Raw genomic sequence first — 56,903 nt, forward strand, 5'->3', positions numbered from 1 at the left:
GCAACCGCCATGCCCGGCGCGGCCATGGCCCAGTCGCGCGGCGAGGTCCGCGACAGCGCGCGGGAACTGCGGCAGGAACAGCGTGAATTGCGCGACGCCCGCCGCTATGGCGACCGCCGCGATGTGCGCGAAGAGCGCCGCGATGTGCGAGAAGCGCGGCGTGAGGTGCGGGAAGATTGGCGCGACTACCGCCGTTCAAACCGCAATGTCTATCGTGCAGGAAACTGGCGTGCGCCTTTCCGCTACCAGCGCTGGAACGAAGGCGCGCGAATCCGGCCCGCTTATTATAGCTCACGCTATTATATCAGCGATCCCTATCGCTATCGCCTGCCCCGCCCCGGCAACAACCTGCGTTGGGTAAGGCACTATAATGACGTGCTGCTGGTCAACGTCCGCAGCGGTCGGGTCATGCAGGTGCATCGCGGCTTTTTCTGGTAATCGCGATAGGCTTTAAAAAAAGCGTCGGCCCCGGGTCTATGATCCGGGGCCGTTCTGATTCCGGGCGTATTGGAGGAAGTTAAAACCCTTGGCCGCGCCGCTCGTCTCCGAGCGGGCGCGGCCGATGACACGCGCGAGGCGCGCCATCAGTCCGAAAGGGGGGTGGACCACAGGATGTAACGTTCGGGGGTGCGTAATGTTCCGCACCCGCCGCCTTATTCTCCTAACGCCTCGGCGATCAGTCGGCGGCTGTTGGCAATGCCGTACAGGGCGATGAAACTACCCATGCGCGGCCCCTGATCGGCACCCAGGAGCGTTTGATACAGCGCCTTGAACCAGTCCCTCAACTCGGCAAATCCGAACTCTTCATCCTTGCCAATCGCATAGACGATGTTCTGCACATCTTCCGCGCTCGCGTCGGCGGGCAGAGCCGCCAGCTCCGCGTCCAGCCTGCGAAGCGCGGCGGCTTCGTTCGGCTCTGGCGCGCGGCGCTGAAGCGTCGGCGCGACGAAATCCCGGTGATAGGCGAGCGCATGACCGATCAGCGCATCCAATTCAGGATAGGCTTCCGCGCTGGCACCCGGCACATAATTTTGCAGATATCCCCACACCTGATCGCGCCGGGCATCGCTCATCACGCCGACAAGGTTCAGCAGCAAGCCGAAGGTTACCGGCAATTCGCCTTCAGGCAGGGTGCCGTTGTGAACATGATGGACCGGGTTGCCCAACTGCTGTTCGACCGCCTGCTTGGGATAATTGCCGCGGAACTGCCAATATTCGTCCACCGCGCGCGGGATGACGCCCATGTGCAGTTGCTTGGCCTTTTTCGGCTCGCGATAGGCGTAGAAGGCCAGGCTCTCCTGCGGGCCATAGGTCAGCCATTGTTCAAGGCTGAGGCCATTGCCCTTGGACTTGGAGATTTTCTCTCCCTTTTCATCCAGGAACATTTCGTAGTTGAAGCCCTCAGGCGGGCGAGCGCCCAGCGCGCGGCAAATCCGCGAACTTTGCGTGACCGAATCGATCAGGTCCTTGCCCGCCATTTCATAGTCGACGCCCAGCGCGACCCAGCGCATGGCCCAGTCGACCTTCCATTGCAGCTTGGCCCCGCCCGACAGGATCGACTGTTCGATGATTTCGCCTTCATCCTCGAAACGGACCAGGCCGGCATCCGCGTCAATCACCTCGACCGGGACCTGCAGCACGATGCCGCTTTTGGGACTGACCGGCAGGACCGGGGAATAGGTCGCCTGCCGTTCCTTGCGCAGCGTCGGCAGCATGATGTCCAGAATGTCCTGATAGTGGCGCAGGACATTCTTCAGCGCATCGTCGAACGCGCCGGACCTGTAGCGATCTGTCGCCGAAACGAATTCATAGTCGAAACCAAAGCGGTCGAGAAAATCCCGTAGCATCGCATTATTGTGGTGCGCGAAGCTCTCAAACTTCCCGAACGGATCGGGCACCTGCGTCAGCGGCTTGCCCAGATGTTCCGTCAGCATCGCCTGGTTGGGGACATTGTCCGGCACCTTGCGCAGCCCGTCCATGTCGTCGCTGAACGCGATGAGGCGGGTCGGAATGTCCGACAGCGCATGATAGGCATTGCGCACCATGGTCGTGCGCAGCACTTCGTTGAACGTGCCGATATGCGGCAGGCCCGATGGGCCATAACCGGTTTCGAACAGGATATAGCCTTTGTCAGGCGCGCCCTGCGGATAACGCTTCAGAAGCTTGCGGGCTTCCTCATAGGGCCAGGCCTTGGACGCTTGCGCGGCGGTGCGGATGATTTCGGACACAGTCATGATGCAATGCCCCTAGCCCCGGTCTGGATGAAAGGGAACGGGTAAAGAAAACCGGCCTCGGTTCGCCGTCTTTGGCCCAATTTCAGGTTTCCCTTTTGTTCCGTGTCGCCTAATCGAACAGACGTGATCGACCCTGCCGCCCTGCCCGCCCTTCACGCCAGCCATGGTGGCATCTGGCTGCGCGACGGGTCGAGCACGCAGGCGGTAGCCAAGGGCAACGCGATCGGGCGCGCGGCGGAAACGCCGGTCCTGCTGCTCAATGCGCCGCTGACGGGGCAGAGGCTGGGCTATCCCGACCTGAACGGGCTGGACCTGCTGGAACTGTGGGCCTTTGTGCACCCTGCCCGCTTTCTTGTGCCCACGGCCAAGGGACTGGCAGAGGCACTGGGGCTGGAACGGCCCACAGCCGAAGCGGATATTCCCGCATTGTTGCAATCGGCAACAGCCGCCTTGCTCAGCATATTGGAAGGTTCCGATTGGGCCGAACGCGAAGGCGGCTGGACCAGCGCCCAGTCGCTTCATCGCCTCCGCTGGCCCTGGAGCCCCCTGGTCGCACCGCGTATCCGCCGCCCCGCCGAAGCAGAACGCTGGCTGTTTACCCGACTGCCCGAATGGGACGAAGCGCCACCCCGACCCGCCGCCCGATCCATCGCTTTGCAGGAGGAAGCGGTGCTGTCGCGCCTTTCCGACCTTACCGGCGCACAGGCCGAAGCTCGGCCGGGCCAGCGCGCCTATGCGGCGGCGGCGGTGGAGGCTTTCCTGCCCCGCGCGCACCGTGATCAGCCCAACATGTTGCTGGCCGAAGCGGGGACAGGCATCGGCAAGACGCTGGGCTATCTGGCCCCGGCGTCCCTATGGGCGACACAGGCGCAGGGTACGGTGTGGATTTCCACCTATACCAAGGCGCTGCAACGACAGCTTGATCGCGAAAGCCTGCGCCTGTTCCCTGACCCCGCGACCGCCGCGCGGCGTGTCGTGGTGCGCAAGGGCCGGGAAAATTATCTTTGCCTGCTCAATCTGGAGGATGCGCTGCAAGGCGGCTTTGCCGGACGCGCCGCCATATTGGCGCAGTTGGTGGCGCGCTGGGCGGCCTACAGCAAGGATGGCGACATGGTCGGCGGCGACCTGCCCGGCTGGTTGCCTACCCTGTTCCGGCGCAATGGATCGACCGCGCTGACCGACCGGCGGGGCGAGTGCATCTATGCGGGATGTCCGCATTACCGCAAATGCTTCATCGAACGGTCTGCGCGCGCGTCCGCCGAAGCGGATATCGTCATCGCCAACCATGCGCTGGTAATGATCAACGCCGCGCGCGGCCGGGAAACCGGGCAGCGCCCCCAACGCATCGTTTTCGACGAAGGCCACCATCTGTTCGACGCGGCTGACGCAACCTTTTCCGTGGCGCTATCCGGGCATGAAGCGATCGAGCTGCGCCGTTGGATCATGGGACCGGAAGGCTCTTCGCGCGGGCGGCGGCGCGGGCTGGCGGCGCGCCTGTCCGACCTTGCCAGCTATGATGAGGAAGGCGGCGATGCCATCCGCGCGGCGGCGGACGCGGCGCGGGCCTTGCCCGCCGACGAATGGCTGAAGCGCATCGTCGCGGGCGAACCATTCGGCCCGGTCGAACAGCTGCTCGCCGCCGTGCGCGGGACCGTATATGCGCGCGCCGCCGATACGGGCGAGGCGGATGCTGGCTATGGGCTGGAAACGGAGCTGGCCGAACCTGACGGGGCGCTGGTGGAGGCTGCGCAGGATGCCGCGCTGGCGCTGGATGCGCTGCTGCGTCCGCTCGCCCGGCTCGCCAAGCGGTTGGAAGCGGTAGTGGAGGACGCGCCGGACTGGCTGGACGGTGCGGCGCGGGCCCGGATCGAAGGCGCGATCGCGTCGCTCGGCTGGCGGCGTGACCTGATCACGGCATGGCTGGCTTTGCTCGCACGGATCGGTGGACCTGCCGACCCGGACTATGTCGACTGGCTGACGGTCGACCGGGTAGAGGGGCGCGAATATGACATAGGCGTCCACCGCCACTGGCTCGACCCCACCCGGCCCCTTGCCGAAACAGTGTTGAAGCCCGCCCATGGCGTGCTCGTCACTTCGGCGACGCTCAAGGGTGGCGGCGACTGGAGCAATGCCGAAAGCCGCAGCGGCGCTGCCCACCTGGCACGCGGAGCGCAGCGGTTCGAAGCGGCCAGCCCCTTCGACTATCCCAGCCGCGCCGAAGTGCTGATCGTCACCGATATCAAGCGCGGCGACATCGCTGCCCTGTCGGGTGCCTATGCCCGGCTGATCGAAGCGGCGGGCGGCGGCACGCTGGGCCTGTTCACCGCCATCCGGCGGTTGCGGGCGGTCCACGCACGGATCGCCGACCGGCTCGCACGGGGCGGGCTGCCGCTTTACGCACAGCATGTCGATCCAATGGACACCGGCACGTTGATCGACATTTTCCGCGACGATCCGCGCGCGTCGCTGTTGGGTACGGACGCCCTGCGCGATGGCGTGGACGTGCCGGGCCAGTCGCTGCGGCTGGTGGTGATGGAGGGGGTTCCTTGGTCCAAACCCACCGTGCTTCATGCCGCGCGGCGACTTGCTGGCGGCGGCGCGGCCTATGACGACCGGCTGATCCGCGCCAGATTGGCCCAGGCCTTCGGTCGGCTGATCCGCCGTGCGGAAGATAGCGGCAGCTTCGTCATTCTGTCGGCCGCCATGCCCAGCCGCCTGCTCAGCGCCTTTCCGCCTGGCACGCCTATCCGGCGGGTGACATTGGATGAAGCGATCATAGCGGTCAGCGCCCATTCCCGCGCTGGCATTGGCGGCGGTGCGGCGCTACGGCATCAGGACGACGAATCCGGCACGCACGACCTGGAGCAAAGATGAAGCGGCTGACCCTTTTCCGCCATGCCAAATCCGACTGGGACGATCCGGTAGCACGCGATTTCGATAGGCCACTTAATCGACGGGGAGAAAAGGCGGCATTGATCGTTGGCCAGTTCGCCCGGTCGCACAATATGCAGTTCGACATGCTGGTCGCGTCGCCCGCCGTGCGCGTCACGCAGACATTGGACACTTTCCTGGCTGGCTATGGCGACCCGCTTGAGCCGCACTGGGACCGGCGCATTTATCTGGCGTCGGCGGCCACCTTGTTTGACGTGATCCGCGACCTGCCCGAAACCGCGGACAGCGTGTTGATGGCGGGACATAATCCGGGGCTGGAGGAACTGATATTGGAACTTGTGCCCGATAATGGGGCAAGCCCGCTGCGGGAGGATGTCGAGGTCAAGTTTCCGACTGCCAGCCTGGCGGCGATGGATCTGGCGATCGACCATTGGACCGAAGCGCGCAAGAATGTCGCAACGCTGGCGAGCTTCATTCGCCCCCGTGATATCGATCCTGCGCTCGGTCCCGGATCACGCTGAACCCAAGCGGCTGAAGGCATTGTCGGCGCGGGTGCAACGCCTTTCCCGCGTCAGGGGATATCCACCGCGCGCGCCAATGTAGCGCGAATGGATTGAAGCCGTTCAAGAATATCCTGCGACTGCTGGGCATGGGCCGACGCCTCTGGCGCAGGATTGCTGCGGACCGGCACCGGTTTGGCACCCCCATCGGCAAGCGCCTTTTGCGCACCACGGACAGTGAAACCTTCGACATTCAGCAACTGGTTGATGCGCTGAACAAGGGCCACATCAGCCGGGCGGTAGTAACGCCGGTTGCCCGACCGTTGCAGCGGTCGCAATTGAGGAAAGCGCGTTTCCCAATAACGCAAAATATGCTGGGGAAGGCCCAGTTCCGCCGACAGTTCACTGATCGTCAGAAATGCGCCGTCTGCCTTGTCCATATCCATGATGTTGCACCCATAGTCGCCCAAAGGCAACATGGCAGCGCTTCAAAGATCAGTCCCTAATCGCCCCATCAGGACGCGGCGACGCGGTCCCGCATGGTCTGGCTGGCGCGGAAGGTGAGTACCCGGCGCGGTTCGATCGGCACTTCAACGCCCGTCTTGGGATTGCGGCCCATGCGCTCGGTCTTGTCGCGCAGCACGAAGGTGCCGAAACTGGATATCTTCACATTCTCGCCACGTTCCAGCGCCGCGGACATATGTTCCAATATGGATTCGATAATGGCGGCAGACTCTGCGCGCGAAAGGCCGATATGACGGTTCACGCTTTCGGCGAGATCCGCACGCGTCAATGTGCCGGAAGCAGTCATGATTCGTCCCCACCTACACCCGCTTGATATTTCGCGGATTTCAACGATTGATTTTGCGACAAGCTGAGCGATTCTGCAAGGCAAGTTGCAGGGAAAAGTCCATGAAATTGCCGCAAATAGAGACGATCAGACCCGCAGCACGCATGCGCCCCAGGTGAAGCCGCCGCCCATGGCTTCCAGCACGAGCAAATCGCCCGGCTGTATCCGCCCGTCGCGCGTGGCAAGATCAAGCGCCAAAGGCACCGAAGCGGCCGATGTATTGGCGTGGCGGTCTACGGTCATCACCACCTTGTCAGGCGACAGTTTGAGCTTGCGAGCGGTCGCGTCCAGGATGCGCGCATTGGCCTGATGCGGGATCAGCCAGTCGATTTCAGTGGGGGCAAGGCCCGCCAGTTCCATGACTTCCGTCAGCACCGAAGCCAGGTTGACGACGGCGTGGCGGAACACTTCCTGCCCCTTCATGCGCAACTTGCCCACCGTCTGGGTGGTCGATGGGCCGCCATCCACATAAAGCAGCTGGTTGTGACGCCCATCGGCGTGAAGTTTGGATGATAATATGCCGCGCTTGCCATCGGTGCTTTCTTCCGCGCCAAGCACGATCGCGCCAGCGCCGTCACCGAACAGGACGCAGGTGGTGCGATCTTCCCAATCCAGGATGCGGCTGAAGGTTTCCGAACCGATGACCAGCGCGCGCTGGGCCGCGCCGGACCGGATCATGCTGTCGGCGACGGTCACGGCATAGAGGAAGCCGGAACATACCGCAGCCACGTCGAAGGCGACGCAATCGTCGATGCCCAGCGCCGCCTGCACCAGCGTCGCGCTGGCAGGAAAGGTCTGATCGGGTGTCGCGGTCGCCAGGATGATGAGGTCGATATCCTGCGGCGAAAGGCCCGCCATATCCAGGGCAGCGCGGGCGGCCCCGGTCGCAAGGCTGGCCGTCGTTTCACCTTCGCCCGCAATGTGGCGGTTGCGGATGCCGGTGCGTTCGACAATCCATTCGTCGCTCGTCTCGACGGTCTGCGCCAGTTCGGCATTGCTGACCGCACGGACCGGCAGCGCGGAACCGGTGCCCAGAAGAACGGATCTGCGGATCACTTTGCGGTCAGCTCCTGTTTCGACGCAACCGCAGACAGCGACGCTATGCCTGCCATATCGGCGGCGATGCGCCGGGTGATGTCTTCTTCCAGCAACCGCGCAGCGACATGAACCGCATTGGCGACTCCCTTGTCATTGGCGCTGCCATGGCTTTTCACCACCACGCCGTTGAGGCCCAGGAATACTGCACCATTATGGTTGTTGGGGTCCAGATGATGTTTCAGCAAATGCATCGCAGGCTTCGAAATCAGGAAGCCAATCTTGGACCGAATGGAGCTGGTGAAGGCGGTGCGCAGCAGGTCGGTGACGAACCGGGCCGTGCCCTCCGCTGTCTTGAGCGCGACATTGCCGGAAAAGCCATCGCTGACGATCACGTCCGCATCGCCCCGACCGATCTTGTCGCCTTCGGTAAAGCCCTCGAACGACAGCGGCAGGGTGGCGGCGGCCCGCAGCATGGCGGCGGCGTCGCGGATTTCCTCCGTGCCCTTCATTTCCTCGGTGCCGATATTCATGAGCCGGACGCGGGGACGGTCCAGGTCGAACGCGATGCGGGCATAGGCCGCCCCCATCACCGCGAACTGCACCAGGTTGCGGGCATCGCATTCGGTGTTGGCACCCAGGTCCAGCATGACCACATCATTGTCGCCAAGCGTGGGCAGCAGCGCCGCCAACGCCGGGCGATCGATCCCCGGCATGGTACGCAGAGCCACTTTCGCCATCGCCATCAGCGCGCCGGTATTGCCCGCAGACACGGCGGCCCCGGCTTCGCCAGCCTTCACCGCAGCGATGGCCATACTCATGGAGCTGGCCTTCTTGCGAATGGCGACGCTGGGCTTGTCCCCGGCATCCACCACGTCCTTGGCATGAACGACTTCAGAGGCGGCGCGCAGATTCGGATGATTGTCGAGCGCGGACTTGATCCGCGACTCGTCCCCGAACAGCGTGAAGCGCAGCCCTTCGTGACGATGGCGGGCAAGCGCCACGCCAGCGATCATCACGCGCACGCCTTCATCCCCGCCCATCGCGTCGATTGCGATTCGCGGCTGGCTGGACACTTCAGGACACCTTTACAGGAGAGAGAGTGTCGTTACGCCCCGACAGCAACGACTTCACGGCCATTATAGTGGCCGCAGGCCTCGCACAGATTGTGCGGGCGCTTGAGTTCACCGCAATTCGAGCATTCCTGGAACGCTTCGACGCGCAGCGCATCATGGCTGCGGCGCATGCCACGGCGGGACGGGGTAGTTTTCCTCTTTGGGACAGCCATGTCGGCACCTTATTCCGTAATTATCTGGTTGTGCAACCGGCCAGTATCCGACGGGAAACGACGCCACAGGCGCCGCAGACCCATGCGGCCCGGGTGATCGCGAAGCCATGCGCCTATAGCCTTTTTTGATCGGGGCGCAAGTCCTTCCTTGCCCTTGGCACCGCTGCCTTTACCCTGCCGACCGTTGAAAAGCCGAGGGAGGAAGACAACATGCTGCTGCCGATCACGCTGACGCTGGCCGCCGCCTGCGCATTTCTGAACCTGTGGCTGGCGACGCGCTGCGTGAGGATTCGGTTGGCCAGCAAGACATTGCATGGCGATGGCGGCGATCCGTTGCTGGCGCGGCGGATGCGCGCGCAAGCGAACTTCGTTGAATACACGCCGCTGGTCCTTATCCTTTTTGCTCTGGTGGAACTGGCGATCGGTTCCCCGGCGTGGCTGTGGATCATGGCATGCGCTTATGCCGTCGCGCGGATCGCCCACCCGCTGGGCATGGACGCCGATCATCCCACGCCCTGGCGGGCCGTAGGCGCCATGCTGACCTGGGCCGTAATGGTCGCTCTGGCCATTGCGGCGCTCTATGTCGCCTATAGCGCGACGCGGGAGGTTCCCGCCCCGCCCGCGCTTGCGGCCCAGGTTTAGGCCGTTCAGGCCAGCACGGCGTCACCCACAAAGGGGTTGGTGCGGCGTTCATGGGCGAAATTGCTCATGGGGCCGTGTCCCGGCACAAACGCCGTATCGCCGCCCAAGGGCCAAAGCTTCCCGGTGATTGCGTCTATCAGATGCTGGTGGTTCCCCATCGGGAAGTCCGTCCGCCCGATCGACCCCTGGAACAGCACGTCACCCACAATGGCAAGCTTGCTGGGCGCATGATGGAAGACGACATGGCCTGGCGTGTGGCCGGGGCAGTGATAGACGTCCAGCGTCAGATCGCCGACGGTGACCTGGTCGCCATCGGCGAGCCAGCGATCCGGTTCGAACATCTGGCCGTTCACCCCATAGTTGCGGCCATCCTCCTCCAGCCGGTTGATCCAGAAGCGGTCGGCTTCATGGGGGCCTTCGATGGGCACGCCCAGTTCCTTGGCGAGTATGCCCGCTTCCCCGCAATGGTCGATATGGCCATGGGTCACCAATATCTTTTCGATGGTGACGCCCTGTTGCTCCGCCGCTGCTTTCAGGCGCGGCAGATCGCCGCCCGGATCGACGAACGCGCCGCGATTGGTGGCGGTGCACCAGAACAGGGTGCAATTCTGCTGCAGGGGCGTGACGGGGATCAGCGCGGCTTTGAGCGGAGGAGTGGTCATGGCGGAGATGTGGCGAAGCTGCGCGCGCGGCGCAAGGGCTACTCTACCTCTTCCGCCAGTCCGAGCGGTTCGGCCAGGCTGATGCCGTCCAGCACCTTTGCCGTTTCGTCCCGCACGCGCAACATGACGCGGTGCAAGCGGCATTCCGATTCGGGCAGGCAGTTGGTGCAGCTTTCATGCGCAAAACGGCTGGCACAGGGCGTCAGCGCCAGCGAGCCGCGCGTCAGCCGAACGATGTCGCCATAGCTGATGTCGATGGGGGCCAGCGCCAGCCAATAGCCGCCGTCCCGCCCCCGCTGCGTCGCCACCAGGCCTTCGCGGGACATTTCCGACAGGATGACCGTCAGGAACTTTGCCGGGATATTCTGCCGCGTGGCAATTTCATTGAGGGGCACGGGCCCCTGGCGGTAGCGGTCGGCGAGATGCTGGAGCGCGCGGATGGCGTAACGGGTCTTCTGCGAAAGCATGGCCCCGTTATTCGCCCCTCGACCTCATTTGACAAGCCGCCGCGCCGCCGGTCAGGCCTTCACGCCTGCCAGCGCGTTTTCATAGGTCGTCGCCTTGAAGCCCACGACGATTGCCCCGCCGACTTCCAGAATGGGCCGCTTGATCATCGACGGGTTGGTCGTCATCAGCAGGATCGCCTTGTCCGCGTCGATATGCGCCTTGTCGCCCGCGTCCAGCGCCTTGAAGGTGGTGCCGGAACGGTTGAGGATGGTTTCCCATCCATGTTCCATCACCCATTCCTCCAGCTTTGCCTTGTCGACGCCGGACACCTTATAGTCGTGGAAGCTGTAGGCCACGCGCTCATTATCCAGGAAATTGCGCGCCTTCTTGATCGTGTCGCAATTTTTGATGCCGTACATGGTAATCATGGGGTCAGCCTTTGAACGCGGTGACTTCGACTTCGACCTTCATCTCCGGCTTGATAAGGCCGGTGACGATGCAGCTGGCTGCGGGGCGGATGTCGCCGAATATGGGGGCGGTCGCCTGGCCCAGATCGTCCCAATAAGCGGGGTCGGTGATATAATAGGTCACGCGCACCACATCGGCGAAGGAAAAACCCGCTTCGTCCAGCGCCCGGCCGATGACTTTCAGCGCATTGGCGGTCTGCTCAACGACGCTGTCGGGCATCACCTTGGTTTCCGGGTCGGTGCCGGTGGTCCCGGCGACGAAGCACCAGTCGCCCTGGACGACGGCGCGGGAATAGCCGACCTGCGCTTCGAACGGCGAGCCCGAGGAAATGAGTTTGCGCGACATGGGAGGGTTCCTTCGAGCGGAAACGGGGAAAGGATTGGGGCGGCTCTTGCCCCTTGCCGCCGCCGCTGTCCAGAGGCTTTCGACTGGTGAGGAACGGCGGCGCGGCTGATCCGTTGATGGGCCAAGGAGACATGCCATGGACCAAGCCGACAAAGACCGCATCCCCGACCCGATCGAGGAAAATGACGAGCAGAGGGACAGCGGATCGCAGGCGCAGGATGTCGCCGACGATGCGCGGGTCCGCAGCACCGACCTGTCCGAAGACAGCGAGCGCGGCGGCAAGGCCAATCCCGCCCAGATCATCCCCGACGACACCCCCGACCTGGTCGAGCGGATGGAGGGAATGAACCGTTCCGGTCGGATCGACATGGACGCCTTCGCCGGGGAGCCGCAGATGGATGATGAGGAGGATTCGCTGGGTCCTACAGAGCGGCAACGCTGACTTGACGGCTGGGCGAACATAACCTGCCATAAGCGCCACATGCTCCTGCGAAGGCAGGAGCCCAGTCCAACTATGGAATTGGGGCGCCAACGATTCAGCGGACCATTACCCCACCCCGCGCCATAACGGAGGTTGATCGGATCAGCTTGAGCGAGCGGCGCAGGGACCGCCGCCTATGCTGGCGGCATGCCCCTTCCCCGCTCCCTTCCGCTTGCAGCCTCCATCGCCATTGTGCTGACCCTATTGGCGCAGCAGTCTCCGGCAATCGCTCAAGCCTATTTCGCTTCTCGCTTCACCTTTTGCCATAGCGGCGGCGGGGTGAATTGCGTCGTGGATGGCGACACTTTCTGGATGGGTGGTGAGAAGGTGCGGATCGCGGATATCGACACGCCCGAAACGCACAGCCCGCGCTGCGAAGCGGAACGGGCGCTGGGTGCGCGGGCGACGCGGCGGTTGCAGGCATTGCTGAATGCCGGAGCTTTCTCCATGCGGCGGATCGACCGGGACCGGGACCGCTATGGTCGGCTACTGCGGATCGTGACGCGCGATGGCCGTTCGATAGGGTCCATGCTGGTCACAGAAGGGCTGGCGCGGCCCTGGACGGGGTCACGCCAGCCCTGGTGCTCCACTAACAGCAGGCGTTAACGGCAGCTCAGACTGCCACGATCAATCTCACGGCCCAGCAAAGCGCCCGCACCCGCGCCGATCAATATGCCAGCCGTGTTGGAATAGCCGCGATCCAGCTGTCCACCGAGCAACCCGCCCAGCGCCGCGCCGACGATCAGGCCAGTGGTGCCGTCCGACCGGCGGCAATAATAGCGGTCGTCATAGCCGCGATAGATGCGGGTCGAACGGTTGACCCGGATCGGCTCATAGCCGCTGCGATAATAGCGGTCGGCGCGATAGCGGCTGCCATAGCGACGGTCGGGCCGGTTCCAGTCATAGCTATAGACGACCTTGCCGGGACGCCGCCAACCATTGTGGCGGCCATTGTCGTGGCGGCGATCATCGCGCCAATCGCGACGGGCTTCGCGGACGTCCTTGCGATAGTCACGGCGGGCTTCGCGATTGTCCTTGCGGTAATCGCGCCGCGCCTCGCGCACATCCTTGCGATATTCACGCGCATTTTCGCGATGTTCACGCGACTGGGCGAGCGCAGGCACGCTGGTCAACGTCATCGCGCCCAGCGAAAGCGCGGAGAGCGCGGCTTTCAAGCTGATCTTCATGGGTCTGCTCCTTGCCAAAATTTATCAGGCTGTAGGGTTAAACACATGATTGCGGATGGACGTTGCATGAACGGAACAAAACCGCGCGTTCACTCCGGCGCAATATGCGCGGCAGGGTGACAAGCGTTACGCGAGAGAAGCGCGGAAAGGTGCCGTTGCTCCGATCTCGCTTCCTATTTCCAACGATGTAAAAGGGTCACTGCAGCGCGTAGGACAGAACCGCTCATTTAGTGCGTAGTTAAGCCTCCCTGCACTACCGCCAGCTGGGCGACCTTAGCTGGATGCCTCGATTAACCTTCGACCATAAGGGGAAAGTCCACAAATGAATTTAGTAAAACCCACCTTCCTCGAATCAGAATCTATGATTATTTCATCAGGCAACGAAAACTTTTGCTTCGCATAATTTATGGTGTCATCGTAAATGTGCGGAGTTACCAAATGCCTTTCTCGATCAATATCCAACACTCCCAATCCAACCAGATTTGACAGATAGAGAGAAAGGTTTTTTTCTTGTTTTATTTGAATAGATAGCTTCATCACACAATCATGCAGAACGATGCTTCCCTTATCGGCATCTTTGCTGATTAAATTAACAGATATGATAGGATGTAATTGTCGCCCATACAGGCCTCTCAATAGGATTGCTTCATCCGGCACTATGGAACTGATCACTTGAGAAAAACTTGGGTGTACTTGATCAACGGCCTGTGAATCAGAGGCGCGGGCAAGTAACTCAATAAACATTTCTCGGAGCGTAGTATCCTGCGTTTGAGATAGCCTATCCAGAAGCGGGATGCCAATCTCAGGTGGCGGGGACACTATGCGGTCATCAGGTATTTTCTTAAATCGATCAGCGATTTGAGAAAATACCTCCTGCTCGAATGCACGGCCTACTTCATTTAGCAAACGGAGAGGAAGAAGGATAGTATTGCCTAGACCCAGAAGAGAGCCGATTGCCTCTCCAACCTGTTTAACTCCCGGCTTAGCCAAGTCACCGTATATCTCTTTCAAAAGCTCTGGCGACTTCATGGCGAGGGCGGTGCCTACACCTGTTGTTCCTATCGCTGGAAGTGCTTCCAAGAGAGTATTCATATCTTACTCCGCCGCAATTCCCGCAGCTTTGAACATGTCGGGATCGCTCGGCTCGTCGACATTGGCGGCGTCGCCGGTCTTGAGCGTCTTTCTGCGGTCGAAGGCGTCCCACACCTCATTCCACTGACCGCGCGTCGCGCCCTTTGAATATTCGGTCGCGCGGGTTTCGAAGAAATTGGCGTGCTCCACGCCGTTCAGCAGCGGGGTGAGCCACGGCAGCGGATGTTCGTCGATCATGTAGATGGGTTTCAGGCCCAACTGTCCCAGCCGCCAGTCGGCGATGTAGCGGACATATTTCTTGATATCCTTGGGCGTCATGCCGGGGACCGGACCCATTTCGAAGACGAGGTCGATGAACGCATCTTCGATCCGCACCGTCTTCTGGCACATGTCCATGATGTCGTCCTTGACCGACGGGGTCAGGCAGTTGCGTTCCTTGGTGAAGGCGTGGAACAGCTTGATGATGCCCTCGCAGTGCAGCGTTTCGTCGCGCACCGACCAGGTGACGATCTGCCCCATGCCCTTCATCTTGTTGAAGCGCGGGAAGTTCATCAGCATGGCAAAGGAGGCGAAGAGCTGTAGCCCTTCGGTAAAGCCGCCGAACATGGCCAGCGTCTTGGCAATATCCTCGTCCGTATCGACGCCGAACTGGCTCAGATAATCATGCTTATCCTTCATCTCCTTATACTGCATGAAGGCAGAATATTCGGTTTCGGGCATGCCGATCGTGTCGAGCAGATGGCTGTAGGCGGCGATGTGGACCGTTTCCATGTTGCTGAACGCGGTCAGCATCATCTTGACCTCGGTCGGCTTGAACACGCGGCCATATTTTTCGTGGTAGCAATCCTGCACTTCCACGTCCGCCTGGGTGAAGAAGCGGAAAATCTGGGTCAGCAAATTGCGTTCATGATCGGACAACTTTTGCGCCCAATCGCGGCAATCCTCGCCCAGCGGCACTTCCTCGGGCAGCCAGTGCAGCTGCTGCTGGCGCTTCCAGAATTCATAGGCCCAGGGATATTCGAAAGGCTTATATACCTTGCTGGCTTGAAGAAGGGGCATTGGGTCGGCTCCGCGAATTAATGGAAAAGCGCAACCTGCGCGGGGGTGGGACGTTCAGGTCCCGTCATCCCCGGCACAGGAGATATATGATGATTGATCTTACCAGCATCAAGGAACATGCTGAGGTTATCGGCGCTGATGGCGTCCATGTCGGCACTGTCGATCATGTCGCCAAGGGCCCAGATGGGGGCAATCGAATCAAGCTGATCAAGGCGGATAGCGGCCAAGGCAGCCACGCCGGGCATCATCATTATATCAGCCAGGGTCTGATCGCCGGGGTTGATGAGGATGGCACTGTCAGGCTGTCTGCGACCGGTGCCAACGCCGTCCTCTTTGAAGAGGAACAGGACGAGGGGTGAAGGTTCCGGGGGCGATTGTGTGGGCGCGGTCAGTGTTGCCACCGCCGCGCCCATCCCCCCCATTAGCTCATTGGCACGCAAGACATTCGTCATAGTCTGTGCTTTCCCCGCCAAGCTCGAACTTCGGTGCGTCGATGGTGTTGTCCGCTTCCACCCCGCCAGCGAAACCGGCGCGCTGCACCGACTTTGACCGCAGATAGTAAAGCGACTTGATGCCCAGTTCCCACGCGCGGAAGTGGAGCATCATCAGATCCCACTTTTCCACGTCCGCAGGGATGAAGAGGTTCAGCGACTGCGCCTGATCGATGAAGGGCGTCCGGTCGGCCGCGAGTTCGAGCAGCCAGCGCTGGTCGATTTCGAAGCTGGTCTTGAACGTGTCCTTTTCTTCCTGGCTCAGGAAATCGAGATGCTGGACCGACCCACCGCGTTCGAGGATCGTGTTCCAGACATTGGTCGAATCCTTCGACTTGTCGCGCAGGATTTTTTCCAGATAGGGGTTCTTCACCACGAAGCTGCCCGACAACGTCTTGTGCGTGTAGATGTTCGCCGGGATCGGCTCGATACAAGCCGACGTGCCGCCGCAGATGATGCTGATCGACGCGGTCGGCGCAATCGCCATCTTGCAGCTGAACCGTTCCATCACGCCCATGTCGGCGGCGTCGGGGCACGGCCCACGCTCCACCGCCAGCTGCATCGACGCGTCGTTCACCTTCTCATTGATATGTTTGAAGATGCGCAGGTTCCACGACTTCGCCATCGCCCCTTCAAAGGGGAGGCCACGGGCCTGGAGGAAGGAGTGGAACCCCATAACCCCCAGGCCCACTGACCGTTCGCGCTCCGCACTATATTTGGCCCGCGCCATTTCGTCCGGCGCTCGGTCGATATAGTCCTGCAGCACATTGTCGAGGAAGCGCATGACATCCTCAACAAAGACGGGGTCCTTGTTCCATTCGTCCCAGGTTTCCAGATTCAGGGACGAAAGGCAGCAGACCGCCGTCCGGTCATTGCCGAGATGGTCGCGACCCGTCGGCAAAGTAATTTCTGAACAAAGATTGGAAGTCGAAACTTTCAGGCCAAGATCGCGATGATGCTTGGGCATCATGTTGTTCACGGTGTCGGAGAAGACGATATAGGGCTCACCCGTCGCCAGGCGGGTTTCCACCAGCTTCTGGAACAGGCTGCGCGCGTCGACCGTGCCGCGAACGGAACCGTCCTTGGGCGATTTGAGCGAGAACTCAGCGCCGGTGCGGACCGCCTCCATGAACTCGTCGGTCAGCAAAACGCCGTGGTGAAGGTTCAATGCCTTGCGGTTGAAGTCACCGCTGGGTTTGCGGATTTCGAGGAACTCCTCGATCTCCGGGTGGGACACATCGAGATAGCAGGCGGCAGAACCACGGCGCAGGCTGCCCTGGCTGATTGCGAGGGTGAGCGAGTCCATCACGCGGACGAAGGGAATGATGCCGCTGGTCTTGCCATTCAGGCCAACGGGTTCCCCAATGCCGCGCACGCTGCCCCAATAGGTGCCGATGCCACCACCGCGCGAGGCGAGCCACACATTCTCGTTCCATGTGTTGACGATGCCTTCCAGGCTGTCGTCCACGCTGTTCAGATAGCAGCTGATCGGCAGGCCGCGCCCGGTGCCGCCGTTGGAGAGCACGGGCGTCGCAGGCATGAACCACAGGCGCGAGATATAATCATAGACGCGCTGGGCATGGTCCTGATCGTCGGCATAGGCCGCCGCGACGCGAGCGAACAAGTCCTGATAATTTTCGCCGGGCAACAGATAGCGGTCCTTCAGCGTATCCTTGCCGAACTCCGTCAACAGCGCATCGCGGCTTTCGTCGGTGACGACGTCGAACCGGCGCGCCTGGATCGAGGAGGACGAACGCGCAGCCGCCTTGGCCGGCGCAGCCTTCTTCTTGTCCGCCACTATTTCCACCACTTCATCAATCACGGTCGCCACGTCGTCTGCACCTGCTTGTTCGCTATCACGAAAATCCATACGAGCTCCCGATGTTCCTGTTCCGTTCGATTCGGTCAAGCGGTTCCGGGTATCCCGACCCTCTTTTCCGACCAAAGCGCTCACGGGACGCCAAAGGAGGTCCAATCGCTTGCGCCGCAGGGGACAACCGTCCCTTCGCCCGGATCATTCCGTTCGTCGCAATCACAATCTGTTGGGTAACCCCCGTTAACCCGATACAAGGGATAGTGCCACAGCCGCATTTCCTTTCAAGGGGGTAAATGACGGTAAGGGGACTCCAGGCGGCAGATCGGATGACGCTTTCATGACATGCCGCGATCCCGCATTGCAGCGACGCGCCGACTTCCCACGGTCCTGCAAAAGGCAAGGGAAACAATTTGAGAACGAAAATAATTTTCGCTTGAGCCGGAAAAGCAAAAGAGCAGGTCAGCACCCCTGCCCCTTTCCCCTAAGGATGGTGGTTACCGAGCGAGTTATCCACAAGCAGATGTGGATTAAATTGTGGATGAAAGCGCGCATCGGCTCATGCTAAAACCCGGCCAGATTATCGGGCGGGCGGTTCTTCGAAGAAGAGGCAGAGCGATGATTCTCTATTACCACCCCCTTTCCTCCTATTGCTGGAAGGTGTTGATCGCCTTTTATGAGAATGACACGCCGTTCGAGCGGAGGATGATGGAAGATCCCGGGGTGGCTGAGGCTTGGCTGGCGCTCTGGCCGCTCGGCAAATTCCCCGTGCTGCGTGACGAGGCGCGGGACCAGACGATGGGCGAGGCCAGCATCATCATCGAATATCTGGGGCGGCAATGCCCCGGCCCCTTCCGCCCGATCCCCGCCGATGCGGACGAGGCACTGGAGGTGCGGCTGATGGACCGGCTGTTCGACAATTATGTCATGACGCCGATGCAGAGGATCGTCGCCGACCGACTGCGGCCCGAGGAGTCGCGCGATCGCCATGGCGTGGGCGAAGCGCGGCAAATGCTGGGCAAGGCTTATGCGATGCTGGAGGAGCGGATCGGCGCGCGGCAGTGGGCGGCAGGGAATGAGTTCACCCTCGCGGACTGCGCGGCTGCCCCTGCCCTCTTCTATGCGGACAAGGTCGAACCGATGCGCGGGGGCTTCCCGGCGCTGGCCGCCTATCTCGACCGGCTGGAGGCAAGGCCAAGCTTTGCCCGTGTGCTGCAGGAGAAGGAGCCCTGGTGGCACATGTTCCCCTATGCCAACGGATAGCTGGACCGGCATATCTGGACTCTGGGCCAAATCCCTATTAGCCGCGCCTGCGAAGACCCGCCGTGCAGGGCGGGCGCAGACATAGGGACATAGGGTAAGATGACCGTCATCAAGACCGCCGATCTGATCGAGAGCGTCGCCGACGCGCTCCAGTTCATCAGCTACTATCATCCGATGGATTATATCCGCGCGCTGGGCAAAGCCTATGAGGCCGAAGCCAATCCGGCGGCCAAGGATGCCATCGCCCAGATCCTGACCAACAGCCGCATGTGCGCCGAAGGGCATCGCCCGATCTGCCAGGACACCGGCATCGTCAACGTCTTCATCAAATGGGGCATGGACTGCCAGTTCGATGACAATAGCCGCTCAATGCAGGACGTCGTGGATGAGGGCGTGCGCCGCGCTTATCTCAACCCCGAAAACCGCCTGCGCGCATCAATCCTGCGCGATCCGGCTTTCTCCCGCCAGAATACGAAGGACAACACGCCCTGCGTGCTGAACGTCGAAATGGTGCCGGGCAACAAGGTGACGGTAGATGTCGCGGCCAAGGGCGGTGGCAGCGAGAACAAGACCAAGTTCAAGATGATGAACCCCAGCGATTCGATCGTCGACTGGGTGCTGGAGATGATCCCGCAAATGGGCGCTGGCTGGTGCCCGCCCGGCATGCTGGGAATCGGCATCGGCGGCACGGCGGAAAAGGCAGTGGCGCTGGCCAAGGAATCGCTGATGGAGCCCATCGACATGGGTGAGCTGAAGGCTCGCGGCCCGCAGAACGACATCGAGAAGCTGCGGATCGAGATTTTTGACAAGGTCAATGCGCTCGGCATCGGCGCGCAGGGATTGGGCGGGCTTTCGACCATCCTCGACGTCAAGATCTACGACTATCCCTGCCATGCGGCGGGCAAGCCTGTCGCGATGATCCCCAATTGCGCCGCCACCCGCCACGCGCATTTCACGCTGGACGGCTCTGGCCCCGCCTATCTGGAAGCGCCCAACCTGTCCGAATGGCCGCAGGTCGACTGGAAGCCGAGCAAGGAAGCGATCCGCGTCGATCTCGACACGCTGACGCCCGAAATCGTGCAAAGCTGGAAGCATGGCGACCGCCTGCTGCTCAACGGCAAGATGCTGACCGGCCGCGACGCCGCGCACAAGCGCATCGCCGACATGCTGGCCGCGGGCGAGCAGCTGCCGGTCGATTTCAAGGGCCGCGTCATTTACTATGTCGGCCCGGTCGATCCGGTCCGCGACGAAGTGGTCGGCCCGGCTGGTCCCACCACCGCGACCCGCATGGACAAGTTCATGGACATGATGCTGGAACAGGGCCTCGCCGCCTGCGTCGGCAAGGCCGAGCGCGGCCCGGCGGCGACCGACAGCATCGCCAAGCATAAGAGCGCCTATCTGATGGCGGTCGGCGGCGCGGCCTATCTCGTCGCCCGCGCGATCAAGGGCGCGAAGGTCGTCGGCTTCGAGGACCTTGGCATGGAAGCAATCTATGAGTTCGACGTGCAGGACATGCCCGTGACCGTCGCCGTCGACAGCGAAGGCCAAAACGTCCACCGCCTCGCCCCGCTGGTGTGGCAGGAGAAGATCAGGAAGGAAGGACTGCTGGAGCAGGCGTAAACGCGGCTTTGGCTACTTGAGACAAGACGCCGTTCGGGACATCCGGGCGGCGTTTTTATGTGGGGAAGTTTGGCGGAGCGAGTGTGCCTATCTGCGGCTGCTTTGCGCCATTGTCGGCCACTCACCAGTTTGGACGCCCCTCCCAGAACCGGAAACTCCCTGAGGATCGTGACTGAAAGGGAGGGCGAAGCTTGGACAAAGCGGCCGATCCGGCGGGGCAGCTTGAACGTCCGCCGTTGCCAGAATCCGAAGGTTCAGAGCGGTGCCCTTTTGCCATTACGACGGGGAAGTCTGGCGAACACGATCGTTGAAAGAGGGCGTCAGAGCGCTTCGCGATCGTTCTGAATCGCGCAAGAAACGCGCCATTTGCCCATTGCTTTATGTCAGTCGGAAAGCACAGTTCTGACGATATCGGCCGCGATGCGTGTCGCCTCATAACTGTTCAATGAATGCGAACCGCCGCTCAAATGCGGGAGGATCGCGACTGGCACTGTGCCTGAGGTCGCGATGTGAAGACGTTTAGGGTGACCGTTTACCTCGAAAAATCGGGGCGGCGGACTTTCAACCGTGCCAGTAATAGCGAGGAAGTCCGCAAGGTGGGTGAGCCCGGTGCCGATCACCAGCTTAGGGCGGCACTTTTCTACCCACGCGCGAAATACAGGAAAGCGCGCTTCCCGCAGCCAGGTCTGGTAAGCGGCTTTTGATGCGAAACCCGTTTTTTCGACTGCCTCAACAGTCCATTCGCCAGTATTGTTGAATGGCTCTGGGAACAGGTTAGCTTTGAAATACCCGAGCGAGCCGCGCTCGAAAGGTCGCACGGTCCTAGCGAATTGTCGATAGCTCTCCACAGGATGCCCTTTTAGCGCCGCAAGAAACTTGAACGCATTTCGATTGTACGGCCACTGCAACTGCATTTCGATGCCATAATGGTGCAGTGCCTCTGCCTTTTTGCGGAGGCCGACTGCATCAAGCGCTTGATCGGCCAAACTCCAACCAGGCTCAATGCCGAGAAGCCAGATAGATTTTCGATCCGGCGCCCCCTCATCGCCGCCCTCGCATGTTTCAAGAAAGCGGGTTTCGTCTTCGACCCGGCTGCGAAATGCAGAAGCAATTGGCGAATCAAACGCCATCGAAAGTCCTTTCAAATTCCATCAATTCTTCAACCACTACCACCGCGTTTAAGCCTTGAACGCAACTTTGGGTAACTGCGGCGACCGGCGGCGCTTCTGGGTTGGCCAACTTACCTTTACGTGCTGCCGCGCGCCCATTCGTCCCGTGCCGCAGGTTACTTGGCAAGTAGGATCGAGTCGTTCATTGAGGAGCACATTCGCAATGATAGGGCGGCAAAGAATGTCAGAAGAAACGAACATGGCGGCCATCTGGGAAAAGCTGCCGACCAAGCGTGAACTCGCTCGCCAACTGGACCGCGTTGCGATGTCCGCCGATGCTAAGGTGCTGATGGGCAAGCTCCTGGAGACCACCATGGAAGTGGCAGGCAAGATTATCGAAGTGGGTCGGCGGATCATGGCATTTGTACTGGAGCTCTTCCGCCGCTTTCCCAACACGACATTTGGGGCGGCGATCGGCCTGACACTGTCATTCCTTATCAGCTCTATTCCCTTGGCTGGCCTGGTGCTTGGCCCGCTGCTTGGCCCGATTCTGATGGCGTTCACCATCGGAAACGGCGCTTTTGCAGACATGAAGAACAGCGCCGTCAGCAAGCAGGTCGAGCTGTTCGGTGCCAAGTTAGATTCGGCGCTTGCCAATGACTGACGCTCCGACCCTGAGTTTCGACGCGAGCGGTGTCGACCGCGTCGTTGCCGAGCCCCTGCGTTTCAAGCAGCAGCTGCGCATTGGGGAGGACGCCTTCGCCCTGCTGCGAGCGAAGAAGAATCTTTACGCCCTCTACGAGACCGCAGGTGCCGCCGGGACTGGCGCGGCTATCGCGGGCTCCTCGGCGGTGGCCTCGACTTTCTTCGCACCGACCGGCCTTGCAGCCATGCTTGGGCTGGCCACGGCCGCCACTCCGGTGGGCTGGGTGATCGCAGCGGCAGTCGTCGCCGGCGGAGGCTACTATGGAGCCACTACATGGTTTTCAGACAAAACTGGGGAATTTGTCGACACGATACCTAAATACATCAACACGCCCATCGACGTGCTCGGAGCGGCGCTGATCGACCTGCTCGGCAGCCTCTCCCTCCGCATTGCGGCTATTGATGGACAGATCGACTCAAGCGAGCTTGCCTGCATCGCCGAGCACTTCGTAGAAGATTGGGGGTTCGATCGAACTTACGTCACCCGTGCGCTCGACGCCCTCGTACCGCGCGCAAACGAAACACGGGTCAAGACTATCGCCCACCAGCTTGCCGAATTTCAAGCTGCTAACCCCGATTGCAACGGCCCAGCCATGCAAGCAGAGCTGATGAAGTTCTTGCGCGAATTGGCTATGGCGGACGGTGTGCTCGACGAGCGCGAGGAGCTTGCGCTCGAAGCTATCGAGCGCCAGTTCGAACAATGGAATCGCCTCACTTGGAACAAGGCCGGCGAGGGGCTAGTCGACACAGCGAAGTCCGCTGGCGCGGTGGCGGGCGAAGCCGCCGCCACGATTGGCAGCGCGGCCAAGTCTCTTGGGGGCGTGCTTTCCTGCAAGCTCTCCGAAGCGTCGCAGGCCATCGGCGTGAAGGCGGAGAACTTCAAGCGCTGATCGCTTCAGGGCCGTGCCACTTAGCGCTGTTCCTCTGGGTCATGTACGAAGGTAGGCCTGATTACCGTGCCCCTCGCTGCGCCCACGGTTGTCGAATGCTAAAAAGCGGCTGCGGGCATTGGCGGCGACACCGATGAACCGCGTGATTTGGTCGCGAGGCGACGCCGGGCGAAGGGCGGCTATTCCCACATCTCGGCCCCGAACCTGACATGCGCCTAGCGACCAATCACCGCCGAAGCCCATGTAACCCAATAACCACACACACCCGAAAAAACATCCTATTCCCCCAGCACACCCTTCTTTCCCGCTGTCCTATTTGCCCTCGCCGGGGCTACCCCGCACCCGTCTTTGAAAAAGTCGATCTTTCACGCCCTCGCGCCCACGCGCGCCTGCCCACGCGCGCGCATATGGTGTGAACTTCGGGGCAGGAATGGCGCTTTTCCGCCATTCTTCATCATGACGGGAACGGAAAAGGCGCTATAGGACCGACATGATCTCCTCCCCCATCTGGTTGCCCGCCACCCTTCTCGCCGGGGCCATGCAGGCATGGCGCACAGCGGTGCAGCGGCGGGTCAGTCATAGTCTGTCGATCAATGCGGCGGGCTTGGTCCGTTATCTCTATGGGCTGCCGTTCGCGCTGTTGCTGCTGGCGGGATATGTGCTGCTGGTGTCGGGGTCCCTGCCCCGGCCCGATCCGTCCTTCCTGCTGTTCTGCATGGGCGGCGGGTTGGCGCAGATCATTGCGACCAATTTGCTGATCATGGCGTTCGCGCATCGCAATTTCGTGGTCGGCACCGCCTATTCCAAGACCGAAGCGGTGCAGGGCGCCATCCTGTCTTTCCTGTTGATGGGTGAGCGGCTGAGTCCAATCGCGTGGATCGGTATCGGCTGCGGCGTGGCGGGGGTGATGCTGTTGTCCACGGGCGGCAAGCGCATGGGGTTGCTCGATTTCGCCAAGGCATTGGGCCAGCCTGCGGCGTTGACCGGGATCGCGTCCGGCTTCTTCTTTGCTCTGACGGCGGTCGGCATTCGCCGTGCGACCCAGCAGGTCGGGGGTGACGACGCCATCCTGGCCGCGTTGGTGGTGCTGGTGGTGACGGTCACTTTGCAGACGATCATGCAGGGCGGCTATCTGCTGCTGCGCGAAGCCGGTGAGCTGGCCAAGCTGTTCAGCAGCTGGCGCATATCGGGTCAGGTGGGACTGTTGTCCGCCTTGGGATCGGCCTGCTGGTTCACTGGCTTTGCGACCGCGCCGGTCGCGCTGGTCCGGGTCGTCGGGCAGGTGGAGATAGCCTTCACCCTCGCCTTTGGCCATTTTTACCTGGGCGAGCGGATGGCGCGCACCGAAATATTGGGGCTGATGCTGGTCGGCGGCGGCGTCGTGCTGGCGTTGGCGAGTGCGCTTTAGTCTAAGGCCGGGCCGTTGGGTTCCGCCCGTTCCTCCTTGCCACGCTCACCGGGGTTCGGCTTGAGCGGGGCCATGATCCAGAAGGTCAGAAGCGTGAACGCGGTCAGCACAACGGCCACGTCGAAGCTGCCCAATCCTACCGCGACGCCAACCGCGCCCGTTACCCACAGGCTGGCCGCGGTCGCAGTACCCTTCACCGATCCGCGCTGCTGAAGGATCGCGCCGCCGCCCAGGAAGCCGATGCCGGCTATCACCCCTTCCAATACGCGCGCCAGTGCTGAAAGGTCGTGAGCCAGGGTTCCTTCCACCGCCTGCACAAAGCCGCAGCTGGCCACCGCGACAAGGGGAAAAGTCCGCAGGCCCGCGCTTCTTTCCTGCCGTTCCCGGTTCCAGCCGATCGGCAGGGCAAGGCAATAGGCGATGGCAATGGGGATGAGGTGCGGCAGGATTGCAAAAGTGTCGCGCATGCCGCGATAACGCGCAACAATGAATTCGGATGCGCAACAACCTCACTTATTCCCGCGCCGCCTCCTCCAGCGCGCGGGGGACGATCGGCAATATCTCCCTGGCCAGGAAGCCGATGGGACCCACGCGCGAAGCCAGTTGCCGCCCGGCATGGCCATGAACCCAACAGCCCCAGGCGGCAGCCATCAGTGGTGAAGCACCGCGTGCGGCAAGCCCGCCGACGATGCCCGCCAGGACATCGCCCGATCCCCCCGTCGCCAGCCCGACGCAGCCGCCGTCATGCACCAGACACTCCCCCTCAGGCCCCGCAACGATGCTCTGGTTCGCTTTCAGCAGGACAATCGCGTTGAATTGGCTGGCCACCTGACAGGCAATCGACTGCGGGTCGGCAGCGATGGCGGATTCATCCTGCCCCGTGAGCAGCGCCATTTCGCGATGATGCGGCGTCAGGATCACACGCCCCTCGTGCCGGGCGATCTGGTCTTGAAGGTTGCGGGCGGATGTCAGGGCGGCAGCGTCCAGAACCAGCGTCAGCGGCGGTTGCATGGCGGACAATATGCGTTCGACCAGATCGTCGGTCTGGGTGCTGATGCTCATCCCCGGCCCCAGGATCAACGTGTCGCAGCGCGCAAGATGATCGGCGAGTATATCAGCAGCGCCCGCCGCAATCTCTCCATCCTCCTGCGCGGGAAGCGCGATCATCGCCGCTTCGGGAACCAGCACGCCCAGTGACATGGCGGCGGACCTGACGGTCGCCATCTTCAGCTTGCCCGCGCCCGCGCGCAGCGCCGCCTCTCCGGTCAGGCGCAGGGCACCCGGCACGAACTCCGCGCCGCCCGCGACCAGAACGCGTCCGCGCCCATTTTTGTCGAACGCGACGTCCGGTTCTGGCAAAGGATGCGCACGCAGCCATTGCGCGTCGAGCGGGCGAGGCGTCATCCCCGCGCTCCGGCAATGGCATCGGGTTCGCGGGTGACGGGCGTGGCCTCTTCCTCCAGCGGCGCGGTGACATTGTAACGGTGGAGCACCAGCCCGCCGCTGTCGCCGTGCGCGGGATCATAGCGAAAATCGGTGATCGCGCAGTTGGCGACGTCACCCGCCCGGTCAATCTCCAATATCCCCGCTTCGTCCAGCCCCTCTATGATGTAGCGCATGCACAGAACGACGACCTGATGCGTGAAGATCATCACGCGCCGCCCGGCATAGTGCAGCGATATCGTGTCCATCACCGACCGCAGACGCAAGATGACGTCGCACCAACTTTCTCCGCCGGGAGAGCGATGGTAAAATTTGCCGAGCATCCGGCGAAAATCGGCCTGGGCAGGCTCCAGGCTGTGGATGCCCCTGGTCGTCAGGCCATCCAAAATGCCGAATTCCTTTTCGCGCAGCCGTTCATCGAAGCAGATTTTTTCGCCACAGCGAGCACCGCCTACGTCGCGAAACAGCTGCGCCGTCTGGAAAGCGCGCAAATAGGGGGAAGAGAGCAATATTTCGGGGCGCTCATCCTCTGCCCCGCTGCCGATCCAGTGGCCCAGCGCGCGCGCCTGATCGCGGCCAAGCTTGCTCAAGGGAACGTCAGCGTCCCGCACCGATAGCGCGATCCGATCCGCCTGCGCCTCCATCGCTGCGTCACGCGCAACATTGCCCGCGCTCTGGCCATGGCGAACGATGATGAGCTGACTGGGCCAGTGGAGAGATTGCACGTCGCGGATCGCCTTTATGTCGGATGACTAAGGCAGGAAACGGTCACGCCGCGGCTTTGATCCGTTGCGATTGTCGATCCGCCCCAACGCGTTGGGGCGCGACGGCGCTGCGAAGAGATGCGCCTCTGGCACGGCAAGGTGAAAAGGGGGCAGGTGCACCATGCCAGGGACGTGGCCGCGAGGGGACGTGCTTACTGGCAGAGATGGTGGTGACCCCTACGGGAATCGAACCCGTGTTTCAGCCGTGAAAGGGCCGCGTCCTAACCGCTAGACGAAGGGGCCGCATGCAAAGCCGCAAGGCGGCGCTGCGAAGCGAGGGCGGCTTTAGGGGGGGAGTGGGAAACGGTCAACCCCCTTGGGTCAGGAAAATGACATCGCCGTTCAATCCGCCCAGGCGGCATCCTCCAGATGCAGCTCGGCGGCGGGGCGGGAGCCCCAATCGTCGATCTTTGCGCGGCCCGCGACCCACAGCCGCCGGTCGCGGGGCGCGCCCAATATCGCCTGGCCAAGGTCGGTTTCGGCCTGACGGAAAGCGATGGTCTTGATAGAGCGGCCATCTTCGCCCGCCATCACCGCGCGCAAATGGCCATTGCCCACGACATCGGCCTTGATCACGCGCATCGGACCAGCGGCGACCAGCGGGGCGGGCCATCCCGCGCCATAGGGACCGCCCGCTTCAATCGCCGCGACGAAGTCGGGGTTGACCCCGGCAGGCGCAAGCACCGCGTCGATCAACAGCGCACGGTCGTCCCGCGCGCGCGCTACCGCCGCCGACAATCGTTCGTCGAGGAAGTCGGCCAGCGCGTCGATCCGGTCAGCCGCCACCGTCAGGCCCGCAGCCATGGCGTGGCCTCCGCCAGCGACCAGCAGGCCGCTGTCCTTCGCCGCCAGCACCGCCGCGCCCAGATCAACGCCGGAAATGGAGCGGCCCGATCCCTTGCCGATCCCGCCTTCGTCCACCGCGATCACGATGGCGGGGCGGCGTGCTTTCTCCTTGATACGGCCAGCGACGATGCCGATTACGCCGGGGTGCCAGCCGGGACTGGCGATCACCGCGACCGCGCGATTATCCTGCGCCGCGAGCAGGGCTTCCGCCTGTTCCTGCACCAGCGATTCGATGGCGCGGCGTTCTTCGTTGAATTGTTCAAGCTCGGCGGCGATCTGCGCGGCTTCCAGCGGATCTTGCGTTGTCAGCAGGCGCACGCCCAGATCCGCCTTGCCCACGCGCCCGCCCGCATTGATGCGCGGCCCCAGCGCGAACCCAAGGTCATGGCACAGCGGCGCGCGGGTCAGGCGGCTAGCGTCGATGAGCGCGGACAGGCCGACATTGCGCCGCTTCGCCATCACCTTAAGGCCCTGGGCAACAAAGGCGCGATTCAACCCACGCAGCTGGGCAACGTCGGCGACGGTGCCGAGCGCGACGATGTCGAGCAGTTCCATCAGCGCGGGTTCGGCACGGCTAGCGAACCATCCGCGCGCGCGCAGCACCCGGATCAGCGCCGCGCCCAGCAGGAACGCGACGCCGACCGCCGCCAGATGGCCGTGGGCGGCGGCTTCGTCACATTCATCGAGCCGGTTGGGATTGACGAGGGCAAAGGCGTCGGGAAGCGCGGCGGCGCATTTATGATGATCGACAACAACGACATCGACGCCGGTCTGCTTGGCCATGGCCAGCGCCTCAAACGCCTGGGCGCCGCAATCGACGGTGACGATCAGGGTTGCACCTTCCCCCGCCAGCCGCACCAACGCTTCGCCGGACGGCCCATATCCTTCCATCAGCCGGTCGGGGATATAGGGGCGCGCGGCGAGGCCAAGGTCGCGCAGCAGGCGGATGAGCAAGGCGGCGCTGGTCGCGCCATCCACGTCATAATCGCCAAAGATGCACACATGCTCGCCGCGCTGGACGGCGTCGGCCAGCCGTTCGGCGGCGGCATCCATGTCCCGGAACAGGCTGGGGTCGGGCATGAAGTGCCGGATGGTGGGATTGCGATGCGCCTCCACCGCTTCCCGTGGGCAACCGCGTGCGAGCAACAGCTGCGTCACCAGATCATCGGCCAGATAGCCGGGCGCGCGTGCATCCGCGCCCTGCCCGCGCCAGCGCCAGGGTTGGCCAAGAATGGATCGGGAGACATTGAGCGCGACGGTCATGTCCAGTCCCTAGACCGCCCCGATCGCCATGGGAAGCGGGAGCAAATAGGATAATGGGGAACCAAAGCCTCGACCCAAGCGTATCCCCCTTCCCGCGCGCACGCGTCGGGATGCGAAAGGGGCGGCGCGAAGTTCATGGTGTCCAGGCGGGCGAAATATATCCGGCGTGCCTTGGGCATTTTTATGATCGCGGCCTCTTCCCTTCCCCTGATGGCGCAGACCCTTCCGCCCCCCGCTCCGGCTGCGCCTGAGGAAGAAGAGCCGATCCTGCCCGACAGCGAGTTCGAGGCCCGGTTGCCCAAGGCGGGCGATATGGGCACGGCGGGTGATCCCGACGCACTCCTGCCATCCATCGACAACTGGATCGACCAGCAGATGCCGCAGGCGAGCGCCCCGCAGGACCTGCCGCCCGCCATCGAGCCAGAGGAAGAGCGCGAGCTGGCGCAGCCGCTGCCTCCGCTGAACAGTGTGACCGTGCCGGTTCAGGTCGCGACGGACAGCCCGAACGAAAAGACGCCGGAGGTGCGCTACGCCATCGACATCGAAGGGTTTGGCAACACTGGGCTGGAGGATCAATTCCGCGACGCGTCGGCGCTGGTCGATGGCGATGGCAAGGCGGATACCGCCGCCATGGTGCAGGCGCGGGCGCATGAGGATGAAGCGCTGGCGGTTCGGCTGCTCTATTCGGAAGGCTATTATGACGCGACCGCGCTCGCATCGCTCGACCAGACGGGCGAAGGCGGGCTGAAAGCCGTGGTGTCGGTCACGCCGGGCAAGCGGTACAAGATTGGCGAGATCGTGATCAACGCGGCGGCGACCGTGCCGCCCGGCCTTGTCCGTGACAGCCTGCCGCTCCAGACCGGCGATTATATCGTCGCCGCCACGGTCGAAAGCGCCGAAGCGAATGTGGGCGTGAAGTTGCCCGAAAATGGCTATCCCTTTGCCAAGGTGGGGGAGCGCGACATATTGCTCGACCCCGCCACCGTCACCGGCGCCTATACGCTGCCGGTCGATGTGGGGCCGCGCGGGTCCTTTCGCGGGATCACGACCAGCGGGCGCAAGCAGGCGTTCGGCGCGGATCACATGAAGGTCATCAGCCGCTTCAAGCCCGGCGAACTTTATGACAGCCGCAAGGTCGACGACCTGCGCCGCGCGCTGGTGGCGACGGGGCTGTTTTCCAGCGTCGCCGTTGACCCGGTTCGCACCAATGAAGCTGGACCCGACGGCACCGAATATGTCGACCTGCATGTCGATCAGGAGGCGGGGCCGCCGCGCACGCTGGCGGGTGAGGTCGGCTATGGCACCGGCCAGGGATTCCGTGCCGAAGCGACATGGACCCATCGCAACCTGTTCCCACCCGAAGGCGCGCTGATCGGCAGCGTGATCGCGGGGACGCAGGAACAGGGCGTTTCAGGCACGTTCCGTCGGTCCAACGCTGGCAAGCGCGATCGTACATTCCAGGCGGGGGCGCTGGTCAATCATCAGAATTACGATGCTTACGAAGCCTATACCGCTGGCCTGAACCTCAGTTGGGCGCGCCAGTCGACGCCAATCTTCCAGAAACGCTGGACCTATACCTATGGCGCGGAAATCCTGCTGTCGAACGAACAGACGACGGTAGACCCGGCCACGGCGGAAAAGCGGCGGCTGACCTATTTCATCGGGTCGCTGCCGACGCAGGTCGGTTATGACCGTTCCAATGACCTGTTGAACCCCACCAAGGGATTCCGGGCCAATTTGCGCGTATCGCCCGAAGCGTCGCTGCAAGGAAATTTGTCACCCTATGTCCGCGCGACATTCGACCTGACCGGCTATTATCCGGTGTCCGACGCGCTGGTCATTGCCGCCCGGACGCGGTTGGGAACCATCAGCGGCGCGGCGCGCGACCAGATCGCGCCGTCCCGCCGGGTCTATGCGGGCGGCGGCGGGTCCGTGCGCGGCTTTGGCTATCAGGAATTGGGGCCAAAGGACGCCAATGACGATCCTGTCGGCGGGCGTTCCGTCAATGAATTCGCGGTGGAGGGGCGCTATCGTTTCGGTGATTACGGCGTCGTCGCCTTCGTCGATGCGGGCCAGGTCTATGAAAGCTCCATGCCGCGATTTTCCGACATTCGCTATGGCGTCGGGGTAGGCGGTCGTTTCTACACTAATTTCGGCCCATTCCGCGCCGACATCGCCATGCCGATCAACCGGCAGCCGGGTGAATCCAAATTCACCCTCTATATCGGCATCGGGCAGGCATTCTGATGGTGGACGAAACACCCCCTACCCCCGCCGAAACGGAGACGGGAACGGTCGTGGTCCGCGAAGGCCGGCCGCTGTGGCAGAAGATCGTTCTGGGCGCGGCGGGATTGATCGCGGCACTGGCCGTGCTGGTCGCGGGACTGCTGCTGTTCCTGAATACCCAGCCGGGCAAGAAATTCCTGATCCGCCAGATCGCCGCGCTGAAACTGGAATCAGGCATGGAGATCGAGGTCGGCCATATCGAAGGGTCGATCTATAGCGACATGGTGATCCATGACCTGGTGCTGCGCGATCCCAAGGGGCCGTTCGCCGTGGCCCCGCGCGTCCATGTGGTGTGGAGCCCGTTCCGTTACCTGAACAACCATATTTCCGTCCGGCTGCTGGAAAGCCCGCTGGTGGTGCTGGCCCGCAGTCCGCAGTTCAAGGTGACGGAAAGCGATCCCAACGCGCCAATCCTGCCCGACCTGGACATTGACGTCGACCGGTTGAAGATCGCCCGGTTTGTCCTGGCCAAGCCGGTCATTGGCCAGAAACGCGAAATCGCCATCGACGGCGTTACCCATATGGCGGATGGGCGCGCGCAACTGTCGGCCAATGCGGTGGTCGATAGCGGTGACCGATTGCAAGCCTGGCTGGACGCCGTGCCCGATCAGAATCGTCTGGCGATGAAGGGTACGCTGACCGCGCCCAAGGGCGGCGTAATCGCGGCGATGAGCGGCCTGACCGACGGGATGACCGCGACGCTGGATGGCAAGGGCAGCTGGCAGGCATGGAACGGGCGGATCGTCGCCAATACCCCCAAGGGCGAGCTGGCGAATATCGCACTGGCCGCGCGGGACGGCAATTTCACGGCGAAGGGGCCGGTGCGGCCAGGGCTGGTCTTTGCCGGACCTGTGGACCGGCTGACCGCGCCTGCGCTGATGGTCGATCTGTTCGCCGGGCTGAACGAACGGCGCGTCAACCTGAAAGGGTCGCTGCGGTCGCCAGCGCTGGCGGCGAGCGCACAGGGGCTGATCGACCTAGGCACGAGCCGGTTCAGCGGATTGAAGATCGACGCCGCGCTGCTGACGCCCGGCGCGATCATGGAAAAGGTGCGCGGGCGGGATGTGCGCGCATCCATCATTCTGGACGGGCCGATGGCCACGCCCTTCATCGATTATGACATCACCGCCGCAATGCTGGCGTTCGACCAGACCGGGATCGAAGGACTGAAGGCAAGCGGGCGGGCGGTCATCGACGCCGATCGCATCCGCATTCCGGTGAACGCGACCGCCCGGCGCGTGACCGGCCTGAATGCCGCTGCGGGCGGGTTACTGCAGAATTTGCGGGTAAAGGGCGATTTCGCCTATGCCGCCGGAAAGCTGATCAGCGACAATCTGAAAATCGACAGCGACCGCGTGAATGCGACGGCCATCGTGCTCGCCGACCTCGACAACGCCATTTATCGCGGCGCGTTGAAGGGCCGGGTCAATGATTATCGCATCGATGGCGTGGGCATCGTCAATTTGACGACCGACATGGAGCTGGTGCCCGGCCCCAAGGGCGGGTTCGGCCTGTCGGGCAAGTTCGGGGTGCGCACGGCGCGCTGGGAAAATGCGTCGGTCCGCGACTTTCTGGGGGGCAATGCCGTGATATCCGGGCGCGTCGGCATGACGCCGGAGGGCAAGTTCACCCTGGCCGGGCTGAAGGGTGCCGCCCCCAATTTCCGCGTCCTGTCGGGATCGGGCAGCTATGATACCGATGGCGCGATTGCGTTCGATGCGCGGGCGACTTCCAATCAATATGGGCCGCTGGCGCTGACGGTGCGCGGGACGATGGAGCGGCCCCGCGCCGTGCTGCGCGCCGACCGTCCCAATGTCGGCGTGCAGTTGACCGACGTCGTCGCGAAGCTGAATGGCGAAGCGGCGGGATACCGGCTGGAGGCGACGGGCGGATCGCCCTATGGGCCGTTTTTCGCCAATGTGCTGATCCGCACGGCCAAGGGTCCGCTGACCATCGATGTGACCAAGGCGCGCTTTGCCGGGGTCGACATGAACGGGCGCGTGCAGCAGAGCACCGCTGGGCCGTTCGCCGGACAGCTGGCGATGAACGGGTCGGGCATCAACGGCACGGTGCGCCTGTCCGCCGTGGGCAAGGCGCAGGGCGTCAATGTCGATGCCACCGCCAGCAATGCCCGACTGCCGGGTGAAGCGGAGGTCGTAATCGGTCGCGCCATCGTCACCGCGTCGATGGTGTTGACCGACCAGCCCCGCATCGTGGCAGATGTTCAGATGGCCAACGCCGCCTATGGCGATTATGTCGTGCGCAAGGCGCGCGGACTGATCGACTATCAGGGCGGGCGTGGCCGGGCGCAACTGGTCGCCGACGGTTCGAGCGGGGTGCCTTTCTCCATCGCCGTCAACGCCGCCCTGCGCCCCAGCCTCTATGCCGTCGCGCTGGAAGGCAAGGCGAGCAACGTCCCGTTCCGCTTTGCCCGCCCGGCGATCATCCGCATCGAGCCTGATGGCTATCGGCTGGAGCCTGCGACGCTGGTGCTGCCGCAGGGGCGCGTCGATCTGGCCGGACGTTTCGGCGGACAAACGGCGCTGCAGGCGCGGTTCAAGGATTTCGACCTTGCGATCCTGAACATGGCGTCGCCGGGGCTGGGTATCAGCGGCAAGGCGACCGGATCGCTGGACTTCGCGCAGAGTGGCAACGCCTTTCCCACCGCCACCACCCGGCTGGCGATCAGCGATTTCCGCCGGTCCAGCCTGACCGCCGTGTCCGACCCCGTTGCCATGGCGATGGAAGGCAAGCTGTCAGGCGCGGGCGGCGACCTGCGCGGACTGATCCGGCGCGGCAATGCGACATTGGGCCGCTTCGTGGTGACACTGGCACCGCCGGGACCGGGCGCAAGCTGGACACAGCAGCTTCAATCCGCGCCTTTGGATGGGGGCATCCGCTATGCGGGGCCAGCAGACGTGCTCTTCTCTTTCGCCGGGCTGGCCGACCAGCAGCTGACCGGACCGATTGCCGTGGCAGCCGATTTCGGCGGGCGGCTGGGCGCGCCGCGCCTCAACGGCTTGGTCCGGGCCAACGCATTGACCTATGAAAATGAGACGTTCGGCACTCGCGTCACGCAGATGCGGCTGGACGGGCGGTTTACCAACGACCGGCTCGACATACGCGACTTTTCCGGGCGCGCCGGCGACGGGACCGTGCAGGCGCGCGGCACGGTGGGGCTGGCGGCGGACAGCGGCTATCCGATGGACATTGCGGTAAAACTGGACCGCGCGCGGCTGGCCCGCAGCGAAGCGATCACCAGCGTCGCGACCGGCACGATCAACATTACCAACAGCGCGGCCAATGGCGGATTGATCAAGGGCGATTTGTGGCTGCCCGAAACCCGCTATCGCGTCGCTTGGCAGGGCGGGGCGGAAATCCGCCAGCTGACCGGCGTGCGGCGCAAGGGCGAAGGCAGCGACCTGATGGACCAACGGCTGGCGGGGCGTCAGGCGGCGGCACAACCTGCCAACTGGAAACTCGACATTCGCGTGCGCGCCGACAATGAAATCTATGTGACCGGCATGGGGCTGGATTCCGAATGGAAGACGAGCATGCGCGTCACCGGCACCACCGCAGAACCGCGCGTGGTCGGGCGGATCGAGGTGATCCGGGGCCGCTACAGTTTCTCGGGCCACCAGTTTGAATTGGAGCAGGGGATCATCAACTTCAACGGGCCGATGATGAACCCGACGTTGGCGATCCGCGCGGAAACCCGGATCGACACGGTTACGGCGGGCATCGCCGTCAGTGGCACGGCGCAGCGGCCCGACATCAGCTTTATATCGACGCCCACCCTGCCGCAGGATGAAATCCTGGCGCGCATCCTGTTCGGCGACAATGTCGCGAACCTGTCGGCGACGCAGGCGGTGCAGCTGGCGGCGGCGCTCAACGGCCTGCGCGGTGGAGGCGGCGGGCTTAACCCGATGGGCAAGCTACAAAATGCGTCGGGCATCGACCGGATCGGCATCGTCGGCGGTGACGATGCAACCGGGCGCGGTACATCGCTCGCCGTGGGGCAGCGCATTTCCAACAATATCTATGTGGAGGTGATCACCGACCCCAAGGGCTTTACCGCGACCCAGCTGGAAATCTCGCTTTCAAAGACGCTGAGCCTGCTATCAAAGACTGGCACCAATGCCGGATCGTCGGCGAACCTGCGTTATTCGAAGGATTATTGAGGTCGCCCGATCCTTAATGAAAATCGCGGGACTTGGGCAATATCCGCACATTGCGCGGGTGGCTGGCGGTACGGGGATGCTGGGGGTGGATGAATTCGTCGGCGCGCGACAGGGCGATTTGCGGTCGATGCGTGTCCGACAGGCGCGAAAGATCGGCGGTGCGGTCATGGACGCGGGTCGCCATCAGGTGGACGACGCCTTCCTTGCTGCGCTGCACTTCGCCTTCGACCAGCATCAGCCGTGACGCCATGACGGGCCGTCGCTGCATTTCGAACAGGCGCGCCCAGAGCAGGATGTTGACGATCCCCGTTTCATCTTCGATCGTGATGAAGACGGCATTGCCCTTGCCCGGCCGCTGCCGCACCAACACCACCCCCGCCGTTCGCACCAACGCGCCATTTTTGGCGGCGGATGTTTCCGCGCAACTGAGCACCCCTTCCGCCGCGAAAACCGGGCGCAGAAACTGCATCGGATGGCCTTTGAGCGACAGGCGCGTCATCTGGTAATCGGCCGCGACCTGTTCGGCGAATGGCATGGCGGGCAACATCGCGTCAGGCTCCTGCCCCAGCTCGCCCGCTGCCGCCTGATCGCGCTTGCGGGCGGCGGCGAACAGGGGGAGTTCGTTCGACGGCGTGCGCCGCGCTTCCCACAAGGCCGCCCGCCGATCCTGCCCCAGCGACCGACAGGCGTCAGCGTCCGCCAGCAGGCGCAGCGCCCGCGCGGGCAATCCCGCCCGCCGCGCCAGATCCTCAAGGCTGGTGAACAGGCCCTGTTCCCGCGCATCGACCAGCTGCGCGGCCCATGCCTCCCGAAAACCGTCAATCTGGCGAAAGCCCAGCCGCAGCGCGAGCGCCCGCCCCTCGCCCTCCCCCCGTCGGCGATTCCGCGAACATAGCAGGGGTTCGAGCGCATTGTCCCACCCGCTCATATTCACATCGGCATCATGCACGGCCACGCCATGTTCGCGCGCATCGCGCACGATCTGGGCTGGGGCGTAGAAACCCATGGGCTGGGAATTGAGCAGCGCGCAGGCAAAGACAGCGGGCTGGTGGCATTTGATCCAGGCGGACACATAGACCAACCGGGCAAAGGACAAGGCGTGGCTTTCGGGGAAGCCGTAGCTGCCAAATCCTTCGATCTGACTATAGCAACGCTCGGCGAAATCGCGTTTATAACCGCGCCGCACCATGCCGCCGATCATCTTTTCCTTGAACTTGTCCATGCCCCCCACCTGGCGAAAGGTCGCCATCGACCGGCGCAACTGATTGGCTTCGGAAGGGGTAAACTCGGCAGCAACGATGGCCAGTTTCATCGCCTGTTCCTGAAACAGGGGGACGCCGTAGGTGTGCTTCAGCAGGTCGCGCAGTTCGTTCGGATTGTGTGGCGGGCTGGGCGATGGAAATTCCGGCTTTTCGATTCCCGCCCGCCGCCGCAGATAGGGGTGAACCATGTCGCCTTCTATCGGCCCAGGCCGGACGATCGCGACCTGCACCGTCAGATCATAGAGGTTAGTCGGCTTCAGGCGCGGCAGCATGTTGATTTGCGCCCGGCTTTCCACCTGGAACACGCCGATGCTGTCGCCCTTTTGTAGCATCGCATAGACGGCTGGATCGTCAGAATCGAGATCCACCGTCAGATCATGATCGCCCAGATCATGGTGTCGCATCAGTTCATAAGCCTTGCGGATGCAGCTAAGCATGCCGAGCGCCAGAACATCGACCTTCATGAGGCCTAGCGCATCGATGTCATCCTTGTCCCATTCGATAAAACTGCGGTCGGGCATCGCCGCATTGTGAATGGGCACTGTTTCATCGAGCCGGTTCTGGGTCAGCACAAAACCGCCCACATGTTGCGACAGATGCCGGGCGAAGGGCGCACGGATCAGTTGTTCGACCAGCGACCGCAGCCGCACGATCTCCACATTGTCGAGCGAAAAGCCCGCATCGCGGAAACGGGCGTCGCCCAGATCGCTTGAATAGCTGCCCCAGACCGTGCTGGACAGGCGGGTCGCGATATCGTCGCTAAGGCCCAGCACCTTCGCCACCTCCCGCAGCGCGCTACGGGACCGATAGTGGATCACGGTTGCGGCAATGCCTGCCCGTTCGCGTCCGTAGCGGCGGTAGATATATTGCATCACCTCCTCGCGCCGCTCATGTTCGAAATCGACATCGATGTCGGGCGGTTCGTTCCGCTCTTCCGATACGAACCGGGAAAATAGCAGGTCGTGCTTCATCGGATCGACCGAGGTGACGCCCAGCAGGAAGCAGACGATGGAATTGGCAGCCGATCCCCGTCCCTGGCAGAGGATTGGGGGTTGCTGCGATCGTGCGAACCGGACGAGGTCGTGGACGGTCAGGAAATAATAGGCATAGTTCTGGCGGCGGATGAGGCGCAGTTCCTCCGCGATCAGTTGTTCCACCTTGGCTGGCAAAGGGTGCTGATAGCGTTCCACCGCCGCCTCGCGCACCAGATGTTCCAGCCAGCCGTCAGGCGACCAGCCAGACGGGACCGGCTCATGGGGATATTCATATTTAAGGTCGGTCAGGGCAAAATCGATCTGATCGACGAAACGAACCGTTTCGGCCAGTGCTTGCGGATAGGCCGCATAAAGCCTCGCCATTTCCAGAGGGGATTTGAGATGACGTTCGGCATGGGCTTCCAATCGTCGCCCCGCCTGTCTGAGCGTCACGCCGTCGCGGATGCAGCTAAGCACATCTTGCAAGGGCCGCGCCGATGCCTGGGCATAAAGCACATCGTTGGTCGCGATGAGCGGCACGCCAATTTCCCCGGCGACCCGCTGAATGGCGGCGGCGTGGCGGCGGTCACGCCCATGATAATGCATGGTAAGGCCAAGCCACACCCGCCCCGGCACCCTGTCCTGCAACCGGCGCAGGGCGTCGGCCCATGTGGGCGGGGATGTGGGTGGAACCAGCCTCAGATAGGAAATCGGCTCATTCTCTTTCCCGGAAGGATAGGCAGGTGGGGCCTTGTGCGCCTGTTGCGGTCGTGCGGTGGAAAGCGGCAGAACGATCAGCAGAAGATCGTCGATATGATCGAGCAGGTCGCCAAAGGTCAGGATGCAGTCTCCCTTGACGGCTTCCATATTGCCCTTGGTCAGCAGGCGGGTCAGACGGCCCCAGCCAAAGCGGCTGGTGGGGTAGGCCAGAATGTCCGGTGTGCCATCGACAAAGATCAGGCGGGCACCCACGACGAGGCGCAGGTCGGTTCGACAGGCTGCCTCCTCCTGCGCGGTCAGGCCGGGCGGTTCGCCCCGTTCCTTCTTCGCTTCGATCAGGGCGGCGCGCGCCTTGTCCGGGGCCTCGCGCAGGGCGACATGGGCACGGACCACGCCAGCCACGCTGTTCCTGTCAGCAATGCCTATGGCGCGAAGCCCCAGATGGTTAGCCTGTGCAACAAGTTCGGCAGGATGGGATGCGCCGTGCAGAAAGCTGTAATTGGACATGACGCCCAGTTCGGCAAAGGCAGGGCCTACACCTTGCGATGAAGGCGGGTCGGCTTCCCTGGCCCGCGTCTTTCCCCGCGCTGCTTCGATGACGTTCAATTCGCGCCGGTCGATCGATTTGGGTTTGGATGGGTCGGGACCCTTGCCGCGTTTCATGCGAACAGGCCGTGGATATACCAGCCGGGATGCCGTGCCTCCGCGCCATAAAGGCCGTGGCGAAAGATCCAGTAGCGCCGCCCGCGCGCATCCTCGATCCGGTAATAATCGCGCGTCATGCCCGCGCTTTCGCCTTCCAGCGCGCCGTCCTTCGCCTTCCACCATTCAGGCGCGATCCGTTCGGGGCCTTCATAGCGGGTCACTTCATGGGCCGCCCGCCGCCAGCGGAAACGGTGCGGCGGGCCGTCGGGCACCTGCGCCACCACATCGATCGGTTGGGGCGGGTCAAACAGGTGGATGGGCCGCATCGGCGGATCGCCCGGTTCGCCCTGACAAGGCCAGCTGGACGGCGCGCGGCTTTCGACGGCGGGCAAGGCGAGTTGCGCCTGTTCGGGGATGTGGCTGTCGCGCGGTTCCAGGCGCTGAATCCGCCCCCGCCCCGCCCGCACGGAAAGCCGGTCGATGAGCGCCGCGACCGCTTCCTCGCGCCGTGCTTCTCCGCCTTCCAGCGCCAGCTGGGTCGCGGCCATCGGCTCGGCCTGCGGCACGGTGAGGCGCAGCATGTCGAAGCCGAAACCGGGGTCGAGCGGATCGGACAGGCTGTCGATCCGCTCCTGCACCAGCCGCATGATCGCGGGCGCGTCACGCACCGGCAGACTGGTTTCTACCCGCAGCGGGAAGGCGAGGCCGTCACTGCGAAAAAACATCGCTTCGAACCGGCGTCCCCCCTGCCCGCGCTCGCCGAGCCGCTCGCCCGCTTCGGCTGCCATGTCTTCCAGCACTTTGAGGGCGTAGGCGGTGCTGCCCATCGGTTCGGCAAAGCGGCGCTCGATACGGATCGCCAGGCGGGGACGGCGCGGCGCGAGCGGACGTTGGTTAAGACCCAGCAGGCGATGCAGCGCGTCCACCGCTTCCTCGCCAAAGCGCGCGGCGAGCGTCGCGGCGGGGCGCGCGGCGAGATCGCCGATGGTGCGCAGGCCCGCACGGCGCAGCGCCACGCCGCTATCCTGCTCCAGCCCCAGCGCCTCCACCGGCAGGCGGCGCAAGGCGGCATCTTCGTCGGGCGCGGGGCCTGCGGAAAAGCGGGAAAGCGCATGCGCACCTTCGGGCGTGGCGGCCATGGCGTGACGCACCTCCATCCCGTGCCGTTCGAACCGGTCCACCGCCTCCCGGGCCAGTGCTTCCTCGCCGCCCCACAGATGCGCGCAGCCGCTAATGTCCAGTATCAGCCCGTGCGGAGGATCGAGCGCGACAATGGGGGTATAGCGCGCGCACCCGTCGCACAGCCGTTCCAGCCAGTCCTGGTCGGCATGAGGATCGGCTTCGAAACTGACAAGTTCAGGCTCCTGCGCGCGGGCATCGGCCAGGGTCATCCCCGCGCCAAGCCCCAGCGCCAGCGCATCGGCATCCGGCGAGGCGATGCGCATGGCTCCGCGCACCGGCTCGACGATAACGATCGGCCCGGCATTGCCCCCCGCCTGCCACAGCTCAGGCCGCTCTATGCGCAGCCGGTCGACCGGCAGGAACGGGAACCACAGCGCCAGATAGCGCCGCGTCGTCAGCGCGTCCTCCGCTTCCCTGTCCATGATCATGGCGTTCATCGTCACCTTCTCCAAATTCTCTCCGCGCGCTGTTCCACACGAGCCGCCATGTCATGCCGTCCGGGCCGGAGCGGCGGCGCAACAGGTGAAGCGAAAAGGCGCTCATGCCCGGCGCATTGCCCGGCAACGGCACGGATGGTGCCGCGGTCACCCGCCAGCGCGTTTCCGCCGCGCTCGGCACGGGATCGCCGCCGATCCGCAGCAGCAGCGCGGTGACGCCCGACGATTCCGCGGCCAGCGCCAGGCGGCGGCTGGCGGTCAGGTCCAGCAGTGGCGCTCGCCCGCGCAGTTCGATGACCAGCGCGCCCAATGCGGGACAGCGCAGCGCATCGACCGCAGCGCGCAGCAGCAAGGCATCATCCTTCATCACGCCGATCAACAGCCGGGACGGGTCAAGCCCCAGCGCCGCAAGGCCGGGGCCATAAGGCTGAGCCACTGCCCCCTTGGCGAGGCGCAGCCAGAACAGCGGCGCATCCCCCGCCGCCAGATGAGCGAGAATCAGGGAAAGACCGGCGGCGGCACCTTCATCCTCGTCACCGCCGAACAGTTCATGCAGCCGACCGCGCGCTAGGCCCCCCTGCATGGCCTGGTCAAAAGGCGCGTGCCCCGTGACAACAGGCGCACCGGCTTTCGCCGCCGGAAGCCCTTCCAGCGAGGCGATATGCCGTCTGAGGGCTGAAAGTGTGTTCACCGACTCGATCATAGAAATGTTCTCTATATGTTCTTTTCGATGCTATAGGGGTCCCTGTCAATGGAGGTGGGGAGAGTGGAGCGGGAGGGAGAGGCCGCATAGCGGCGATGGTCGAGAGGCGGTTATGGGTGATCTTCTCCCCTCCCGCAGGCGGGAGGGGCCGGGGGTGAGCCAGCGCAACATTGTCGATGTTCTTCAAAGGCCAAGCTTGAAGCTCGCTTCGCTCGCGCCCACCCCTAACCCCTCCCGTCTACGGGAGGGGAATGCCTTGGAGTGGCCGTTAATCGCATTCAGCTTTCATATTGACCCAGACCACGCGCTTTCCCTTCCACCATGCTTCGCGCGGTCCCCTCCCCCGTCTGGGGAATGAAGGGTGGGCACGTTGCGCACCAGCCAATGGAAAAGGCCCGCCTGCGAATGCGCGGGCGAGCCTTTTCATTGATAGTGAGCGGAGCAGGAAGCGGCGCGTTTATTCGCCGTCATCCTCCGGTTCGGGGCCGGTCATCATCGCTTCGGCGACTTCCTCGGTCTTGCCGCGGATCACCTTTTCCAGGCGGTCGGCCATTTCGGGATTCCCCTTGAGGAAGGTCTTCGCATTTTCACGACCCTGGCCGATGCGGACGGAATCGTACGAGAACCAGGCACCCGATTTCTCCACCACGCCGGCCTTGACGCCAAGGTCGAGGATTTCGCCGATCTTGGAGATGCCTTCGCCATACATGATGTCGAATTCCACCTGCTTGAAGGGCGGTGCGACCTTGTTCTTCACCACCTTCACGCGGGTCGCATTGCCGACAATGTCGTCGCGATCCTTGATCTGGCCGGTGCGGCGGATGTCGAGCCGAACCGACGCGTAGAATTTGAGCGCGTTGCCGCCAGTCGTTGTTTCGGGGTTACCGTACATGACGCCGATCTTCATGCGCACCTGGTTGATGAAGATCACCAGGCATTTGGAGCGCGAAATGGAACCGGTCAGCTTGCGCAGCGCCTGGCTCATGAGGCGCGCCTGCAGGCCGACATGGCTGTCGCCCATTTCGCCTTCGATTTCCGCGCGGGGCACCAGCGCCGCGACAGAGTCGATCACGAGCACATCAATGGCGTTCGACCGCACCAGCGTATCGACGATTTCCAGCGCCTGTTCGCCTGTATCGGGCTGCGACACGATCAGTTCGTCAATATCGACGCCCAGCTTCTTGGCGTATGCGGGGTCGAGCGCATGTTCGGCATCGACAAAGGCCGCAACGCCGCCTGTCTTCTGCGCCTCTGCAATGGCATGCAGCGCCAGCGTCGTCTTGCCTGAGCTTTCCGGCCCGTAAATTTCGACGATGCGCCCGCGCGGCAGGCCGCCAATGCCGAGCGCGATGTCCAGACCCAGCGATCCTGTCGAAATCGATTCAATCTCAATCTTCTCGCGGCTGCCCAGCTTCATCGCCGAGCCTTTGCCGAAGGCACGGTCAATCTGGGAAAGGGCCGCTTCCAATGCTTTCTGTCTGTCCATCGTACCTGTCTTCTTGGAATCAATAAGTGAGAGCATTGCGGTCATCGGCCTATCCCCTGTCAAGCGGATCGCGCCGAATCCTTTGGCGCGCCAGCACGATGTATCCTGTTTGTTCGCATGGAACAAGATAGGAACATAAATTTCCTATTGCGCCGAAAGCACCTTCCCCAACGCCCTGTCCACGGCCCCGATCGTATAGGGCTTGGCCAGCGTAGGACGGTCGGCATGTCCCGACGGCACGTCGTCGGCAATGCCGCCCGTGGCGAAGATGAAGGGAATGCCGTTTTCCGCCAATATGTCGGCGACCGGCCAGCTTTTTTCGCCCTGCAGATTGCAGTCGACCAGAGCCGCATCGAAGCCGCCCTTGCGTGCATGGTCGCATGCTTCTTCGACCGACACGGCAATAGCGTGCAGGCCGTAGCCCAGCGTTTCGAGATAATCTTCAAGCATCATGCCGATCATCACTTCATCTTCAACGATCAGGATGGTCTTGCCTTCAGCCATGCATGCGGTCCCCTATGTCGTTACGCGTCGCTATCCGATCGACGGAGCGGTGCACAGTATAATCGCTTGATCGAACAAGAAGTTCATTCCACCGGGGCGCTCATCGCCAGCGCGTCGCGCGCGGCTTCCGCCAACTGGCTGACGGAAAAGGGTTTGGGCAGGAAGGCGACATTGGCGATGTCGATCGATTTGCGCAGCTGTTCCTCGGCATAGCCCGACATGAACAGCACCGGCAGGTCGGGGTGGGTGTGACGCGCACGCGCCACCATGGATGGGCCGTCCATATTGGGCATGACGACGTCCGAAATCAGCAGGTCAATCTTTTCCCCGCCCGCCAGCACTTCCAGACCCTGTTCCCCGTCATTGGCGGTCAGCACCTTATACCCCTGCCGCGACAGTGCCCGTTCGGCGACGGCGCGGACCATGTCTTCGTCCTCGACCAGCAGCACGGTGCCGGTGCCCCAGGTGTCGCTGCGGCGGATCGGGGTTTTGGGCTGCGCCGCCTGTTCGACATCGGCCCCCTGATAGACGGGCAGGTAGATGACGAAACTCGCCCCGCGCCCCAATTCGGATTCGGCGAATATGTAGCCGCCCGACTGTTTGACGATGCCATAGACGGTGGACAGGCCAAGGCCGGTGCCCTTGCCCAATTCCTTGGTCGTGAAAAAGGGTTCGAAGATCTTTGACAATATGTCGGGCGGAATGCCCAGTCCGGTGTCGGACACGCGTAGCGCCGTATAGTCGGCGGCGGGCAGGATTTCCTGCCGCAATTCCCGCACCTTCGCGGCGGGGACGGCATAGGTCTGGATGTTGAGTGTTCCGCCATCGATCATGGCGTCGCGGGCATTGACGGCCAGGTTGACGATCACCTGTTCCAGCTGGCCCGGATCGGCACGCACCGCGCCCAGATTGCGGCCATGGCTGACTTCCAGCTTCACACTTTCGCCCAGCAGGCGCTTTAGCAGATTGGACACATCGGCGACGATGTCGGGCAGTTGCAGCACCTGCGGGCGCAGGGTCTGCTGGCGCGAAAAGGCGAGCAGCTGCCGTGTCAGCCCCGCCGCGCGGTTGCTGTTCGACTTGATCTGCTGAAGATCGTCATAGTCGCTGTCGCCCGGCGTATGGCGCATCAGCATCAGGTCGCAATGACCGATGATGGCGGTCAGGATATTGTTGAAGTCATGGGCGACGCCGCCTGCCAGCTGGCCGATCGCCTGCATCTTCGTCGCCTGCGCGACCTGCCGCTTGAGCTTGCTTTCCTCACTATTGTCCTTGAGGCTGAGCAGCACCGCCGCCTCGCCCAGGCCGCGTACCCCCGCCAGGCTGAGCGCGGTCGGTTCGTCCGGCTGGTCACGCATCCGCACCGCGATGTCGCCCGACATTTGCGGCCCGACGGCAAAGCGCCGCACTGCGTCGGCCACCGCCGCCTGATCCTCCCGCGCGACCAGATCGCCGGGATAGACCGGCTTGTCGCCGCGCTTCAATCCAGCGGCGCGGGAAAAGGCACCGTTCAGGAACAATATCCGGCCATCGCGGTCGGCCATGGCCAGGCCAAAGGGCAGCAGGGACAGCAACGTTTCGATATAGGAAAGCGACGTGGTGCCGCCCGCGCTACCCGCCGGTTCGTCGATCAGAAGCAGCAGCATAGGGCCGTCCTGCGCGCCACCCTGCGCTGCGCCCGGCTGAACTGCGCGACGCAGCGGCACTTGCAGCAGCCGCAGGGGCAGGCCCCCGGACTCCTCACGCGCCAGGAACAACCGCCCCTTGTCATCCACGCGCATATGGGTCGCGAAATCGCGGCCCGTAATATTAGCATCGATCCGCCCGGCCGCGCGCAGCAGGAACGCGCCGTTCGCCGCCCGGATGCGCCCTTCACCGCCGATCATCACCGCCATGACGCCTGCTTCGCCCATCTGGCGGCCAGCTTCGCCAGTCAGCAGGCGGTGGACATCGTCCAGCGCGCTCGGCTGTCGCACCGGCGAGAAGCGCCACAGCAGATAATCTTCCGCCCGCCCGGTGCGGCACACATCGACATCCAGCCGCAAGGCCCCCTGGGTCAGCCCTTCCACCCGGCCATCGCCATCGCGCCAGGCAAGGCGCGCCGCCGCGCTCAGGCTGTCCAGCAGCGCGGGTTCAGTCGTGATGTTGGGCGGCGCTGGAAAACCGGGAAACCATTCGCCGAACCTGTCGCTGGCGCAAACAAGCCGACCCGATCGGTCGGTGACCGCGATCGCCATGCCCGATGCATCTGCAGCCGCGCGCGCAACAGTCCAGTCGGGCGCAATTTCGCCCTGGGTGGTTTCAGCCGAAGCAAGGCGATGATACCAGCTGAGCAAGGCGGCGACGGCCAGAACAGTGGCTGCGAACCCGGCCGCCAGCACCCCGTCGCCCGCCGCGTAGATGACAAGTGCGGCAGAAACCAACGCCGCCAGGATCAGCAGCGGCAGGGCGAGACGGGACGGCTGTTCGCCTGTCCACGCTTCCTCATCCCTTTTCACCCGCGCGGCCATGACCGGCGTCCCCCTTCAAACGACACTGGACTGCATCGCCAACGGTCAGACGCGGGCGATTTCTTCCAATGCGCTGCTTTCGGGTGACTTGCCAATCCTCAATTTGCGCGCATGCCATTTACGGCCCATGCGATGCCGCCAAATCCAGTCCGCCAGGAAATAACCGACGACCGCGAAAGCGATGGAGATAAGGGCAAGGCCAAACAGCATCGCAGGCGCGGCTTCGGAAAGAAGCCAGGCCATCCATTGGCGGATGGTTGCATGGTCGTTGACCAACGCCATAAAGCCCGATGCATCGGCGGTCCGCCCCAGCATCCAGTTGCCGATATAGACCGACGCCATCAGGAACAGCGGCGTCGTCGCGGGGTTGGACAGGAATGTCATGGCGGCGGCGAGCGGAATATTAGCGCGAAAGGGAAGGGCCAGCAGAGCCGCCCCTGCAATCTGGATACCGGGGATCAGCAGGAAGATACCGACCAGCAGGCCCAGCGCCACGCCGCGCGGCACCGATCGGCGGGTAAAGCGCCACAAGGAGGGTTCGAGCACCCGATGCGCAACCGGCGCAATAAAACGGTTACCCTCCAGCGATTCGCGCGTCGGCGCATTGGCATGCCACCAGCGAGTGAAGCGATTGCTCATCAGCGATGTTCTTTCAGGATGCGCTGCTGATCACGCTTCCAATCGCGTTCTTTTATCGTTTCACGCTTGTCATGGGTCTTCTTGCCCTTGGCCAGCGCCAGTTCGACCTTCGCCCTGCCCCGGCTGTTGAAATAGATGCTCAAGGGGACCAGCGTCATGCCCTTGCGCTCCACCGCGCCATGCATGCGCGCGATCTCCCGCTCATGCAGCAGCAGCTTGCGGGGCCGTTTGGGTTCGTGATTATAACGGTTGCCGTGGCTGAATTCGGGGATGTTGCTGTTGACCAGCCACACCTGCTCACCCTTCACCTCGGCATAGCTTTCCGCGATATTGCCCTCGCCGAAACGGAGCGACTTCACCTCGGTCCCTTGCAGGGCGATGCCCGCTTCGAACACATCCTCAAGGAAATATTCGAAACGTGCGCGCCGGTTTTCGGCGACGATCTTCTTCTTGTCGAAGGCTTCGGGACGGGGGCGGGCCATATCGGATTAACTAACTCACTTCACCATATAGTGCCGCTGCGCGGTCAGACCAGACCGGCGATCTCCAGCGCGCGGTCGACCGCAGCGCGGCTTGCTTCCGACGGCCAGGTAATCGGCAGGCGGACATCGCCTGACATGTCGGACCGCACCCGGGTAAGTGCATATTTGATCGGCCCCGGTGAAGAATCGCTGAACAACGCATCATGCAGCGGATAAAGACGATCCTGCAGCGCCAATGCACCAGTCCAATCGCCCGCCGCGCAGGCCGCCTGGAACTGGGCGCACAGGCGCGGGGCGACATTCGCCGTGACGGAGATGCAGCCCGTGCCCCCCATGGCGTTGAATCCCAGCGCGGTTTCGTCATTGCCGGACAGTTGGCAGAAGTCCGGCCCGCAAGCGAGGCGCTGCGCGGTGACCCGCCCCAGATTTCCGGTGGCGTCCTTGATCCCGACTATGCTCTGATATTCCTCGGCCAGCCGGTGGATGACCGGCACGGAAATGTCGGTAATGGTGCGGCTGGGCACATTATAGAGCAGGATCGGCAGGTCGCACCGCTGGGCCAGATAGGCGAAATGCTGGTACACGCCATCCTGATTGGGCTTGTTATAATAAGGCGCGACGACCAGCGCCGCGTCCGCGCCCGCCGCCTGCGCCGCATACATATGTTCCAGCGCGATCCTGGTATCATTCGATCCGCAGCCCGCGATGACCGGCACGCGCCCCGCCGCCTGGTCCACGCAGATGGCGATGACGCGATTATGCTCATCCACCGTCATGGTCGCGCTTTCGCCGGTGGTGCCGCACGGAACCAGCGCGCTGCTGCCTTCGTCGATCTGCCAGTCGACGAGCGCGCGAAAGGCTGCTTCGTCCACCGTTCCGTCGCGAAAAGGCGTGACCAGCGCCGGAATCGACCCGGAAAACATGCATAAACTCCTTCAATTCGCCGGGATTCCGGGGCACTATGTCGAGATAAGGCCGACGCCGCGCTATAGCGCGTCATTCAGAGCCTGATAAGGTTGGAATTGCGATGATGTCCACTATGCTGTCGACTCGCCTTCCTGAAACTGCATTGGTACGTATCCCTTTGATTGCTTTCCTTCTTTTCGCCGTCGGTGCCAGCGCGCAGACCGACACGCCCGCATCTTCGGGTCAACCGGCCTATCCAAGCGGTGCAGTCGTCCAGCCGCTTCCCCAATCGACCGCGCCAAAGCCGTGGAATGAAGTCAGTGGCCGAGTCGGCGTGGCCACCGATTCCTCCGTCGCGGCGATCATCAGCCAGTGGCGCGCGTTGCAGCAAAGCGATGGCCTGGGCTTTTCTACCTATGCCAACTTCATCATGGCCAATCCGGGCTGGCCCGGTGAGGACCGGATGCGCAGGCTGGCGGAAACCGGCATCAATCCCAACAGCTACGAACCCCGGCAGGTCGCGGCTTTCTTCGCCCGCTTCCCTGCGCGTACCGCCGTTGGCCATGCCCGCAACGCGCTGGCGCTGATGCAGACCGGTCGGATGAACGAGGCGCGGGTCGCCGCGCGCAACGCCTGGATCGGAGGGTCGCTGGCCCCGGATGACGAGGTGCGACTGCTGTCGCTGTTCGGTTCCGGCTGGACCAGCGCCGAACATGACCAGCGCGCCGACATATTGTTGTGGGCCAACGACATGGCGGGCGCTCAGCGCATGCTCACCTATGTCTCGCCGACACACCGCGCGGTCTATGAAGCGCGCATCGCGTTCCGCCAGAAAGCTCCCGACGCCGCCATGCGGATGCAGGCCGCCGAAGCCGTTGGCGCCACCGACGCGGGATTCGTGGCGGACAAGGCCACATGGCTACTCAACACCGGCAACTGGATCGCCGGGCGACAACATCTCGCCAATCGGCCTGCGCTCAGCTTCCGTCCCGGCAATGCGGAAAAATGGTATGAAGTGCTGCTGACCCATGCGCGGGCGGCAGCCAATGACAGCCAGTGGAGCTTTGCCTACGGGATCGCGAGCAAGGTGGACGACGCCTATGCGCCCGGCACCGATGTCAGCGGTCGCCCGATCGGCGAACGCGACGATTATACCAGCCTCGCCTGGCTGGCTGGCACGACCGCCTTCTATAATCTGAACCGCCCCGCCGACGCCGCCGCTATGTTCCGCCGCTATGCCACGGCGGCGCGGTCGCCCCAGACCCAGTCGAAAGGCTATTATTGGGCCGGACGCGCTGCACTGGCGGCGGGCGACACGGCCAACGCAAACAGCTATTTCGGGCAGGCGTCCGTCTTTCCCGATCAGTTTTACGGCCAACTCGCGCTTGAGCGGCTGGGGCGTCCGGTGCCCGCGCCTGCCCAGGTCGAACGCGGCGTTGAGCTGTCAGCGGCAGACCGTGCGGCGTTCAACAACCGGTCGGTGGTGCGCGCCGTCAGGGCGCTGGGACAGATGGGCTATTGGGAAGACCAGAGCAAATTTGCCCGCGCCATCGCGAACAATGCCGACAGCGACAGCGACCATTATCTGGCTGCCGAACTCGCGAAAAGCATTGGGCGGCCTGACATGGGCGTGATGGTCGGACGCCGCGCGGTGTCGAGCGGCCTTACCGGCTATGGCGAAAGCGCCTTTCCACGCGTTCCCGTTCCCCCTTCGGCCCAATATAACTGGACCATGGTTCACGCCATCGCCCGGCAGGAAAGCCAGTTCGACCGCGCCGCCATCAGCCATGCGGGCGCGCGCGGCCTGATGCAGTTGATGCCGGGCACCGCGCGCGAACAGGCGGGCAAGCTGGGCCTGGGGTATAATGCCGGGTCGCTGACCACAGACACTAGTTACAACATCATGCTGGGGTCATCCTATTTCCAACGGATGCTCGACTATTATGGCGGCAGCCATCCGCTGGCGGTCGCGGCCTATAATGCCGGACCGGGCAATGTGAACCGGTGGATCAGGGCCAATGGCGACCCCCGCCTACCAGGCGCGGACATGCTGCGCTGGATCGAACAGATCCCCATTTTCGAAACGCGCAACTATGTCCAACGCGTGCTGGAAAATGCAGTCGTCTATGACGCGATGAACCCTGAACGCGCGCGTTTCCGGGGATCGAATACGCCCCTGTCCAAATATCTGGGCAAGCAGACGCCGGGCTGAACTGGTGCAGCGGACGCAGAGCTGGTCCTCTGCGTCCGCCGTGCGAACCAAATTGCGCACGGCGCGTCCCGGCGGATAAAGAGAAATAATGAACCCCGCCCACCCCAATTACATCACCCCTGAAGGCTTTGCGAAGCTGCGCGCGGAATATGACCAACTGCTAGGCGTCGAGCGCCCGCGCGTGGTCGAGATTGTCAGCTGGGCGGCAGGCAATGGCGATCGCAGTGAAAATGGCGACTATCTCTATGGACGCAAAAGGATGCGCGAGATTGACGGCCAGCTGCGTCGCCTGTCGAAGAAGATGAAGGACGCCAAGGTCGTCGACCCGCGTCAGCAGCCCGACAAGGACAAGGTGTATTTCGGCGCCACCGTCACCATCGCGGACGATGATGACCAGCATCGCACCGTCACAATCCTGGGCAATGACGAAGCGGATGCCGGCGCTGGGCGGATCGGGTGGGGATCACCCATCGCCCGCGCGTTGCGCGGGGCGGCGATTGGCGACCTGCGCCGCGTCATCCTGCCAGCGGGCGAGAAGGAATATGAGGTGATTGCGATCCGCTACCCGGAGTAATCTGAACTCCCTTCCCGTTCGGGCCGAGCCCTAGTCATGGGGCCGCAGCGCCTGGTTAAGGCTGTTCAACACCTCACCAATCGGCTCTGTCACAGTGACGCTGCGCCCTTCGCCAAAGCGGATGCGCGTGCCTTCATTGACGGACGATACGAAAGTTACCTGCGCAGCGTTGATGGCGGTTTCGGTACGATCGGCGCCTACGAACATGACGAGCATGCGGTCCTCTCCCTTATCTATGGAAAGCCAGACTAGCCGCATTTGCGCCGCGCGCCAGCACGATTTACGTTTCAGGCGGCCTGGATCGCGCGGATGAATATGCTTGCCCGTGTATCCAGTCGACGCGTTTCGTCCGCCAAGCGGCGAGCGGTGCTGCCCATCGCGCGCGCGCCGTCCGCCGCAGCGGTCGCGCTGCCGCTGATCTCGCTCGCCCGTGAACGGATATGGTCGCTGGATGCGCCTGCTTCGGCCACACTGGCCGTTATCGTCCGACTGAAAGCGCCATGCCGCGCGACCGCATCGAAAACCGACGCCGCCAGCCGGTCGGCCGTAGCGATTGCGGCATCCATATGTGCATGGCCCGCCGCGACGTTGCCGACGCTTTGCCGAATATGGCCGATGCGCCCCGCAATTTGCGCTGCCGCCTCACGCGTTTGCGCGGCCAAGGCCTTGACCTCGCGCGCCACGACCGCAAAGCCCTGCCCCGCTTCGCCCGCTCGCGCCGCCTCGATCCCGGCGTTCAGCGCCAATGTCGTCGTTGCCCTGGCAATCCCGTCGATGACTGCTGTGATTTCACCGATGCCGTCCGCTTCGACGATCAGCGCCCGGCTATCCGCCGACGCAAGCCGCGCCTGCTCAACCGCTGCGTGCAAGGCCTTGCCCGCCTCGCGCACCTCTTCCTCGACCGAGAGGAACAGCTGTCCCAAATCCCTTCCCGATGCAGCGATTCCCGACAGGGTGTCCGCCGTCTGCGCCGCCGCTATCGCCATGCCCGCTGCCGCCTGGCTGTTGGCCGCAGCCTGTTCCGCCGCTTCGACCGAAAAGCCGGACAGCATATCCGCCACCCGCACCAGTTCGCCCGTCAGCGCCTCTATGTCACGGCGGAAGGTGGCGCTTTCGCCGGTGATCCGCTCCAGCCGCGACGCCCGCTCTACCGCCAGCCGTGCATCCCGCTCCGCCGTCAGCCCCAGCAGAAGCGGACCGCCCACAACCCCGGCGTAACGCCCACGCTCGACAATGATCAGGCCCTCGCAGGACGCGCCCTGCGCCGCGTAGATATCGATCAGCGCCTCGACGCTGGCGCTGCGGTCCACCACGGGGCAGCGCCGGACATGATCGTCCAGTCGGCCACCGAAACTGGGATTGCGCAGCAGCGCGTGACCAAACGGATTGAACAATATGCGCCGCATGTCCCATTCGTAAATGGCACCCGCTGGCCGGTCCTGCGCGTCCAGCACCGGCAAAAGGCGTAGATGCGGGTCATGCTGGAAATGATCCACCGCCTCACTAAGCGGCTGGCCCAGCCGGATGGTGGGCGCGGACGCCATCAGGTGCAGTCCGCTGGTCGCCTCTTCACAGGGCGGATTATCGTTCAGGCGGTCGGGAGCCGTAAGTATGTGCATGAGCGCGGGTTAACGCGAAAATGGTAAACGCCAAGTTAGGTTTCTGTGACACTTCTATGACAAAGCATTGTTTTCAATCACTTTTATGAAGGATGATAACCAAAGGCCTGTTGCGCCAGCTTGACGACTTCCGGGTCGGCTTCGGGAAAGTCCATCGGCACCAGCTTTTCCAACGTCTTGGCAACATGCTTCATCGCGGCGATCCGGCCCGCCTTGCGGTGATTATTGTCGATGACCTGCCAGGGCGCATATTTGCTGTCGGTTTTGGCGAACATGTCTTTCAATGCGTCGAGATAGTCCGCCCGCCGCGCGCGGTTGCGGTAGTCGTCCACGCCCGTTTTCCACCGTTTCCAGGGCGTGTCGAGCCGCTGCGCCAGTTGTTCGTCCTGCGTTTCCTGGGTGATGTGGACGAACAGCTTTACGATATTCGTGCCCGCATCGGCCTGCTGCTGTTCAAAGGCGTTGATTTCGTCATAGGCGCGCTTCCATTCCGCCTTGGAGCAAAAGCCTTCCACCCGTTCCACCAGCACCCGGCCATACCAGCTGCGGTCGAACACCGCGATGTTGCGGCCTGCGGGCAGGCGGGTCCAGAAGCGCCACAGGAAATGATGGTCGCATTCTTCCGCTGACGGGGCGGCGATCGGCCAGACGCGATAATAGCGCGGGTCCCATTGCGCGGTCATCCGCTTGATGATGCCGCCCTTCCCCGCCGCGTCCCACCCTTCGAACAGGATGACGGATCGCCGGTTATGGATGACATGCGCGACCTGAATCTTCGCCAGCCGCTCCTGCAGCTTGTCGAGTTCGGCTTCATAGTCGCCCTTGTAGGGCGCGCCCTTTTCATAGTCGGCAAGGTCGATGGACATTGGGCCGCACCCTTCTCCGTTCGGGCTGAGCCCTTCACCTTAGAGAAAAGTGCAGCCTTTCGACAAGCTCAGGCCGAACGGAGACGGATCGTCAAGCCTTCGCCTGCGGCTCCACCACGCGGACGTGCAGTTCGCGCAGTTGCTTGAACTCCGCCGCGCTCGGCGCGCCCATCAGCAAGTCTTCGGCGCGCTGGTTCATCGGGAACAGCGTGATTTCGCGCAGATTCTGCGCGCCGCACAGCAGCATCACGATGCGGTCGACGCCAGCGGCCATGCCGCCATGCGGAGGTGCGCCATATTGGAATGCGCGGTAGAGGCCGCCGAAACGATCTTCCACATCCTGCTGCGACAGGCCGACCTTCTCAAACGCCTTGACCATCAGTTCGGGCGACTGGTTACGAATGGAGCCGGACGCGATTTCATAGCCGTTGCAGACCATGTCATATTGATAGGCGTTGATCGTCAGCGGGTCCTGATTGTTCAGCGCGTCCAGCCCGCCCTGCGGCATGGAGAAGGGGTTGTGCGCAAAGTCGATCGACTTCGATTCCTCGTCATATTCATAGAAGGGGAAATCGACGATCCAGCAGAGTTCGAACCGGTTCTGGTCGATCAGGTCCAGTTGCTCACCCACGCGGATGCGCGCGAGGCCAGCGAGCTTCGCCGCCTGTGATTCCTTGCCCGCCGCGAAGAACACGCCGTCATTGGGACCAAGGCCCAACGCCTCGATCAGCTTGGCCGTGCGTTCTTCGCCATGATTTTTGGCGATGGGGCCGCCAGGCACGCCGTCCTTGATGTTGATATAGCCAAGGCCCGAATAGCCCTCGCCGCGCGCCCAATTGTTCATGTCGTCGAAAAATTTGCGGCTGCCCGCACCAGCCCCCGGCGCGGGGATCGCGCGGATGACGCTGCCGCTGTCCACCAGCGAAGCGAAGATACCGAAACCGGATTCGACGAAATGTTCGGTCACATCGGAAATGAGGATCGGGTTGCGCAGATCCGGCTTGTCGGAGCCATATTTCAGCATCGCTTCGGCATGGGGAATGCGCGGGAAGCTGCCCGCAGGCGTCACCGGCTTGCCATCGGCGAACTGCTCGAACACTTGAGCGATTACCGGCTCCATCGTGTTCCAGACGTCTTCCTGCGTGACGAAGCTCATTTCCAGGTCAAGCTGGTAGAATTCGCCCGGCAAGCGGTCAGCACGCGGATCTTCGTCACGGAAGCAGGGCGCAATCTGGAAATAGCGGTCGAAGCCTGCGACCATCAGCAACTGCTTATATTGCTGCGGCGCCTGCGGCAGGGCGTAGAATTTTCCCGCATGGATGCGGCTGGGCACCAGAAAGTCGCGCGCGCCTTCCGGGCTGCTCGCGGTCAGGATCGGCGTCGAATATTCGGTAAAGCCGATCCCTTCCATGCGGCGGCGCATGTCCGAGATGATCTTCGTGCGCTTGACGATGTTCGCGTGCAGCGTTTCACGCCGCAGGTCGAGGAAGCGGTAGCGCAGGCGGATGTCTTCGGGATATTCCTGCTCGCCCGCTACCGGTAGCGGCAATTCAGCGGCGATCGATTGCACCGTCACGCTGTCGGCCACAACCTCGATCGTGCCGGTCGCCATTTTGGGGTTCGTCGCTTCGGGACCACGCGCCACGACCGTGCCGTCGATGGTCACCACTGATTCGAGGCGCAGGGCCTCCAGCGCCCTCAGCGGTTCGCTGTCCGCCTTCGCGACGATCTGGGTGATGCCATAATGATCGCGCAGGTCGATGAACAACACGCCGCCATGATCGCGCTTGCGGTGGATCCAGCCCGACAGGCGGACAGTCGCGCCGACATCACCTTCACGAAGGGCGCCGCAGGTGTGGGTGCGATAGGCATGCATGGCGGTTTGTATCTTTCAGCTTCGTTTTACGGAAATGACAAAGTGCCGCGGCCCCGCTATGGGCGGTCTTGTCAAGCATTGACGAGCCCGTGAGCGACGGGCCAGCCCATAATAAGATCGAAGACCATATGCAAATCCATCCGCTGATCACCGACAGCAAAACACTTGCCTCATTCTGCGCCCGTATCGCCAAATCGCCCTACATCGCGGTCGATACCGAATTCATGCGCGAAAACAGCTATTGGCCCGACCTGTGCCTGGTCCAGGTGGCCGACAGCAATGAAGCCGCCGCCATCGATCCGAAAGCGCCCGGCCTTGACCTGACCCCCCTGCTCGACCTGATGGTCGATAATGAAGATGTGCTGAAGGTCTTTCATGCCGGCGGGCAGGATTTGGAGATCATCTACAACCTGACCGGACGCACCCCCCACCCGATGTTCGACACCCAAATCGCCGCCATGGCGCTGGGGCTGGGCGAACAGATCGGCTATGGCAATCTGGTCGATGCGTGGCTGGGCGTGCAACTGGACAAGGGCGCGCGCTTCACCGACTGGGGCCGCCGTCCGCTCGACAAGCGGCAGATCGACTATGCGATCGGCGACGTCACCTACCTCATCCAGATTTTCCCGATGATGCTGGAAGAACTGCGCAAGACTGGCCGGGGCGACTGGCTGGACCAGGAAATGGAGCGCGTCTGCGACCCGTCCAACTATGTGAACGAACCGCAGGACGCGTGGCAGCGCGTCCGCATCGCCAGCCGCAAGGCCGATGTGCTCGGTCGCCTGAAGGCGCTGGCCGCCTGGCGCGAGATCGAAGCACAGGACAAGAATCTGCCGCGTGGCCGCATCGTCAAGGATGAAACGCTGGCCGACATCGCCAGCCATCCGCCGCGCGCGCAGGAAGACCTTGGCAAGGTGCGCGGCCTGTCCGCGACCTGGAAGACCAACGACATCGGCGCACGCCTGATGGCCGCGCTCGGCAGTCACAAGCCGCTCGACAAGGAAGAGATGCCCGAACGCGATCCCAAGCGACCGGGCCTGGGCAAGGATGGCGCACTGGTCGCGGATTTGCTCAAGCTGCTGCTCAAGATCCGTTCGCGCGACATCAACGTCGCCGCCCGCCTGCTGGCCCGGTCCGACGATATCGACGCGCTCGCCGCGGGCGTACGCGAAGGCCTGTCGATCCTGGAAGGCTGGCGCTATGAACAATTCGGTCGCGACGCCGTTGACCTGGTGGAAGGCCGCCTGGCCTTTGCGGTAAAGGGCGGACGGCTCAAGATGACGCGCACCGAAGAGGCACATCCATGATACGAACAGCGGCGCTCATCCCCCTCGCCCTGCTGGCCGCCTGTGCCGGTGCTGGCGGCGAAGGGCCCGCAACGATGCCCGCCACGGTCGAAGGCCCCTGCCGCAACGAAGGACTTGATCGCTTCATCGGCCAGACCGCGAATGAGGCGGTCGGCGCTCAGCTGTTGCAGACGTCGAAGGCGCGCACCCTACGCTGGGGCGCGCCCGGCATGGCCATGACTATGGACTTCCGCCCAGACCGGCTGACGGTAAGCTATGACGAGAAGATGGTGATCATCTCGGCGCGGTGCGGATAGCTCCCTCATCCTCCCCATGTTGCACGGGGAGGATTATCCGACCGCCCGCCGTTGCTCCAGGCTGGCCAAGTCAGCACTCCAGCCCGACCAACGCGCCAGCCCCAATCCGATCGACAGAGCGCTTTCCATCGATCTCCAGCCAGTCCGGCGTGACCTCCAGTCGGCGTCCGCGGATGGTCGTGCGCAGATGTTCTACCGCAATGCGGTTGCGCGCAACGATGCGCAGAATGGCCAGCCCATCGCCCCGTCCGGCAGTAATGCTGTATCGATCGCCGCGCAGCAGGAAATGCCAGCTGCCATTGGGGGGCAGCCATTCATTGCCGTCGATCACCTGCACCGGCGCGCCGTCCGGGTCCCCCATGCGCAGGCTGATGCGGGTCGCGCCCTGACTGCGGCACGGTGGTGCGAACATCATGATCGGCTCTCCGTCCAGCACCAG

General features: G+C 63.1%; 51 protein-coding genes and 1 tRNA gene (2 of these 52 cut by a window edge). 18 read left to right on the forward strand and 34 right to left on the reverse strand.

All coding sequences use genetic code 11. The features are described 5' to 3' along the window. On the forward strand, nt 1-438 hold the 3' portion of the coding sequence (locus FHS54_RS12185; protein ID WP_167304068.1) for an RcnB family protein. Its footprint begins 33 nt before the window's first position; 438 of the gene's 471 nt are visible here — the last part of the coding sequence; its start codon lies off the left edge, out of view; the stop codon is at nt 436-438. A gap of 215 nt (nt 439-653) precedes the next feature. On the opposite strand, the gene FHS54_RS12190 is transcribed toward FHS54_RS12185, so the two are convergent. Further along, complete coding sequence (locus FHS54_RS12190) at nt 654-2,234, reverse strand: lysine--tRNA ligase (RefSeq protein ID WP_167304069.1); 1,581 nt, start codon at nt 2,232-2,234, stop codon at nt 654-656. 123 nt (nt 2,235-2,357) lie between these two features. On the opposite strand from FHS54_RS12190, the gene FHS54_RS12195 reads away from it, so the two are divergent. Both FHS54_RS12195 and FHS54_RS12200 read left to right on the forward strand, forming a co-directional pair. Continuing rightward, on the forward strand, nt 2,358-5,108 hold the full coding sequence (locus FHS54_RS12195) for a helicase C-terminal domain-containing protein (RefSeq protein ID WP_167304070.1): 2,751 nt from the start codon (nt 2,358-2,360) through the stop codon (nt 5,106-5,108). Beyond that, the gene (locus FHS54_RS12200) at nt 5,105-5,647 is read left to right on the forward strand and encodes a SixA phosphatase family protein (protein WP_167304071.1); all 543 of its coding nucleotides are present in this window, start codon (nt 5,105-5,107) and stop codon (nt 5,645-5,647) included. The genes FHS54_RS12195 and FHS54_RS12200 overlap by 4 nt, the downstream gene beginning before the upstream one ends. A gap of 50 nt (nt 5,648-5,697) precedes the next feature. Here the strand turns inward: FHS54_RS12200 and FHS54_RS12205 are convergent, their stop codons facing one another. The 5 genes from FHS54_RS12205 to rpmF all read right to left on the reverse strand — a co-directional run bounded on the left by FHS54_RS12205 (nt 5,698) and on the right by rpmF (nt 8,799). Continuing rightward, on the reverse strand, nt 5,698-6,066 hold the full coding sequence (locus FHS54_RS12205) for a MerR family transcriptional regulator (RefSeq protein WP_167304465.1): 369 nt from the start codon (nt 6,064-6,066) through the stop codon (nt 5,698-5,700). A 74-nt stretch (nt 6,067-6,140) separates the two neighbouring features. Continuing rightward, on the reverse strand, nt 6,141-6,437 hold the full coding sequence (locus tag FHS54_RS12210) for an integration host factor subunit alpha (RefSeq protein WP_167304072.1): 297 nt from the start codon (nt 6,435-6,437) through the stop codon (nt 6,141-6,143). Between the two features lie 126 nt (nt 6,438-6,563). After that, entirely contained in the window at nt 6,564-7,532 is a 969-nt protein-coding gene (locus FHS54_RS12215) for a beta-ketoacyl-ACP synthase 3 (protein WP_167304073.1), read from the reverse strand. Beyond that, complete coding sequence (gene plsX, locus FHS54_RS12220) at nt 7,529-8,554, reverse strand: phosphate acyltransferase PlsX (RefSeq protein ID WP_208404972.1); 1,026 nt, start codon at nt 8,552-8,554, stop codon at nt 7,529-7,531. The genes FHS54_RS12215 and plsX overlap by 4 nt, the downstream gene beginning before the upstream one ends. A 65-nt stretch (nt 8,555-8,619) precedes the next feature. Continuing rightward, a complete protein-coding gene (gene rpmF, locus FHS54_RS12225) occupies nt 8,620-8,799 on the reverse strand; it encodes a 50S ribosomal protein L32 (RefSeq protein WP_167304075.1) in 180 nt (59 codons plus the stop codon). Nucleotides 8,800-9,009: 210 nt separating this feature from the next. On the opposite strand from rpmF, the gene FHS54_RS12230 reads away from it, so the two are divergent. Continuing rightward, complete coding sequence (locus tag FHS54_RS12230) at nt 9,010-9,441, forward strand: MAPEG family protein (RefSeq protein ID WP_167304076.1); 432 nt, start codon at nt 9,010-9,012, stop codon at nt 9,439-9,441. A gap of 5 nt (nt 9,442-9,446) precedes the next feature. Here the strand turns inward: FHS54_RS12230 and FHS54_RS12235 are convergent, their stop codons facing one another. Genes FHS54_RS12235 through FHS54_RS12250 form a run of 4 tightly spaced genes read right to left on the reverse strand, consistent with a single transcriptional unit; the run spans nt 9,447 to nt 11,363 of the window. After that, the gene (locus tag FHS54_RS12235; protein ID WP_167304077.1) at nt 9,447-10,103 is read right to left on the reverse strand and encodes an MBL fold metallo-hydrolase; all 657 of its coding nucleotides are present in this window, start codon (nt 10,101-10,103) and stop codon (nt 9,447-9,449) included. A 38-nt stretch (nt 10,104-10,141) separates the two neighbouring features. After that, the gene (locus FHS54_RS12240; RefSeq protein WP_167304078.1) at nt 10,142-10,570 is read right to left on the reverse strand and encodes an RrF2 family transcriptional regulator; all 429 of its coding nucleotides are present in this window, start codon (nt 10,568-10,570) and stop codon (nt 10,142-10,144) included. A 51-nt stretch (nt 10,571-10,621) separates the two neighbouring features. Then, nucleotides 10,622-10,978 carry an ArsC family reductase gene (locus tag FHS54_RS12245; RefSeq protein ID WP_167304079.1) on the reverse strand — a complete coding sequence of 119 codons (357 nt, stop codon included), beginning with the start codon at nt 10,976-10,978 and terminating at the stop codon, nt 10,622-10,624. Between the two features lie 4 nt (nt 10,979-10,982). After that, the gene (locus FHS54_RS12250; RefSeq protein ID WP_167304080.1) at nt 10,983-11,363 is read right to left on the reverse strand and encodes a RidA family protein; all 381 of its coding nucleotides are present in this window, start codon (nt 11,361-11,363) and stop codon (nt 10,983-10,985) included. Nucleotides 11,364-11,499: 136 nt separating this feature from the next. On the opposite strand from FHS54_RS12250, the gene FHS54_RS12255 reads away from it, so the two are divergent. After that, nucleotides 11,500-11,805, forward strand: a complete 306-nt coding sequence (locus tag FHS54_RS12255) for a hypothetical protein (RefSeq protein ID WP_167304081.1) — start codon at nt 11,500-11,502, stop codon at nt 11,803-11,805. A gap of 186 nt (nt 11,806-11,991) precedes the next feature. Beyond that, nucleotides 11,992-12,450: a thermonuclease family protein gene (locus FHS54_RS12260; protein ID WP_167304082.1), complete on the forward strand. Its 459-nt coding sequence runs from the start codon at nt 11,992-11,994 to the stop codon at nt 12,448-12,450. Here the strand turns inward: FHS54_RS12260 and FHS54_RS12265 are convergent. The 3 genes from FHS54_RS12265 to FHS54_RS12275 all read right to left on the reverse strand — a co-directional run bounded on the left by FHS54_RS12265 (nt 12,447) and on the right by FHS54_RS12275 (nt 15,182). After that, complete coding sequence (locus FHS54_RS12265) at nt 12,447-13,031, reverse strand: glycine zipper 2TM domain-containing protein (protein ID WP_167304083.1); 585 nt, start codon at nt 13,029-13,031, stop codon at nt 12,447-12,449. The two genes, FHS54_RS12260 and FHS54_RS12265, sit on opposite strands and share 4 nt — an antisense overlap. Before the next feature lie 273 nt (nt 13,032-13,304). Further along, nucleotides 13,305-14,123, reverse strand: a complete 819-nt coding sequence (locus tag FHS54_RS12270) for a DUF4393 domain-containing protein (RefSeq protein ID WP_167304084.1) — start codon at nt 14,121-14,123, stop codon at nt 13,305-13,307. Nucleotides 14,124-14,126: 3 nt separating this feature from the next. After that, complete coding sequence (locus FHS54_RS12275; RefSeq protein WP_167304085.1) at nt 14,127-15,182, reverse strand: ribonucleotide-diphosphate reductase subunit beta; 1,056 nt, start codon at nt 15,180-15,182, stop codon at nt 14,127-14,129. Nucleotides 15,183-15,271: 89 nt separating this feature from the next. Here FHS54_RS12275 and FHS54_RS12280 point away from each other — a divergent pair, with 89 nt between their 5' ends. Next, nucleotides 15,272-15,541 (forward strand): DUF2171 domain-containing protein, encoded by a 270-nt coding sequence (locus FHS54_RS12280; RefSeq protein ID WP_167304467.1) that lies wholly within the window; start codon nt 15,272-15,274, stop codon nt 15,539-15,541. Between the two features lie 67 nt (nt 15,542-15,608). Here FHS54_RS12280 and FHS54_RS12285 read toward each other — a convergent pair whose 3' ends face one another. Beyond that, nucleotides 15,609-17,543 carry a ribonucleoside-diphosphate reductase subunit alpha gene (locus tag FHS54_RS12285; protein WP_167304086.1) on the reverse strand — a complete coding sequence of 645 codons (1,935 nt, stop codon included), beginning with the start codon at nt 17,541-17,543 and terminating at the stop codon, nt 15,609-15,611. Between the two features lie 561 nt (nt 17,544-18,104). Between FHS54_RS12285 and FHS54_RS12290 the strand changes: the two genes are divergently transcribed. Then, nucleotides 18,105-18,749: a glutathione S-transferase family protein gene (locus tag FHS54_RS12290; RefSeq protein ID WP_167304087.1), complete on the forward strand. Its 645-nt coding sequence runs from the start codon at nt 18,105-18,107 to the stop codon at nt 18,747-18,749. A 99-nt stretch (nt 18,750-18,848) separates the two neighbouring features. Beyond that, nucleotides 18,849-20,369 carry a fumarate hydratase gene (locus FHS54_RS12295; RefSeq protein ID WP_167304088.1) on the forward strand — a complete coding sequence of 507 codons (1,521 nt, stop codon included), beginning with the start codon at nt 18,849-18,851 and terminating at the stop codon, nt 20,367-20,369. A gap of 383 nt (nt 20,370-20,752) precedes the next feature. Here FHS54_RS12295 and FHS54_RS12300 read toward each other — a convergent pair whose 3' ends face one another. Further along, on the reverse strand, nt 20,753-21,499 hold the full coding sequence (locus tag FHS54_RS12300; protein WP_167304089.1) for a hypothetical protein: 747 nt from the start codon (nt 21,497-21,499) through the stop codon (nt 20,753-20,755). Nucleotides 21,500-21,719: 220 nt separating this feature from the next. Between FHS54_RS12300 and FHS54_RS12305 the strand changes: the two genes are divergently transcribed. From FHS54_RS12305 to FHS54_RS12315, 3 genes are all read left to right on the forward strand, one after another. Then, entirely contained in the window at nt 21,720-22,142 is a 423-nt protein-coding gene (locus FHS54_RS12305) for a hypothetical protein (protein WP_167304090.1), read from the forward strand. Continuing rightward, on the forward strand, nt 22,135-23,073 hold the full coding sequence (locus FHS54_RS12310; protein ID WP_167304091.1) for a tellurite resistance TerB family protein: 939 nt from the start codon (nt 22,135-22,137) through the stop codon (nt 23,071-23,073). The genes FHS54_RS12305 and FHS54_RS12310 overlap by 8 nt, the downstream gene beginning before the upstream one ends. Nucleotides 23,074-23,563: 490 nt before the next feature. After that, nucleotides 23,564-24,481, forward strand: a complete 918-nt coding sequence (locus FHS54_RS12315; RefSeq protein WP_167304092.1) for a DMT family transporter — start codon at nt 23,564-23,566, stop codon at nt 24,479-24,481. Here the strand turns inward: FHS54_RS12315 and FHS54_RS12320 are convergent. The 5 genes from FHS54_RS12320 to recJ form a co-directional block, all read right to left on the reverse strand. Beyond that, on the reverse strand, nt 24,478-24,948 hold the full coding sequence (locus FHS54_RS12320) for an MgtC/SapB family protein (RefSeq protein WP_167304093.1): 471 nt from the start codon (nt 24,946-24,948) through the stop codon (nt 24,478-24,480). The two genes, FHS54_RS12315 and FHS54_RS12320, sit on opposite strands and share 4 nt — an antisense overlap. Nucleotides 24,949-24,994: 46 nt before the next feature. Further along, nucleotides 24,995-25,885 (reverse strand): NAD(P)H-hydrate dehydratase, encoded by an 891-nt coding sequence (locus FHS54_RS12325; protein ID WP_167304094.1) that lies wholly within the window; start codon nt 25,883-25,885, stop codon nt 24,995-24,997. After that, nucleotides 25,882-26,649: a histidine phosphatase family protein gene (locus FHS54_RS12330; RefSeq protein WP_167304095.1), complete on the reverse strand. Its 768-nt coding sequence runs from the start codon at nt 26,647-26,649 to the stop codon at nt 25,882-25,884. Before FHS54_RS12330 ends, FHS54_RS12325 begins: the two co-directional genes overlap by 4 nt. Nucleotides 26,650-26,856: 207 nt before the next feature. Then, nucleotides 26,857-26,931: transfer RNA gene (locus FHS54_RS12335), tRNA-Glu, on the reverse strand. Nucleotides 26,932-27,030: 99 nt separating this feature from the next. Further along, complete coding sequence (gene recJ / locus FHS54_RS12340; RefSeq protein WP_167304096.1) at nt 27,031-28,797, reverse strand: single-stranded-DNA-specific exonuclease RecJ; 1,767 nt, start codon at nt 28,795-28,797, stop codon at nt 27,031-27,033. 135 nt (nt 28,798-28,932) lie between these two features. On the opposite strand from recJ, the gene FHS54_RS12345 reads away from it, so the two are divergent. After that, entirely contained in the window at nt 28,933-31,044 is a 2,112-nt protein-coding gene (locus FHS54_RS12345) for an autotransporter assembly complex protein TamA (protein ID WP_167304097.1), read from the forward strand. Then, nucleotides 31,044-35,264: a translocation/assembly module TamB domain-containing protein gene (locus FHS54_RS12350; RefSeq protein ID WP_167304098.1), complete on the forward strand. Its 4,221-nt coding sequence runs from the start codon at nt 31,044-31,046 to the stop codon at nt 35,262-35,264. Before FHS54_RS12345 ends, FHS54_RS12350 begins: the two co-directional genes overlap by 1 nt. A gap of 13 nt (nt 35,265-35,277) precedes the next feature. On the opposite strand, the gene FHS54_RS12355 is transcribed toward FHS54_RS12350, so the two are convergent. From FHS54_RS12355 to dapA, 9 genes are all read right to left on the reverse strand, one after another. After that, nucleotides 35,278-38,883 carry an error-prone DNA polymerase gene (locus FHS54_RS12355; protein WP_167304099.1) on the reverse strand — a complete coding sequence of 1,202 codons (3,606 nt, stop codon included), beginning with the start codon at nt 38,881-38,883 and terminating at the stop codon, nt 35,278-35,280. Beyond that, nucleotides 38,880-40,475, reverse strand: coding sequence for a Y-family DNA polymerase (locus FHS54_RS12360; RefSeq protein WP_425057317.1), 1,596 nt, complete (start codon nt 40,473-40,475; stop codon nt 38,880-38,882). The genes FHS54_RS12355 and FHS54_RS12360 overlap by 4 nt, the downstream gene beginning before the upstream one ends. Then, nucleotides 40,372-41,187: an ImuA family protein gene (locus FHS54_RS12365; RefSeq protein WP_167304100.1), complete on the reverse strand. Its 816-nt coding sequence runs from the start codon at nt 41,185-41,187 to the stop codon at nt 40,372-40,374. The genes FHS54_RS12360 and FHS54_RS12365 overlap by 104 nt, the downstream gene beginning before the upstream one ends. Before the next feature lie 457 nt (nt 41,188-41,644). Then, nucleotides 41,645-42,718, reverse strand: a complete 1,074-nt coding sequence (recA, locus tag FHS54_RS12370; protein WP_167304101.1) for a recombinase RecA — start codon at nt 42,716-42,718, stop codon at nt 41,645-41,647. 99 nt (nt 42,719-42,817) lie between these two features. Continuing rightward, complete coding sequence (locus FHS54_RS12375; RefSeq protein ID WP_167304102.1) at nt 42,818-43,177, reverse strand: response regulator; 360 nt, start codon at nt 43,175-43,177, stop codon at nt 42,818-42,820. Between the two features lie 83 nt (nt 43,178-43,260). Beyond that, complete coding sequence (locus FHS54_RS12380) at nt 43,261-45,687, reverse strand: hybrid sensor histidine kinase/response regulator (RefSeq protein WP_167304103.1); 2,427 nt, start codon at nt 45,685-45,687, stop codon at nt 43,261-43,263. A 45-nt stretch (nt 45,688-45,732) separates the two neighbouring features. Further along, nucleotides 45,733-46,326, reverse strand: a complete 594-nt coding sequence (locus FHS54_RS12385) for a DUF2062 domain-containing protein (protein WP_167304104.1) — start codon at nt 46,324-46,326, stop codon at nt 45,733-45,735. Beyond that, nucleotides 46,326-46,808 carry an SsrA-binding protein SmpB gene (gene smpB, locus FHS54_RS12390; RefSeq protein WP_167304105.1) on the reverse strand — a complete coding sequence of 161 codons (483 nt, stop codon included), beginning with the start codon at nt 46,806-46,808 and terminating at the stop codon, nt 46,326-46,328. The genes FHS54_RS12385 and smpB overlap by 1 nt, the downstream gene beginning before the upstream one ends. A 44-nt stretch (nt 46,809-46,852) precedes the next feature. Beyond that, on the reverse strand, nt 46,853-47,731 hold the full coding sequence (gene dapA, locus FHS54_RS12395) for a 4-hydroxy-tetrahydrodipicolinate synthase (RefSeq protein WP_167304106.1): 879 nt from the start codon (nt 47,729-47,731) through the stop codon (nt 46,853-46,855). Between the two features lie 116 nt (nt 47,732-47,847). Between dapA and FHS54_RS12400 the strand changes: the two genes are divergently transcribed. Continuing rightward, the gene (locus FHS54_RS12400; RefSeq protein ID WP_425057318.1) at nt 47,848-49,926 is read left to right on the forward strand and encodes a lytic transglycosylase domain-containing protein; all 2,079 of its coding nucleotides are present in this window, start codon (nt 47,848-47,850) and stop codon (nt 49,924-49,926) included. An 88-nt stretch (nt 49,927-50,014) separates the two neighbouring features. Further along, a complete protein-coding gene (greB, locus tag FHS54_RS12405; protein WP_167304107.1) occupies nt 50,015-50,500 on the forward strand; it encodes a transcription elongation factor GreB in 486 nt (161 codons plus the stop codon). 30 nt (nt 50,501-50,530) lie between these two features. Here greB and FHS54_RS12410 read toward each other — a convergent pair whose 3' ends face one another. The 4 genes from FHS54_RS12410 to aspS form a co-directional block, all read right to left on the reverse strand. Continuing rightward, complete coding sequence (locus tag FHS54_RS12410) at nt 50,531-50,716, reverse strand: hypothetical protein (RefSeq protein WP_167304108.1); 186 nt, start codon at nt 50,714-50,716, stop codon at nt 50,531-50,533. Between the two features lie 71 nt (nt 50,717-50,787). Continuing rightward, entirely contained in the window at nt 50,788-52,119 is a 1,332-nt protein-coding gene (locus tag FHS54_RS12415; RefSeq protein ID WP_167304109.1) for a methyl-accepting chemotaxis protein, read from the reverse strand. A gap of 83 nt (nt 52,120-52,202) precedes the next feature. Beyond that, the gene (locus FHS54_RS12420; protein WP_167304110.1) at nt 52,203-52,985 is read right to left on the reverse strand and encodes a polyphosphate kinase 2 family protein; all 783 of its coding nucleotides are present in this window, start codon (nt 52,983-52,985) and stop codon (nt 52,203-52,205) included. Nucleotides 52,986-53,076: 91 nt separating this feature from the next. After that, entirely contained in the window at nt 53,077-54,861 is a 1,785-nt protein-coding gene (gene aspS, locus FHS54_RS12425; protein ID WP_167304111.1) for an aspartate--tRNA ligase, read from the reverse strand. Nucleotides 54,862-54,989: 128 nt separating this feature from the next. Here aspS and rnd point away from each other — a divergent pair, with 128 nt between their 5' ends. Further along, the gene (rnd, locus tag FHS54_RS12430; protein WP_167304472.1) at nt 54,990-56,168 is read left to right on the forward strand and encodes a ribonuclease D; all 1,179 of its coding nucleotides are present in this window, start codon (nt 54,990-54,992) and stop codon (nt 56,166-56,168) included. Continuing rightward, a complete protein-coding gene (locus tag FHS54_RS12435; RefSeq protein WP_167304112.1) occupies nt 56,165-56,464 on the forward strand; it encodes an I78 family peptidase inhibitor in 300 nt (99 codons plus the stop codon). Before rnd ends, FHS54_RS12435 begins: the two co-directional genes overlap by 4 nt. Nucleotides 56,465-56,534: 70 nt before the next feature. On the opposite strand, the gene FHS54_RS12440 is transcribed toward FHS54_RS12435, so the two are convergent. Next, nucleotides 56,535-56,903: the 3' portion of a hypothetical protein gene (locus tag FHS54_RS12440; protein WP_425057313.1), read on the reverse strand. Its footprint extends 330 nt past the window's final position; the window shows 369 of its 699 coding nt (coding positions 331-699); the start codon falls outside the window, past its right edge; its stop codon occupies nt 56,535-56,537.

The sequence above is a fragment of the Sphingobium vermicomposti genome (assembly GCF_011762025.1).
Lineage (GTDB): Bacteria > Pseudomonadota > Alphaproteobacteria > Sphingomonadales > Sphingomonadaceae > Sphingobium > Sphingobium vermicomposti.

Bases quoted from the DNA above. Each gene is read 5' to 3' on its own strand.
- FHS54_RS12190 (WP_167304069.1), bottom strand. From the start codon at position 2,234: ATGACTGTGTCCGAAATCATCCGCACCGCCGCGCAAGCGTCCAAGGCC.
- FHS54_RS12200 (WP_167304071.1), top strand. From the start codon at position 5,105: ATGAAGCGGCTGACCCTTTTCCGCCATGCCAAATCCGACTGGGACGAT.
- FHS54_RS12205 (WP_167304465.1), bottom strand. From the start codon at position 6,066: ATGGACAAGGCAGACGGCGCATTTCTGACGATCAGTGAACTGTCGGCG.
- FHS54_RS12210 (WP_167304072.1), bottom strand. From the start codon at position 6,437: ATGACTGCTTCCGGCACATTGACGCGTGCGGATCTCGCCGAAAGCGTG.
- plsX (WP_208404972.1), bottom strand. From the start codon at position 8,554: ATGGGCGGGGATGAAGGCGTGCGCGTGATGATCGCTGGCGTGGCGCTT.
- rpmF (WP_167304075.1), bottom strand. From the start codon at position 8,799: ATGGCTGTCCCAAAGAGGAAAACTACCCCGTCCCGCCGTGGCATGCGC.
- FHS54_RS12230 (WP_167304076.1), top strand. From the start codon at position 9,010: ATGCTGCTGCCGATCACGCTGACGCTGGCCGCCGCCTGCGCATTTCTG.
- FHS54_RS12235 (WP_167304077.1), bottom strand. From the start codon at position 10,103: ATGACCACTCCTCCGCTCAAAGCCGCGCTGATCCCCGTCACGCCCCTG.
- FHS54_RS12240 (WP_167304078.1), bottom strand. From the start codon at position 10,570: ATGCTTTCGCAGAAGACCCGTTACGCCATCCGCGCGCTCCAGCATCTC.
- FHS54_RS12245 (WP_167304079.1), bottom strand. From the start codon at position 10,978: ATGATTACCATGTACGGCATCAAAAATTGCGACACGATCAAGAAGGCG.
- FHS54_RS12250 (WP_167304080.1), bottom strand. From the start codon at position 11,363: ATGTCGCGCAAACTCATTTCCTCGGGCTCGCCGTTCGAAGCGCAGGTC.
- FHS54_RS12255 (WP_167304081.1), top strand. From the start codon at position 11,500: ATGGACCAAGCCGACAAAGACCGCATCCCCGACCCGATCGAGGAAAAT.
- FHS54_RS12260 (WP_167304082.1), top strand. From the start codon at position 11,992: ATGCCCCTTCCCCGCTCCCTTCCGCTTGCAGCCTCCATCGCCATTGTG.
- FHS54_RS12265 (WP_167304083.1), bottom strand. From the start codon at position 13,031: ATGAAGATCAGCTTGAAAGCCGCGCTCTCCGCGCTTTCGCTGGGCGCG.
- FHS54_RS12270 (WP_167304084.1), bottom strand. From the start codon at position 14,123: ATGAATACTCTCTTGGAAGCACTTCCAGCGATAGGAACAACAGGTGTA.
- FHS54_RS12275 (WP_167304085.1), bottom strand. From the start codon at position 15,182: ATGCCCCTTCTTCAAGCCAGCAAGGTATATAAGCCTTTCGAATATCCC.
- FHS54_RS12280 (WP_167304467.1), top strand. From the start codon at position 15,272: ATGATTGATCTTACCAGCATCAAGGAACATGCTGAGGTTATCGGCGCT.
- FHS54_RS12285 (WP_167304086.1), bottom strand. From the start codon at position 17,543: ATGGATTTTCGTGATAGCGAACAAGCAGGTGCAGACGACGTGGCGACC.
- FHS54_RS12290 (WP_167304087.1), top strand. From the start codon at position 18,105: ATGATTCTCTATTACCACCCCCTTTCCTCCTATTGCTGGAAGGTGTTG.
- FHS54_RS12295 (WP_167304088.1), top strand. From the start codon at position 18,849: ATGACCGTCATCAAGACCGCCGATCTGATCGAGAGCGTCGCCGACGCG.
- FHS54_RS12300 (WP_167304089.1), bottom strand. From the start codon at position 21,499: ATGGCGTTTGATTCGCCAATTGCTTCTGCATTTCGCAGCCGGGTCGAA.
- FHS54_RS12305 (WP_167304090.1), top strand. From the start codon at position 21,720: ATGTCAGAAGAAACGAACATGGCGGCCATCTGGGAAAAGCTGCCGACC.
- FHS54_RS12310 (WP_167304091.1), top strand. From the start codon at position 22,135: ATGACTGACGCTCCGACCCTGAGTTTCGACGCGAGCGGTGTCGACCGC.
- FHS54_RS12315 (WP_167304092.1), top strand. From the start codon at position 23,564: ATGATCTCCTCCCCCATCTGGTTGCCCGCCACCCTTCTCGCCGGGGCC.
- FHS54_RS12320 (WP_167304093.1), bottom strand. From the start codon at position 24,948: ATGCGCGACACTTTTGCAATCCTGCCGCACCTCATCCCCATTGCCATC.
- FHS54_RS12325 (WP_167304094.1), bottom strand. From the start codon at position 25,885: ATGACGCCTCGCCCGCTCGACGCGCAATGGCTGCGTGCGCATCCTTTG.
- recJ (WP_167304096.1), bottom strand. From the start codon at position 28,797: ATGACCGTCGCGCTCAATGTCTCCCGATCCATTCTTGGCCAACCCTGG.
- FHS54_RS12345 (WP_167304097.1), top strand. From the start codon at position 28,933: ATGGTGTCCAGGCGGGCGAAATATATCCGGCGTGCCTTGGGCATTTTT.
- FHS54_RS12350 (WP_167304098.1), top strand. From the start codon at position 31,044: ATGGTGGACGAAACACCCCCTACCCCCGCCGAAACGGAGACGGGAACG.
- FHS54_RS12355 (WP_167304099.1), bottom strand. From the start codon at position 38,883: ATGAAACGCGGCAAGGGTCCCGACCCATCCAAACCCAAATCGATCGAC.
- FHS54_RS12360 (WP_425057317.1), bottom strand. From the start codon at position 40,475: ATGATCATGGACAGGGAAGCGGAGGACGCGCTGACGACGCGGCGCTAT.
- FHS54_RS12365 (WP_167304100.1), bottom strand. From the start codon at position 41,187: ATGATCGAGTCGGTGAACACACTTTCAGCCCTCAGACGGCATATCGCC.
- recA (WP_167304101.1), bottom strand. From the start codon at position 42,718: ATGACCGCAATGCTCTCACTTATTGATTCCAAGAAGACAGGTACGATG.
- FHS54_RS12375 (WP_167304102.1), bottom strand. From the start codon at position 43,177: ATGGCTGAAGGCAAGACCATCCTGATCGTTGAAGATGAAGTGATGATC.
- FHS54_RS12380 (WP_167304103.1), bottom strand. From the start codon at position 45,687: ATGGCCGCGCGGGTGAAAAGGGATGAGGAAGCGTGGACAGGCGAACAG.
- FHS54_RS12385 (WP_167304104.1), bottom strand. From the start codon at position 46,326: ATGAGCAATCGCTTCACTCGCTGGTGGCATGCCAATGCGCCGACGCGC.
- smpB (WP_167304105.1), bottom strand. From the start codon at position 46,808: ATGGCCCGCCCCCGTCCCGAAGCCTTCGACAAGAAGAAGATCGTCGCC.
- dapA (WP_167304106.1), bottom strand. From the start codon at position 47,731: ATGTTTTCCGGGTCGATTCCGGCGCTGGTCACGCCTTTTCGCGACGGA.
- FHS54_RS12400 (WP_425057318.1), top strand. From the start codon at position 47,848: ATGCTGTCGACTCGCCTTCCTGAAACTGCATTGGTACGTATCCCTTTG.
- greB (WP_167304107.1), top strand. From the start codon at position 50,015: ATGAACCCCGCCCACCCCAATTACATCACCCCTGAAGGCTTTGCGAAG.
- FHS54_RS12410 (WP_167304108.1), bottom strand. From the start codon at position 50,716: ATGCTCGTCATGTTCGTAGGCGCCGATCGTACCGAAACCGCCATCAAC.
- FHS54_RS12415 (WP_167304109.1), bottom strand. From the start codon at position 52,119: ATGCACATACTTACGGCTCCCGACCGCCTGAACGATAATCCGCCCTGT.
- FHS54_RS12420 (WP_167304110.1), bottom strand. From the start codon at position 52,985: ATGTCCATCGACCTTGCCGACTATGAAAAGGGCGCGCCCTACAAGGGC.
- aspS (WP_167304111.1), bottom strand. From the start codon at position 54,861: ATGCATGCCTATCGCACCCACACCTGCGGCGCCCTTCGTGAAGGTGAT.
- rnd (WP_167304472.1), top strand. From the start codon at position 54,990: ATGCAAATCCATCCGCTGATCACCGACAGCAAAACACTTGCCTCATTC.
- FHS54_RS12435 (WP_167304112.1), top strand. From the start codon at position 56,165: ATGATACGAACAGCGGCGCTCATCCCCCTCGCCCTGCTGGCCGCCTGT.